Here is a 55927-nt window from a genome sequence, read left to right as displayed (position 1 = left end):
ACAGGCAGATGAGCCGCAGCTGGTCCTGAGGCAGGCGCTGCCGACAGGTGCGGAGACTCTGCGCCTGGTGGCTACAGTGGGCCATGCACCGGATGTTGCCGCAGCTGCGCCAATGCGCCATGCGGTAATTTTGCTGACGAAAGAATGGTTTGAGGCTGGGATTGCCGTTGAGGACCCGGCGAACCCGCCGCGCCTGTCCTTTGGGTTTCGGGCGCTGATCCGCCAGCAGCGATATCGCCGTCCTTGCGAATTTAACGGGAGCTGATCGGTGCGGTTGAAAGTTCAGGTTCTGGCGCCTTCAATGAGTGATGACGGGCTGCGCCGCAAGGAAGCCACTGCGCCTGTTGGTGATCCCATCTGGATGGATCGGTTTGATGAGCAGGTCAGTGAAAAATGGCGATCGGGTCAGGTGTCAGCCGGGATCACATCTCGGTTTGTGGTGCGCTGTGGCGTTCTCGCATCCAGCATAACGCCAAAACATCGCCTGCAATGCGAAGGCGTTGATTATGAAATCACCGGCATCAAGGCGGGGCAGGGTCGCCGCCGAACGCTGGAGATCACAGCCGTCGCGAAGGCAGGCATATGAGTATCGATATGAAGCTGGAAGGGTTCAGCGAGCTTGAAGAAGCGCTGGACCAGATAAGCAAGGCAGCGGGTAAAGGCGTGCTGCGTCGAGCGCTCAAGAAGGCGGCGCAGCCAACAGCGGACCTGATGAACAGTTATGCTCCGAAGGGGCCAACCGGGAACCTGAAAGGGTCCATCGTCGTGGGGTCTAAGCTGAGCAAAAATCAAGCTGGGGTTCACCGAAAGTCTGTTCGGGATGACAGATCCAGCGTCGAGATGTTCGTGGGTGCTGACTACAATCTGTCAGGTCGCCACGCGCATCTGGTCGAATTCGGAACCGGGCCGCGATTCCACAAGGAGACGGGGCGATCTGTTGGGGCGATGCCGCCACAGCCATTTGCCCGGCCTGCCTGGGACCGCGATCAAAAAGCGATGCTGGAGCGCCTGAGTAAAGAACTGTGGGCCGAGATTGAAAAGTCGATTGCGCGGGCTGAGCGGAAGGCTGCGCGCATCGCGGCGAAAGGATAAATCATGCAACGGGCATTTCGCGCCATCCTTCAGGGGGCGCCGACCGTCACCGCGTTTTGCGGCGGGCGAATTGATTGGGGCGCGCGGCTGCCAGATGACCCATATCCGGCCATCCTGATGCATCTGATCGGGGATGTCGCAGGGCATACCCTGACCGGATCAGATGGGCTGTCGCGTGGGCGGGTGCAGGTGGACTGCTACGCCGAGGACTATGCAGATGCCGCAGATTTGGCCAAGGCCGTGGGCCTGGTGCTGGACGGCTATCGGCAAGACGGGTTTCGCGGGATCTTTTTGGACGCCAGGCGGGACAACACAGAGCGCGGGGCAAATGAGGCCGACAGGCCGTTCCGCGTGACCATGGATTTTCTGACAAATTGGAGAAGCAGCAATGTCTGAACTAGACGCCGATATTGGCTATAATTCCACCTTCGGGATGGCGGATGCAGAGGCCGGACCATTCCCGGCGATCATTGGTGTCACTGGCATCACGCCGCCGAGCAAATCGCGGGATGCGGTCGATAAGACGCATCTGAAAAGCCCCGATCGCTACAAGGAATACTTCCCTGGTATGAAGGAAGGCGGCGAGGCAAAGATTGGCCTCAACTTTGCGCCGTCAGTGGCAGCGACGCTCGATACCGCGTTTGAGCTGGGCGAAAAGTGGTGCCAGATCACGTTCCCAGATGAGACCACAACTCTGACATTTAAGGCCGTGATCACCGGGTTGGAATACGGCGAACTGGTGAATGACAAGATGACGGCAACGCTGACGCTGAAGCTATCCGGCAAGCCAGTTCTGGCGGTGATGTAATGGGAAATCGTTTCAAAGGCGAAGTTACGATCACCATTGATGGTAAGATCTGGACGCTGGTCTGCGATTTCAATGCCATGGCAGAGTTTGAAGCGGCAACTGGCAAGGATGCTATGGACGCTTTCGAGAAGGCGGAAGAGGGTGGGGTTTCGATCGCCAATCTCCGTCACATGGTTCACGCTTTCCTGAAGCAGCACCACCCTGATGCGACCTTGCAGGATGCCGGTAATGTCATGAGCGAGGATATTGCAATCGTTGCGAATGTGTTGGCTGCAGCAAGCCCGACCGCAGCTGAGGCGGGTGACTTGGGAAACGCTCAGAAGTCGGGGAACCGAACCGGCTAGACTTTCTCGACATGTTGGAGAGCTACGTGTCTGCCGGGTTTGACCCGGCGGGGTTCTGGTCGCTGACGTCGCGTCTGTACCTGGCGCAAATGAAGGGGGCCAGCGCGCGCCTGGAGCGGGAACACAAGGATCGTGGCTGGCTGGCATGGCACACAGCGGTGCTGACGCGGGCGGAAACCATGCCTGATTTCTCAAAATTTGTGGGTGAAAGCCCGGTTAATCCACAATCGCCAGAGCACCTGCAGACGATGTGCGAAACGCTGGCGCAGGCCTGGGGGGCAAAGGAGCTGCAATGTCAAAATCTGTTATTGGAGCCCTGCGGGTAAATCTGGGGCTCGATAGTGCCAAATTCGAGCGGGGTGCCAAGCGGGTCAAATCCCCGCTGGCTGCGATGAAAAAACAGTTTGTCGCGGTTGCCATGGTGGCGGCTGCGGCAGGCACTGCCATTTCTGCAATGGCCCTTGCCGGGGCGCGGGATCTTGACAAGGCGGCGAAATCTGCCCGCCGTCTTGGTGCATCAATCGGTGGGTTTCGGGCCTTGGAGCTGGCTGCTGATGAGGCGGGGGTTAGCCTGTCTAGCCTGACCAATGACATTCAGACCATTGATCGTGAGATTGCAGCCATTGGTGTTTCGGGCAACGCCCAGCGGGCGCTGGAAGCGCTGAACCTGTCGGTGGAGGATCTGTCGGGCACCGACGCTGATGAGAAGCTGGCGATCATTGCGGACCGGGTGAAGGCCCTCGGGCTGACCACTGGTGAGGCCTCAGCTGTCTTGCGCGACCTTGGTGTGCGCAACAGGGAAATGGTCCTGCTGATGATCAATGGCGGTGACGCCATCCGCAGTGCGCGCCAGGATATTGAAGACTACGGCCTGGCGGTCAGCAGCGTTGATGCGGCGCAGATTGAGAGCGCCAATGATGCGATTTCTCGACTGGCGCTGGTTGGGCGATATCTAGCGCAACAGCTCGCGTTAGAGATTGTCCCGGCGTTGGGTCAGATGGCAACTGCCATGACCGAAAGCCTGCGCGAGGGCGGAACCCTGCGCGGGGTGATCGACGGGCTGGCCAATAATATTCAGCGGCTGATGACTTATGTGGCGGTTGCGGTCTCTGGCTTCGGTGCGCGCTATGTCGGGGCGTTGATTGCCGCGCGGGTTGCCACGGCCACCCTGTCAGGATCGCTGTTGTTTCTGCGGGGTGCGTTGATTGCCACGGGTATCGGCATTCTAATCGTCGGCGCTGGCGAGTTGGTCTATCAGCTCACCCGACTGGTTAAAGGCGCCGGTGGTTTTGGTAATGCGCTGGCGCTGTTGAAAGAAGTGGCGGCAGAGGTCTGGAGCCGCATGGGCGCAGGGGCGTCATCCATGGGGGCTTCGCTGAATGCGACCTGGGACACGGTGGCAGGTGGGTTTCTATCGATGCTGGCCACCTTGCAGGACCGCTGGTCGACGTTTCTGCGCAACCTTGCCGGAGCGGTAAAGGATGTTCCGGGCCTCGGGGATGTGGCGCTGGATTTACACGGTGCCTCGGTGGCGGCCCGGTCGGGGTCTTATGAAACATCGCAATCATCTGAAGATCATTTTGGTGCCGCAGATCAGGCCCGTGCGCGGGCGGATGCATTGGCGCGGGCAGCAGAGCGCCCGCTGAGCAGCATCGAAGCGCTGCGAGAGGCATTCCGAAAGGCGCGCGAAGAAACGGATGGTGCATCTGATGCGGCAGGCAGGTTCAACACGGCCCTGGGCAATCTAGGGAACGGTGGAACGGGCGGGGTCAACAAGACTAAGGACGCGGTTAGTGAATTGGCCAAAGGACTGCAGAGTGTAAAGTCCTCAGCAAAATCTGCTTTTGCCGGGATGGTGACCGGGGCGAAAAGCCTGAAAGATGCTGTGAGCGATGTGGCCGGCAGCCTGGCGACGATGTTTGCAAATCAGGCATTTGAATCGCTGTTTGGTTCTTTGTTTCCCAGCATCCCCGGATTTGCCAATGGTACTTTCTCGGCGCCCGGTGGCTTGGCCATGGTGGGAGAACGGGGGCCGGAACTGGTCAACCTGCCACGCGGATCGCAAGTGAGTAATGCCCAGCAGACAAAGGGTATGTTTGGCGGCGGTGGCGTCATGGACGTGCGTATGTTTATCGACCAGGACGGCAATTGGCAGGGAGCTGTTGAGAGAATATCCGATCGGAGTTCGGCCCATGCGGCTGGAGCCGCCATGCAAATGCAGGACCGCAAAACCACGGCGAACCTGCAATCTCATCTGAAAAGGAAGGGCTGATGCAGCGCCCGATTGTTACTCTCCCGGCAGACTTCCTGCACCTGGTGGATACGAACTGGGATGTCGACTGGCGTGGACAACCACCCGGAAATGACACTGGCGGCGGCACATCGGTGGTCTATAATCGTTTTCCCCGCTGGGTTGGCTCGCCGAGCATCGTGCTGCAGGGAAGCGCCATCGCGCAGTGGCGGGCGATCCGGGCACAGGCGCAGGGCCGAGTGGGGATCTATCGGCTGACCATGGTTGATCCGGTTGGCTTTGCTACGTCTGCTCCGTCCGCTGGGACCTCGTTTGAAGGTGGAGCAACTTTTGCCTCGGGCGTTGGCTTTGCCTCTGAGCCCGCATGTTTTGCGGCGGCGGATGCGGCGGCTGGGGCTGTGCAAATCCGGGTGGAAAACGCCGAGGTTGCTCCAGTTGTTGGCCAGATCATGAGCCACAAGCTTTGGCCGTTTTTGGTGACATGGGTCTCTGAGGTCTCACCGGGGTCCTATGACATCGGCGTTCAAATGCCGTTGCGGACCGCGATCACAGCTGGTGACATCTTAAAGCTGGAAGGGGAAGGGCTGTTTGAAGCCGTGGAGGATGGCATGGGGCAGGCTGGTTACAATATCGACCTGGTTGCGCGCCTGCGTTTAAACTTCCGTGAGGTTTTGAACCGATGAGCTTTTTCCCGGAAGGCTATGACCTCGATGGAGCGATCCACGGGGCTCTTGACCTGTGCGAGATCGACACCCCGGATGGTCCGGCTCGGTTCATCATCGGCACTGACGGTGTCTTTGTCGATACAGACGGCAACCGCTGGTTTGGCACCCAGCTGGTCAGTGTCTCCAGTCTGGGCAGTGCCAGGGAAGGTCAGGCGCCAGAGGGCAATGTTACCCTGTCCTATTTCCAGGATCCGGATGCGGATGATCTGATCACCCAGGTGCGCGCCCTTGGTCTGACCTATATTGAGGGGCGGTCCATCACCTTCCTGGTGCAGCCCATCAGCTCCATGGCAGAGTTTTATGCGCCCAAGGTGCCTCCTGTCCAATGGATGCAGCGCACCATGCGGACCCTTGGGATATCGGCCAGCGGCGCGCAGGACCGATCGATCTCACTTGGATTTGAAGCCTGGACCGAAAAGCGCCGGGCCTCGCGCCGGATTGTGCTGAACACCGAAGGCCACGCCAAGCTGATCGGAAAGTCAAACCCATCGCTGGAATTCATGCCCACTACTGATTTTGAAGAAGAGAAGCTGTTCGGATGACGCCCCTTTACCAAGAACTGCACAGATGGGCTGCCAGGCCGTTCATCTGGGGCGAAACGGATTGCATGCTCTGTCTGGCGGACTGGGTGATGCGGGTGACGGGTCGGGATCCGGCGGCGGCGGTCCGGGGTGTCTATGACAGTCGTGGATCGTGCCAACGGGAAACCGGTTTTTTGCGCGACCCAGTCATGGCGGTTGAGGCCTGCCTGGCAACCATTGGTGGTTTGCCGCGTGTGGACACGCCCCAGCCAGGCGATGCGGCTGTGCTGATGTTGCGGGATCCGGGTGGGCGGTCCTCTCCCTGCGGCGCGATCTGGCTTGGATCTGCCTGGGGCTGCAAGGGGCTGCAGGGGGTCACAACGCTCAGCCCGCAGGCTGTCTCTGAGGTGCTGGCAATCTGGGGTGTGGGCTATGAGGCGTAATCTGCTGTTTGCCGCTCTGCTGGGCAGCACCATGCTGACACCGCAGCGGGCGGAGGCCGGGCCGGTTGTCGGTTGGATCGCTGGCTCATTGGGCGTCGCTGCTGGATCCGCCCTTGCGACAACTGCCGCCTACGGGTTGGGCGCAAGTTTTGCGGGCACCGTGATTGGCGGCTTTGTGGTCAAAACTGTTGTGGCCATCGGCCTGTCAGCCCTTGCGGCGCAACTGGTTCCGACCCCCTCTATTCCAAGTCCGGGTGCGCGGATGGTCAATTTTGCTCAGCCGGTGGCCTATGCCGAATGGGTCTATGGTCGATCGCGCAAGGGTGGACCGCTGGGCTTCACCGGGTTCTCAGACGGCAAGCGGTATTATGTGGCAATCCTGGCGGCACACCCGATTGAGGGCATCGTGCAGCACTGGCTGGATGAGCGAATTGTGACGCTGTTCAGCGAGGCCGACCCGGCCAAAAGCAATATCGCGGAAAGCCCGATTAAAGGCTATGGCCGGATTACGGCGTTCACCGGCGATCCCGGTCAGCAGGCAGATCCGGGCCTGAATGCGGCTTTTGCCGAGATAGCCGCGGCGCATGATTTTAAGGGTCTGTCGGGGGCTGTTCTTTGGGCGGCGCGGCCACCGCAATCGAGTTTTACCCAGATTTACCCGGATGGCCGCCAGTGGGCCTATGCGCCGGTCTTTGATGGCAAGAAGGATATTTACGATCCGCGTGACGGTCTGAGCCGTTTCACGTCAAACGCGGCGCTGGTCTTTGCCGATTGGGTTGTCAATGTTCTGGGCCGTGACGTGGACTGGGCGGAAGTGGCTGATGAGGCCGATGCCAGCGATGTTGTGGCGCTGGACAGCGAAGGGATCCCGCGCAAGCGCTGGGAGATTAACGGCACCCTCTCGGATGAGCAGGAGTTTGAAGCGCAGCGCGCACAGATGGCAGCGGCCTGTGATGCCTTTGTCTATGAGCGGGCAGACGGCAAAGTCGGGTTCACGGTTGGCCGCTGGATCGAGCCTGAGCTGACGCTTGGGCCGGAGGACTTTCTTGCCCTGGAGCTGATCGAGGGCCAGTGGGGCGCCGATGCTCCGGACGAGGTGGCGGCGGTCTATACCGAGCCGGACAACGGCTGGCGCGAGACGCCAAGCGGCACATGGGTGGAGCGTCAGGTTGCCATGCCGGTGCGCGATGAGCCGCAGCTGTTCATGGTGACAAACCACAATCAGGTGTCACGCCTGAACAAGCGTCTGGCCCGCACCAAACTGTCGCAATACCAGCTGCGCGGCACTCTTGGCATGAAGGGGTATGAAATCCTTGGTGGGCGTTCAGGGGGCCGGGCGCATCGATTTGCCCGCGTCATTCACCCGGAAATGGGCATTGATATCTATATCGAGGTTGGCGAACTTGCCCGCGAAAGCGTCGGCATATTCACCCTGACCGCCAATTCGGTGAGGCCAGAGGATTTTGATTTTGACGCGGCAACTGAAGAGCCGCGGCGCCCGGTCTACGACGGGGTGGTGAGTGACGCCAGCATTCCGGTCCCAACCGGGTTTGCGGTGTCAGCGGCAGCTGCGGGCTCGGCAACGGTGCAGTGGGATGTGCAGGACGCAGCCTATGTGATGGATCTGCAGTACCGGACAACGGCAGTCTCTTCCGCCTGGGTGCTGGTGTCGGCGGCTGCAGGGCAGGGCGCTTTGCAGGTGTCCGGCCTGTTGTCCGGCGCTGAGCACGAGATCCAGATCCGCAATCGAACCAACGGCCTCGGAGTTTCCGACTGGTCGTCTTCTGTAACATTCACAGCTTAAGGTGGGCGCAAAATGGTCGCACTTTCTCCAAAGATAATCATGACCGGCAACCCGCCGAGCGCAGGGTATGAGCCGCGAAAGTCGGATATCGCCGACTGGATGCAGGAATATGAGAGCATCGCCGCCGGTGGCGGTCTGGCTTACATCGATGGCGCTCTTGCTGATCTGCAGGCCCGTGTCGGTGCCGTTGATGATCAGTTCGGGCTGGTGCTGAACACCTCAGATGAGGCCGGGATCTATGAGCGTATTGCAGGCACCTGGGTAAAGAATGCAGCGATCCCGACGCTGTTCCTCGAAAGTGCCTTTGCCGATTTGGCGGTGGAAAGTGCCGCTGCTGCCGCCCTGTCCGAGGCTGCGGCTTTGACCGCCAGTGGTGAGGCCGAGAGTTTCAAGGCGCAGGCTGAGCTGGCGGCGCTGGCGGCTGGCGCCAAGATTTTTGCGAGTGAAGCGGCTGGCCTTGCCGCCACGGTCGAGGGTGAGGTGTTTATTGTTCAGTCGGGCTCGGCAACGCTGGTCTATCAAAACCTCTCTGCAGCGGCAGTCTTGCTGGGGTCCGTTTTTGACAAGTCCGAGCTGTTGCAGGCCGCCAACAACCTGTCGGATGTGGCCGCCGCCGCCGCCGCCCGCGCTGCCCTTGGCGTTGATCCGGCAGGCACCGTGAATACGGTGGATCTCGCTTCTAAGGTGACCGGCTTGCTGCCGGGGGCGAACATGGTCAAGTCGAGCGCAGGGGCCTACGGTGTGACGATGCAGTCCTCGTCCGCACAGAACATCGCGGGAACTGCCAACGGAGTCACGCCCTCAGTTCTCGGTGTCAAAGAAATGATCGACGAGCACGGTGGTGGTGGTCCAGACCCTGCGGAGACAGGCTCCCCCTACTACGGGCTTCATCCTTACGATGGTGTCACGGTGGGCGACGGCAAAACGGGCACCTTGTACGACAAAGACGTGGACGGTAACGTTAGTTCCATCCAGACGCCGAACTTCGAACCCGGCCACAGGTACGTCATTTCCCTTGTAAACTATAGCCACAACGGCGCTCCGACTGACCGTCCGGTGATTGATTGGTACGATGTTGGCAATTCGGTTATCGCCACAACCACCCTTGGCGTACTGGACATCAACAGTGTCACCGTCACCTCCAAAACAGTGAACAGATACGTGGATGGTGACATTACCAACGGTTATGTAGCCACCCTGTACGCCGTGATCCGATGGGAGAATGGTGCGAATTTTGATAAGGGGCGGATCCACCTGTTCCGAGAGCTCGACTACTCAAAGCGGACGGAGACCTGATATGGCGAATTTTAAACTAATCGTTAAATCGGATGGCACCCGCACACGTGTACCATTCACGGCGGAAGAAGAGGCGACCCATATTGCGCTGATTCAGGCAGGCATTGCGGCTGAGTTGCCCAATAAACGTGCGGCGGCTTCGGTAACTCGAATGGAGTTCTGCATCGCCTTGGCAGCGACGGATCTCCTCACACATGATGAAGCCATTGCAGCAGCTCGCGGTGACTGGCCCGCACCGATGGCGGAGTTTCTTACTTTCCTCGACAGCACCCAATCATTGGATGCTCAGGTTGAATGGGCGTCCGCCGCTACAATTCACCGGATGCACCCATTTGTGCTGTCGCTCGGCTCCTGGCTGGTCCTCACAGACACAGCGGTCGATGCGCTGTTCGGCATCAACACTTGAAAATTGAAAACCTATGACTGCAAGCCAAGGATAAGGGAGAACCCCATGAGGATCTTTCTGAATAACGCCCGAAACCGAGCAGGCCTCTCTCATGTGGGACTGCCTCTGGTGCGGCAGCGGCGGCCCGCATGCTGAAAAACATGGATGAGCATTCAAGTGATTACACGGCTGGCGATTATTGGCCGGCAGGTGGCAACAGGCCTGGCAGGTGAAAGGAATTGGGGAACGGCATGGAAGCTGACATCAAGTGGCTGATCGGTATCGCAGTTGGATTTTTCTCGACGTTCGGCGGGGTGTTGATTTTGGCATTCCGCAATCTATCCTCGAAGATTTCGACCGGTAACAAGGACATCTATACGCGGATCGATGATATCAAAATGCGGTATGTCCGAAGGGATGATATGGATGGGCACATTCAGCGTCTGGAGGCGGGTATCAAAGAGCTGAAGGGCGAGACGCGGGACCAGCATAAGCAAGTTCTGCAGGCCATTTCCACGATCGGAAATAACCGAAACTAACCACCTCGAAACCTGAAAACAGGCCTCGCTTTTGCGGGGCCTTTTGCATTGGAGATCTGATAAATGAAATTTGTTAACAACGCCCGCCACATCGCGCTGCGCGGCCATTCCATGTGGGCCAGCTATCTGGGCCTTCTGTGCCTGCTGATCCCCGAGATCGTGTTCTTGCTGTTTGAACGCGACACCAATCCGCGCTTCTGGTGGGGGCTGGCTGTCGTGCTGATCATCTACGGGATCATTGGCCGGTTGAGAGACCAGGGCATTGATCAAACCAAGCTGCGCAGCTCGGGAATTGCTGCCTTTCTGGCGGTCGCGCTGCCGTTGATTGGCGCCTGGGAGGGCCAGCGCAATCATGCCTATCTCGATATGGTTGGGGTGCCGACGATCTGCTTTGGCCACACCAAGGGCGTCCAGCTTGGCGACTATCTGAGTGACACCCAATGCGCGGATTTGCTGCGCTCTGAAGTGCTGGAATATCGCGAGGGCCTGCACGGATATTTCAGCGCCGCCACCAAGCTGCACCGCCTGCCGCCAGAGCGGGACGCCGCCTATGTCAGCCTCGCCTACAATGTCGGGGTGCGCGGGACAGGGCGCAGCACCGCCACCCGCCGCCTGAACGCCGGTGATATCGCTGGCGGCTGTCAGGCGCTGACCTGGTGGAACAAGGCCGGGGGGCGGGTTGTGCGTGGCCTAGTGAGGCGTCGGTCAGGTGAGTACCAGCTTTGCATGATTGGTCTGGGCTAATGCAGGCCCTTGTGCTGCGCAATCTGCCTGCGCTGGGGCTGGCCCTGGTGCTGTTGGTGGCGGTGGCATGGCTGGTCAACCTGGTGCAGGACCGCACCCAGCTGCAGGCCGATCTGGTCGCTGTCAAGATCGAGGTGGCCACCGCCCGCGTGGCGCAACAACAGGCCCTAGATGTCGCCCGATTCCACCGCGCCCATCTGGCCCGCGCCGCTGATCAGGCCCGTCAGTTCGACGCCATCCGAAACGATTTGCAAGAAATGGAGGGCCGCGATGCGCCTTTATCTCCTTTGCTGCGCGCTACTGCTGAGCGCCTGTGGCCCTGATCCAATTGTTGTCACTGCGCCACCACCCCAAGTGCCGGCAGATCTGTTGCGGGGCTGTGCTGGTTGGACCGGGCCGGTGCCAAACACCGAGGGCCAGCTGTCAGATGCTCTGGTCGCCGAGCTGCGCGGGCGGCACTGCGCCAATGGCCGTATCGTATCCATTGCTGAAATTCTGAACCCGAGCGGGCCGCGCTGATCAGCCTGATCTCCCCTTTTTCTACACATACAACTGGAGCTAACCCATGCCTGCAGTAGATGATTTTGAGGTCTATTCCTCTAGCCTGACCAGTCCAATTAACGACCCTACCTGACGGGGGGGGGTGTTGGACACATCTCCGCAATGTCAGCTAACTGCACTTTCGCGACCTTGGTGCATAGTGCAGCATCCGACACTAAGGGCGGAAAATGTGAATTCGCTGCAGGTGCAAGGAGGCAGTGCGCCAGCGGCAAGAGCCGACATTCAAACAACTAAGAATTTGGGCGATTTTCTGCGACGCAGTAGGCGGCTTCGAGCCCCTAGTGACCAGCGGTTTCCCGCATTCTATTCAACAGACCTGATGCCGAAATACGGATGAAGAACTTGGAGGGTAGCCACTGCAAGGGCTTCCCTCCAGAAATTCTCAACTCTTTGGTGTATACCAGATTGGAGAGCTATAGGCTCTCTCGGTCGTGACCATCGGAACTTCGCTGTCCATTTGCACGTTAAACCGTTTGGCCTCGTATGCAGTCCAGCGCGGCGTGGGGATTTCAATAACCCGCACGTAGTAGAACGCACGCACTGACGGGTCAAAATCAGGGTCCTGCCATTGGGTGATCAATTCGGGCGCTCCGATGCTATTGGTCCAGCTAGCATTAGCAACATCCACAGTATTCCCGACCATCGGTAGTTTGCCATCCGTACCAGGTTCACGGTCGCCGGACCATGACACGTCATAGACTTTCTCGCCGCGGCTGCCATCGTCATTCAACCAGCCTTTAACCACCTGAATCCGATCCAGATTGCCGCTATACGGGTCTTTAAGAGCCGCGATCAAGAAACTGGGGGCTTCTTCACCAGACTGAGGTGGCAAATCTGCGCCCATAGGAACTCCTTTGGCATAGCCAATGTCCGCAGGTAGGCGTGAGGCAGCGTCTTTTGGTACAAAATCCCAGCCACCAAAAAAGCGTAACATGATGCGAGATCCAGTGGTGCCGTAGACCTCGCGTCGTTCAATGGCGTCAAATATTGACGCTCGGGTATTTTCGGTGGCCCAAACCGCCGCATATCCACCCGAGGCCTGCTGCCAACCGTAAATGGTGAATTGTGGATCGGGTGCCTCGATAACTACATGTTCCCACCGATGCGGCTCAGGTTCGACACCAGAATGTTTACCAAAGAAATTTTCTTCTTCGACCGCAGCCAGACCCGTGTGTGCATCAGTGGACCCGATCTGACCGGCCTTATAGGGGTTAATGCCGAGCGTTTCTTCCAGAAACAGCCCTGTCTTATATGCCTCGCGAGAATACTCAAACTGCAGCATATCTGAGGTCTTGGCCTGCGTTCCATTCAAGTTGGACGCGTCCCAAGTGTCAAAATCAGCGAACTCGTCATCTGGAGACAAAAACGGGTGGGCCTCGCTGTCGCCCTTGATTTGTGTGGTTTCAATCACCGGCTCAAATCTTGCGCGTAGGGCAGCCATTTCACCGGTTAGCGGAGTGCCATCAAAATTGGAAACCGAAAACAGTCGGCCGTTGCTGAGATTGCCATTATGAGGGATGGCCAATACATCGCCACCAGTTCTGTCTTCGTAGTCAGCCAGATGTGCCCACAGGTCTTCAGGATTCTTGCTGTCAAATTGCGAGTAAGGGACGACCATGTTTGCCAGAGCGGCATCATCCCGAAACAGCACATTACGGTGAATGTTATCGCCACCCTCAGATGTCCATTCATAACCAATCATGGCGGTGAAAGTGCCAGGGGCATTATAGCGGTCGGCCAGAGCTGTATAGGACTGCCAAGCGGATTTGATGGCTTTTGGGTTATCGATTGGGGGGGTATCGGTGGACAGTGACGCAACGATCTCCATCGCCGTATCGAAAATGCGGTTGTTGTCGTTTGAAGTCAGTTCCTCGTACCAAGCTTTTCCTTGCGGAGTTGAAAGCACTTCAGGATCACCAGCCAACAGTTGTGGCATCAAACCGTACATTTCCGCATGGTCGGCTATGACCAGCCAATCCAGAGGCCGCCCCAGCTTGGCTTGCAGCCCATGGGTAGTAGTGACTTCCTCACCGCGTGCAAAACGAAAGGCATCTTCCTGACTCAGCCGCGTCATTGTTCCGGCATCGACAGAAACTTCGGAGTGTAAATGTGTGTCACCCCACAAAACCTGTGTAGGGAAATTGCGTCCGGCATATGGAGAATAGTGGTCGCTGGAAAATCTTGCACCGACATCGTCTTTTGACGGTGTCATGTCCTGAACCTGCGCCGCAGCAGCCATTGCACAGCCTTGCAAAATGGCAGCAATAACCAGCGAATGTCGAATCCCAAGCATATTCATCACACTAAACTCCCTACTCATAAACATTTTCAGTATTGCAGAAAATTCCTTAGGTATAAGTAAGGCTCTAACGGATATTCCCCACGTGAAATGTCATCTCACCACGTTGTCTCTGTTTAGCGAGCCCAAATGAGCGGAAATCTGCCTTTGGCTTGCGCGGCGAATAGGCGCTTTATCCGCATACCGACGATCAAGCCGAAAAATGCTGCGATTTGTACGAATGGCCGCAATGCGAAAGCTGTGCCGCAAGGCTAAAGCGTCGGACGAACGGCAGGTCTGGGCCGTTCGCTGCCGTTGGGTCAACAACAGTGAATGACCGCAATGCGCTGCGTAGCTGCCGTCTGACGGGGGTTTGTTGGACACATCTCCCAATGTCAGCTAACTGCATTTTTACGACCTTGGTGCATAGTGCAGCATCCGACACTAAGGGCGGATTGCAGCCATTCGCTGCGATCTGCACCTAGGGCAGCCGAGCGGACAAAGCTACCGCTTGTACAGTCGAGCACCTATTACAACTAAACCAAACAAACTAACCACCAAGAGCACAGCAGTGGTTACCGCGAGCGACCCTACACAGCCTCCCAAACGACCGAGGTAAAGATCATCGTTGAGTTCAGACGTCATTATCCAATGCGCGAGTAGAACAAGCGAACATAGCGTCATGAGAACCCCGCTCAAGGTGTTCCTTTTCCATAGGAATAGGGCCAAAACTGCCATCCAGATGTAGCCCAGTGGCGTATTTACCAAAATCAGAAATTCAAGGAAGGGCGATGCGACACCGTATTCTGGCGTCCAGTTTGGGCGCGCTCGATTGCATTCTTCAAGGTAATCTAAGTCGATGCTCATTAATACTGTCCGATTTCTGGAGTTCGAACTTCGCAGTATTTTTACAGGTTACTATGGAGTTTTTCAACACAATCGGCTCTGACCAGCCATTCGCTGCAATGGTCACGACTGACTCGCCATCAACAATTGCATGAGCCAGGTTGAAAAAAGCAACACCCAGCCCGTAACATTACCTTCTGGCACTCTACTTGGGGGATATCGGATAAAGTTGCTGACATCTAAGCATTATTTCATATTGCATCAAAAACCCAAATCCTTTCCTCCAGTTCTGATAGCATCGGATGTTATTTCATCCCAAGACTTTCTTGCTCTCAACTGGCCAATTGTAGGCCCAACAGGGTTACTATATCGCTCAACATTTCTTCTCGCAATCTCCGCTCTTTTGGCACGTGGTGTAAGGCGTTGGAAACGTGCTCTAATTTCATTTCTGGCCTGATTCATAGCTCTTGCAATTTCTTCTGGAGTGGCCCCTGATGATTTCATTGATTTAGCGCGACCTGCCAATTTTGACACCGATCGACGATATGCGGCCCTACCGATTGGATGCCAGATCCAAAGGTATTTTAGTGGAGCAGATATAATGAAGCGCATTGCATTTTTTTGCGACGGAACCTGGAACAAAGCCAGCAATGGAACGGTGTCCAATATGGTCAAACTGGCGCAGGCTGTGCGTCCTTCCGTAGCGGACGGTATAACCCAGCAAGTATTTTATCAACCCGGAGTTGGCACCAGCAGGGGATCAAATGCTGTGGCGTGGTTTCGAGCGTTCATCAAAACTCAGTCAGCATTTGTCACATTGGTCTCTGATCAACCATTCGCTGCGCCGTCTACGAAGGTCCGCAGTGGGCCGTTTGCTGCTGTTGGGTCAACATCAGTGAATGACCGCAATGCGCTGCATAGCTGCCGTCTGACGGGGGTTAGTTGGATGGTTGGGGTAGGGCTGCCTTACGCAGTTTGATTTCACGGTCGAGGTACCAGCGGGCTTTCTCTAGATCTTCGATCGCCTTGCCCTTATCGTCTGCGCGCCAGATGTACTTGACCGCGTTGCCACAGTTGAAATTCATGTGCTCGGTCACCTGAATGCACTCAAGGCTCGACGGGTGGGAGGTATAGTGCTGTGGATGGTTCACGGCGTCGCTCATGGTGCCTCCGGGGTAGTTGGGTGTTTGGTTTGTTTCGGTTCCTTGCTCCTGACTCGTTGGGAAAGCCCTTATGTAACAGGAGTGAAACGGCAATGTAGTAAAAGCAGTCCGGATTGGCACGTGTAGAAAAAGCGGGGTCAAAATCCGGAAAGAAGGAGTTTTCCGGGCGCCCCGTTGGCTGCCGCCAGTGGAGTAAATTATGAGGGCCACAAGGACCTTGGGGATGACGCAGAATTTCATTGCCGACATGGGAATTCGGCCCTGCGGTATGTCGTCAAGGTGCGAGAATTGGGACGCAACACCTGCGGCCAAATTGCTGACTTAGATGAGTGGTTGGAAAATTCTGAGGGAGACTCGGTGAAATTGGGGTCCCTTTGACTTCCATAAAACACTCAATTTGAACGATACTAAAAAATGTGTTATGACTAGCGACTAATACTGCCCATTTTGTGAGCATCTACCTTGTTGGCCATGATTGATGATAGAGGCAATGGAGTCTTTTTCTTCAAAAGCTCACAATTTTCTAATTTCGGATATTTTTTTGGTAGAAGGAGTAGGGAAATGAATTTAATGCTGTGTTACATGCAAAAAAAATGGATTTTTCAGCATTGTTGGCGGAATGCAAGTAACGGACTGTGTACCGTTGCTTTCTTTATGTTACTAATCTTGCCACTTGGAGCACGAGCGCAGCAACAGCCATTACCCTGCACTTCCTACCAAGGGCAAACTGTTCAATACATAGCAAACCCACAGCTCGGGGATGTGGGGATGGCAACTTACTACAACCAGAGGCCAGTAATTATTATTAATCCAATAATTTTGAATCAATTTTCGCCATTGGTTCAGCAATGGTGGTTTGCACACGAGTGTGGTCATCATGCGCTCAATCCGATCGACAATAGTGAGGTGGCCGCAGACTGCTTTGCGGGTCGAGCTCTACGAAGCTTGGGTTACATTTATGATTTGGAATCATTAAATCAAGTAATGAGGGAGATTTCAGGACTACCGGGAAATGCGTTTACGGGCCACTTGCCCGGACGAGGTCGAGCATCGGTTGTCAGGAGTTGTGTTTTGCAATAGTTTTCGGTGTATCGGTGTATCGGTGTATCGGTGTATCGGTGTATCGGTGTATCGGTGTATCGGTGTATCGGATGGTAATATGGAAGAGAATGTTATAGAAGTTAATAATGAAAAAAATTCGATTAATGACATCGTTGCGAGAATAGAGAATCTCGAAGATGAAATTGTAAATAAAAAAAAGACTACTTTGGAAGTGCTTCGGGACTATGGTGGGGTATTAGCATTGATAATAGCAATTGGTTACAGTTGGCCAATCGGTGTTTGGGATCGATTTATTGGAGGGCGCGAAGAATCAATAGAAGTTCTTCGAGAATCAATTATCACCACCTCACAACTTATGTCGGAAATTAATCAAGTTGTTGCTTCAATAAATGATCCAAATTTGAGGGATGGAGCAGTGCGCCCAATTCAGAATAGACTCATATCCACCTTAAGTACCAACAAAGAAGAGTACAACCGGCACCTCAAAAGATTTTCTACCGATGAATTAGTCCAGCTTTCAATCGCATACCTGTTTGTCTATGATGCAGTCCAAGCGAACAGGGTTCTTGTGGAGGTGAGTGGAAGAGCTGATCTAACGGAGCGACAAAGACTGAATGCCCATCAGGGGTTGGCAATATCCTACTACATTCCGTCTGAAATGCAAGATACCGAATATGGACGGGAATTGTATGTGGGGATAGTTGACGAGTTGTCCAATCAAATTGATGCTAATTCAAGCGTATTTCTGATTTCGCTTCGGGCTGATTGGGGTATGAATGAATTGATGGTTGGCGATTGGAAGTGTGGTACCAAGCAGGTTTCACTCGCTCTAGAGCAACTTGAAAATTGGCAGCACTTAGCCGATCCGCAAGGGTTCTTAAGGGAGATTTATTCGGATATGCTGAAAAATAGCCCAATGCCCAGACCTGGGCAGCCGGTAAAGGGTTGTTAGTGAAACAGGTGCTTTTTCACAATTCGTCCCTTGAGAAAGTGTTCGGCGTTTATACTCAACTATTTGGGACAGCTGTAGCGTGGAGAAGCTATCTCCGATGACGCTATCGATGGTGGTGATGAGATACTAGCGGCGAACTTTGGTTTCTTGACCCATGTGCACCTTATGGCATCAATCACATTGATGGATCATTTGGCAAATCTGGCTGTGTCCATAAAAGGAGGCCGCGCTACGACGGCTATATGGACTGCACTGACACCAACCCGATTTGGCGCAGAGCGATATCAACGGCCCCATTTGCGGCATATCTAAGTCTCGACCAGATCATAATGCTTGATCGACCTGCTCTCGACCAGCTCAGCCTCAGCAGGATCAATGTGTGGGCTCGTATAATCCTCACCGACAAAAGCCTTCAGTGCTTCGAGATTTTCCCAGACCATTACGAAACTGAATTCTCTGGGGCTTTCTTCGCGGGGAGCTCCGGGGATAATACTAACTATCCCCTTGGTGCCCTTCATGAGGGGAATGGCCGTTTCATGGAAAAATTTTCCAAACTCCTCCTCTTTGCCCGGACGGGTCACAATCTGAAAAATGCGAATGATCATTGTTATGCCTCCCCAACAACGGTCGCAGAAGTATCCTACCATAAATGGTCCTTTGAGTCCGTTCAGCTCCAACCAGGCACTCGACCAGCTAGAGACACTCTGCGACTGTGAAGTCCAACAAAGGAGCCTATCGGCGAGCGGCCCGCGGTTGCAAACAAGGGTTGTTTGGGCGCGGGCCGCTCTCCCCGCCCACGTCATAGGCGGATTGAAAAATATCTAGTACGAAATTGATATGGGTCCATAAAAGGAGCGACCCGCGTGCGCAGTTAGGTACGGTTTTGGACGCGGATCGCTCTCCCATCCTCCCCAGTGGCGGATTTCATATAGAATAGTCCGATTGCAATTCTGGTCCAGAAGAGGAGTGACGGGCAGCCCACGTTAAACTTGTATATCGCGCAATAGTTGTGCCCAAACCGCAAGAGGCTCGGGCTGGGGCAATATTCAATCGGCCTTCATGGCCTCAATTGAAATCTGAATTGTCACCTCATCACTGACAAAGGGCGCAAATTTACCCAAATCAAAATCAGAGCGCAGTATTGAGGTGGTGGCGTCGAACCCGGCCCAAGGCTTCCCGGCCATTGGGTGATCTCCCACCTGGTTCAGGACCGTGTCCAGCACCACCACTTTGGTCACGCCATTCAGGGTCAGATCGCCGGTGATCTTGGCAAGATTGTCACCGGTCACCTCGATGCTGGTGGATTGAAACCGGATCATTTCTTTTTCATCAGCACCAAAAAAATCCTCGGTCATGAATTGATCAAACCGCTCTTGCCAGCCGGTGAACATGGATCGCGCGGGCATCGACACCGAGACGCTGGAGGCTGCCGGATTTTCCTGATCGAACATCACCTCACCTTGGAACCCCGAGAACATCCCTCGGGTGGTCGAAAACCCAAGATGGTTGTAGCTGAAAGTGATCTGGCTGTGTGGTGCGTCCAGCACATATTTCTCTGGTGCAGCAATAGCCGCAGACGCGGCTGCAGCGACAAACGAGGCGGCGATCCAGGACATATTCATTTTCAAAGGCTCCGGTTGAACAAACATACAATTTACCAAAATGGCGCCAGTCGACCCAAAGGAAAGCCGAGGGCTGTTTTCATAGCACCTATGTCCGAAAATCCCCAAGTGGAGTGCCAGAAGATAATGTCACGCGCCGGGCGGCGTTTTTTTCAACCTGGATCATACAATTGTTGATGGCGAGGCAGTTAGGATCCCTGTGCTTTGGATCGGTCCCAGTGGGATGCTATTTTGAGAGGTCACTTTCCTATCGCGAAATCTTGGCGCTTGAAAAGCATTTCCAGATATTTGTAACTGCAGCTACCTATCAGTCTCACTGGTTTGCGGCAGCGTTACATAACACACGCCACAAATCAAAAGTGGAGTGGGCGGTCCTCGGTCGTCCAGAAAAGGAGGCGGCAGATATGACAGGTGTTCGCAAATCTTCCTCTCTGCCACCGCGCTCTCGGCTACTGATATGTTCTGGCTATGAGGCCAGACCCTAAAACGTATAGGTGAGTCCAAAGGTGAGAAACGGATACCCTGAATCGACCTCGGACTGAATTTGATGCGCTTCGTTGACTAGGTCGTCGAGATCGACCGGATCGCCGCTCAGCACAGAAATTCCGACGTCGACCCCACCAGTGTACATGTATCCTGCACTGGCCGCTAGGTTCCACTGATCTCCAATTGGTTGTTCGAAGCCTATTGCCAAAATGGGTGAGACGCGGTTCGAAAATCGAACATCTGCCTGAATGGTTGAGTTATAGACGCTGTCACCGATCAACAGAGTCCCGCTAGTCTGACCAACGATCTTTGTTCCGGAAAGGAAAGCGCCTCCAATGATGTGGAACTGTGAATTTCCTATTTGATAGTCAGCAAGTAATGAAAGCCCGCGGATTTCCGCAGCCGCATCATAAATTAGGTCTCCTGATTCCTCTCGCTTTCTATACGTGGGTGCCCCGCTCAGCATTGCACGCAGCCGCCACTTCTCCGAGAGGCGATATTTGACTTCGCCAGTGAACCCCACGCTGGAAGCACCGAGGCTGAATGCGTACTCGCCAACATCCTGGGCTACGGCCCCACTAGCCGAAAGCGCAAAAACGAAGGTACAATATATTTTGGCTATTTTATTCATAATCCCCCCAAGAGCTTTACGGCAGTATACAGGTGGCCAAAATCACCACGTTGTCCAATGATAGAGCGGTCAAAGTGGTAATCTACAAAAACTCCATCAGAGGTAGTTCATCAGCATCCGTGTTTCTTGACTACGGACTTTCACACACAAGGTAGAAGAGGTCCCGGGCTGCCTTTGTCCTCTTTCAAGCTGACTCTTGTATCCGGCCGTAAAGATATCGATCATCCAACAAAGGAGGGTTCCGGAAATGTTCTCGTAGGGGCTTTCCCGACTCACTGACCTCCAATATCCCCGGCCCATGCTCAAACGCGGCGGCACGCGCCTATCAGTCATCCCCGAACACCAGCTGTGGCTTGAATGCGCCTGCGGCCACAACGGGCCTGTCCAGGTCGTCGACATCATTGCCAAGTGGGGCGATCAGATAACGGTTGGCGAGGCGATCGCGCGGCTGCGGTGCTCGGCCTGCCGTACAAAGCAAATCAAGGATTACCGGATTACCTATGTGGGTGGCTCCTGGGGTGCGATGCGGGGGGCAAGCCAGCAGCCAGGGTGATCCGATGGCGCCGTTTACGAAGTGCGCTTAGGTTCGGTGAACTTGGAAACCTTGGACAAACCGGGAAAACAGGGCTAAATTTCCCAGTACGAAGTGCGCTCTTTGCCAAATATCAATGGCTTGGCTGCAGACACCTTTTTTTACACCGAAGATGTCGGGAGTTCGAGCCTCTCACGACCCACCATCCCATCCCATTGATCTTGCATATTTTATTGCCTATCAAAGGCTTGCGCCGCCTCAACTCGTACACAGAGGCAGTACACATGAGATGTGCAATGCCGAACCCGAAACTGATTGGAACGACTTACTACCTGCGGATCCGGGTGCCGAACGACATTGCCACTGCGGCGAAGGAAACTGTGGTCGCTGTTCGAGTTGGCGACGATCTTGTTACTGCAAAGTCGGGGAGGTGGTCAAAGTATCCCTTCAGACCAAAGACCCCGCTGTAGCTAAGCAAAGGTTCACCCAAGCGCTGGCCTCGGTGGACGCCCACTGGGAGGCGCTGAAGCATGGTCCGTCCAAGTTGACCCATAAACAATTCACAGCTCTTGCTGGGGAGGTCAGGAGCGCTTGGGTGAAAATCTTGGACGATGACCCCGGCGATCCGGCAATGTGGCAGCGTGTACAGACTTTGGACGCGACCGTGAAACGGTATCACTCTGATAATCACGATCAACTCCGCTGTCATCTCAGCGATGTCCTTGCTGCCTATAGTTGCGCGCGCCGTCTCCAGACACTCAGCGGCCTGACGTCACACGAATACATCTGCGAAATACGGACTTCTGAGCCAGATCGTTTCATTCACAATCCAAACCACCAGATTCCGGAATTGAATATCTGGAAAGGCAAATTTCCCATTGAATTTTTCGCATTCGTATTAAGTGGACAGAAATCAAACATGTTTAGTTTACTGTAATTGAGGTGCGATGTTCCAAAACCCAGGTGCCCAGCGATTTGGTCGTGATGAGTCCGGAGTTGTTCTGGTCGAAACGATTCTGGTGATCCCCGTTCTGATCACGATTTCGCTTATTATTATGTACTTTGCGGCGATTTTCCACTCGATGGCACATCTCGAGCGGGCCTCGAGGATTGCCTCGCGCGAACTGTCTTTGGGGCGGGCCGATGATGAGACAAACGGCGTTTTGACCGCTTGTAGTGCGATCTCCGGGGTGGGGGCCGGTGGCGGCACCAGTGTTGAACAAATTGCCTGCGATCTGGCGGAACGATCAATTGGCACACATTTTGTCATGGCGTCTGACGGCACCAGTGATGGGTTTGGCAGTGAGGGGGCCGATGCCTTTGTGCAACTGGTGGTGCCCGAGTCGAGCCTGCTTCCGTTTGGCGTCTCTCCGTCCCCTGAGGATGGCAGAGTTTTTGCCGCCAGATCGACCCTGCGCATGCAACAGCTGAATAGTGAATGATGCGCCGTTTTTTGAAAGACCAGTCCGGAACCGTGCTGGTTGAAACCCTGATCGCCATGCCGATCCTGGTGCTGTTCACCTTTGTGATTGTTCAGCTTGGCTATGTGTTCTTTGTGTCCTCGACGATGATCCACGTGTCGCAGCATATCTCGCGCGAGATTGCTGTTGGCGGTGCTGATGACGAAACCGATGGGACCTATACGGCCTGTGGTTCGCTGACCGGGGTGTCGGCTGATGGGCTTGAAAGCGCCGAGAGCATGGCCTGTGATATGATGGCAAACATCCCCGGCGATTTTTCGGTTTTTGCCAGTGACACTGTGGCGGGCGGCGCTGCGATGGCTGGCGACAGTATTCAGGTGTCCATTCGCATCCAGACAATCGCCATGATCCCAATCGATGCCATGGGGATGGCTGATAGCTTTGCGACCTATTCGATCTCTGCCCGCAATATAAAGGAGTGATCCACAATGATGATCCGCAAGACGCTGATTGCTTTTGCCCGGGATACATCAGGGGTCGCAATGGCCTATTCACTGATGGTGTTGATGGTTCTGCTGATTGCGGCTGGTTTTGCGATTGATTCCGCCAACGTCATTTACACCCGTGCCCGCCTGCAGAATGCGGCGGATGCAGCGGCACTGGCAGGCGCGGCTTTGATCCCCGAAAACACCGGCTCCATAACCGCGGACGTCAGGGCAGATATCCTCGCCGAGGCAGTACTGTTTGCACAGAAGAACATGACGACAACGGATCATGGTGATGTGTTGGTGCAGGTGGATGTTATTCTGGGGTTCTGGGACAGCGATGGCGCGTTGGGCGCGCCTCGCAGCTTTTACCCCGAGGGATCACCCGGCATTGCGATGCTGAATTCAGTGGCCACAACCACGCGAAAATCCTCGGCCAATGACAACGCCCAACCGATGTTTCTGATCGGTATGGTTGCTGCGGACACGCTGGATATATCGGTCAGCGCCATTGCCATTGCACCGCCCCCGTCCGAGGGGAAGGACTGCATGTCCGCAGGGTTCTTTGCCTTGGGGACCGCCGAAGGTGGCAGCACAAACGAGCTGCGCGATGGTTGGTGTATTCATGGCGAGGAAGGGGTCAAATTTGGCTCGCAAAACAGTATTGAGGGCGGCCCGGATGCAGAGACGCAATCCACCATCAGCATGCCGTCCCCCAGCAGCAATTACGGCGAGGGTGGGTTTGATTTTGGCAGCGACAACGAGGTGGTGCCAGAAGAGTTTTTTGACGACGGCAGCTGGGCGAACAATGACTTGCCCGACATAGTCGAGACTGCGACAATTGCCGATTACCTGAACCCGGCGATAGATTTCATGTTTGATATCAGCAAACCAGCAGGCCATTCGGACCATATCCACGCCGCGCAAGACATGGTCGACATCCTATACGATGATTATCCGGGCGGCTATCCACCTGGAATTTCAACCATCATCTACAGCTCCGACAACGTGGATATCGACTACAATTTTAACAACGCCTTGATTGTGTCTGATAAGAAAATAACAATTGGCTCGGATGTGACCATGAACAATGTGTTTCTCTTGGCCAAGGAAAACGTCGAGATCGGCTCCAACGTGACCATCGGATCCAGCACCTATTGCGATTCCCCCGACAATTCGATGAATTTCATTCTAGGGGCTGAGATGGCCAAATTCGGCTCGGATGTCGAAATGTTCAATCTGCAGGTGTTTGCCGGTGATTATGTCGATTGGGGATCAAACAATGCCACTGTTGGCGCGGTGTCGGTTTTTTCGGCCGGATCGCTTAAGTTTGGCTCAGATTGGGATATCCGTGGCTGTGGCGGCGCCAATCTGCTGCTGAACTATTCAAACACCCCGGTCAGCGAGCCCCTGCGGTTGGTTCAATAAATCAGGACATTGGTGACGCGGAGAGGCCGCATTGGTTTTGCTATGACCCGAGGCCGATCTTGCCGGGTACATCACATTGGCATATTACGATGCCGGTAGGTGGGGGCGTCCACGCCATCAACAAAGCCGTATCGGGTCACCGTAGCCATCACCGCCCTGAGCGGCTCCCAAAATTTATAGTGATCCTGATCTACAAGCTTTTGTCGCAGCGCGCATTGACCGGATGACATTCGTCCAGATTTCCGCCGACTGCTGGTCACTTCAAGCATCAAACCCACTGAAATGGGGGTATCAAACCCTAGCGATACTAACAGCTGGAGCGGAGCCCCATCGGCGGTGCAGACCGCCGATGAAGAGTGCTCATATGGATTACTTGGTCAGCGCATCCAGAATACGCGCCCAGGAGCGGATACCTTTGTGAAAGCTCTTGAGGTCGTATTTCTCGTTGGGGGAATGGATGGCATCGTCGTCATTGGCGAAGCCAACCAACATGGCATCCATGCCCAGCACCGATTTGAAGAAGCCGGCAATCGGGATCGACCCGCCCATGCCGCAGAACACCGCCTCGCGGTTCCATTCGTCCGATAGCGCACCACGGGCGGCCTCAAATTCGGGGCGGGCGATGTTCATCACCGATGCCGGAGAGCCTTCGAGATCCTGATCCCAGACCACTTTGCAGTCTGGCGACAGCTGAGCGGCGACATGGGCGCGGATCTTGCCACGCAGGGCGTCGGGGTCCATATCACCAACCAGACGGCAGGTGATTTTGCAGTGGGCCTCGGACGGAATCACCGTCTTTGATCCCGCCCCGTTATAGCCGCCCCACAGCCCGTTTACTTCGAGAGTAGGGCGCGACCATTGCTGTTCAAGGATCGAATAGGCCTTTTCACCATGGGCCTGCGTGTACCCGGCGTTGCTCAGATAGTCCTGCGCGTCAAATCCGGAGTTTTCCCATTGGCGCAGCAGGTCGGCGGGAACCTCGTGAACCCCGTCATAGAACCCTTCTACCGCAACCCGGCCGGTTTCCCGGTCGTAAAAACTATCGACGATCCGCGACAGTTCACGCAGCGGATTTAAGCCGGGGCCACCGTAGTGGCCCGAATGCAGGTCAATCCGCGGGCCGATCACGGTAAATTCATCCTTCAGCATGCCGCGCAGTTGCGAGGCAATCGAGGGCACGCCGCGTGACACCATCGAGGTGTCACAGATCAGCGCGATATCGGCTTTCAACTCATCGGCGTTGGCCTGCATGAAGGGAATCAGCGACGGAGAACCGGATTCTTCTTCACCCTCAAAGAAGAAGGTGATGCGGCAGGGCAGGCTGCCATGCACCAGTTTCCAGGCGCGGCAGGCCTCGATAAAGGTCATCAACTGGCCCTTGTCATCCGATGCCCCACGGCCGCGAATGACGGTGCCATTATTGGTCTCTTCCAACTGCGGTTCAAACGGCGGGCTGGTCCACAGCTCTAGCGGATCGACGGGTTGTACGTCGTAATGCCCATAAAACAGTACATGGGGCAGGTCGCTGTTGTCCTCGCCGACATGGCCAACAACCATTGGGTGCCCGGGGGTGGGGCGTTTTGTGGCCTCGACGCCAATGGATTTAAGATCCGCAACCAGCCAGTCGGCGGCCTTGTCACAGTCTGCCTTGTAGGCGGGGTCGGTGGATATGGATTGGATTCGCAACAGATCCATCAGGTGGGCAGTTGCAGTGTCCAAATTTCGGTCGATCTGGGCCAGCACATCATCAAGTGACATCAATTTCTCCTGAACATCGAGGTGGTTTTGCGCAAAGCCTAGCAGTGGCATTGGTTGGGGGCCAGAGATGTCTACGATTGGCATCAACCGTGTCCCTTAGGCGTCGACTTGGGACGCAAACGGTCACAATTGGGCCGCTGCTGTTCTTGCCGCTACTGGATCAAAGGTCTATTTGATCCACATCAAGGCTGCCATGGTTCGCTCGGGCGTATGTGGTTGATCGAAACAGGCGCTTAAGGTATCTATTCGCAAAGACGAATACGGCACAGTCGCCTTCACTCCGGGGTGCCGGGATTAGCTATGGAGATACCGGTGGACTATACCGCGAAACTCGACGCAGCCATTAACCAATTGCATGAAGAAGGCCGTTACCGGACCTTTATCGATATCGAACGCCGCAACGGTCAGTTTCCCCATGCGGTGTGGACGCGGCCGGATGGCAGTCTGCAGGATATCACCGTCTGGTGTGGCAATGATTACCTTGGCATGGGGCAGCATCCGGTGGTTCTGCGGGCCATGCACGAGGCGATTGACGCAACCGGCGCAGGCTCTGGCGGAACCCGCAATATTTCTGGCACAACGGTGTACCATAAACGGCTTGAGGCTGAATTGGCTGATCTGCACGGCAAGGAATCAGCCCTGTTGTTCACCTCGGCCTATATCGCCAACGACGCCACGCTGAGCACCCTGCCGAAACTGTTTCCAGGGTTGATCATCTATTCCGATAGTCTGAATCACGCGTCGATGATCGAAGGGGTGCGCCGCAATGGCGGCGCCAAGCGGATCTTTCGCCACAATGATGTGGCGCATCTGCGCGAGCTTCTGGCCGCAGACGAATCGTCGGCCCCCAAACTGATCGCCTTTGAATCGGTCTACTCAATGGACGGTGATTTTGGCCCGATCGAAGAAATCATCGAATTGGCCGAGGAATTTGGTGCCCTGACCTATATTGACGAAGTGCACGCGGTCGGCATGTATGGTCCACGCGGTGGCGGCGTTACTGAACGTGACGGATTGGCGCATCGCATTGATATCATTAACGGAACTCTGGCCAAGGCCTATGGCGTGATGGGCGGCTACATTACCGCCAGCGCCAAAATGGTCGATGCAATTCGCTCCTATGCGCCGGGCTTTATCTTTACCACGTCGCTGGCACCCGCCGTCGCGGCCGGCGCGGCAGCCTCAGTTGCCTATTTGAAGAAAACACCTGAATTGCGTGAACAGCATCAGCAACAGGCGAAGATCCTGAAGTTGCGACTGAAAGGCTTGGGCTTGCCGATCATTGACCAGGGTAGCCACATTGTGCCCGTCATTGTCGGAGACCCTGTGCACACCCAAAAGCTAAGCGATATGTTGCTGGCTGACTACGGTATCTATGTGCAACCAATTAACTTTCCAACTGTTCCGCGCGGTACGGAGCGTCTGCGCTTTACGCCGTCTCCGGTGCATGGCCCCAAAGAAATTGACGCATTGATCCATGCAATGGACGCCTTGTGGTCGCATTGTGCGCTGAATCGTGCCGATCTGGCGGGCTAAGTCATGAGTGCCCTGTAAAATTTTCTAGAGTGTGTTACCCATTTATCAACGAAAGAGTGCAATCGAATCGTTGGGACGGTTTTATAGGCGCTCTAGTTTAATACGTGGCGGGCAGGAATGGGATTGCAGGGATGATTGGGCGCATCACTCAGCGCAGGTCTAAAGTGCAGGAGGTCAGTGTACCTCGGAGCTTTGATGATTTTGAATTTCGCCTCGGTGATGCGATGCGCGGTGAGCGCGCAACACTGGGCAAATCGCTGCTGGATGTGCAGCGGGAGCTGCGGATCAAAGCGTCTTATATCGCAGCAATAGAAAATTCCGACCCCAGCGTTTTTGACACCCCCGGCTTTATCGCCGGCTATGTGCGCTCTTACGCCCGCTATCTGAACATGGATCCAGAACAGGTGTTCGAGGATTTCTGTCGCGAAAGCGGATTTGAAGTGGCCCATGGGATGTCCACCAAAGCATCCAGTAAACGCGAGGGCCCGGTGCCGATTGCCACCGGTATGGGCGGTCTGGGCAGCGATGCATTTACTGCCCCCAACACACCTTTTGCCCCCAACCGGGGCGGCTTCTTTTCAAATGTGGAGGCGCGGGCCATTGGTTCTGTCATGGTCTTGCTGGCCTTGATCGGCGGCGTTGGCTTTGGTGGCTGGACCGTTCTGCAGCAGGTGCAGCAAGTGCAGATGGCCCCAATCGAGCAAACCCCGGTGGTCCTGACCGAGTTGGATCCGCTGATGGCTGCGAACACAATGGCGCTAAATTCTACCGCCGTCGCCAACTCGGACGCGCTGAACCGGTTGTACCGTCCTCAGGCTCTTGATGTGCCTGTTCTGATGGCGCGGGATGCACCGATTTCGACATTGGATCCCAGCGCGTTTGGAAGTTTTGCTTCGTCAGAACTGCCGAGTTTGGAATTTGCTGTGGCGCGCCGTCCGTCCGCGCCGGTCTCCGCTCAACCGGTGCCACAGGTTATCGAACAGGCCGCTCCCCGAATGGAAATGGTGGCCGTACGCGAGTCTTGGGTGCGGGTCAGTGCTGTCGATGGCAGCGTGATTTTTGAAGGCATCATGAAGCCCGGCCAACGCTATGAAATTCCAGCCACCGAAGAGGCGCCATTGCTGCGCACCGGTGAAAGCAGCGCCATTTATTTCGCTCTGGATGGGGCGCATTTTGGTCCGGTCGGTGGCCGTGGCCAGGTCACAAAAAATCTGCTGTTGTCGATTGATACCGTCACCGAACGATTTGATGTCGCGGATCTGGAGCAAGATCGCGACCTGGCCAAAATGGTGGCCGAACTTAAAACCGCGGCATTCTCGGAGTAACCCGACGGTGCCAGTTGCCAGTGATCGACGGGTGGGATGTCTTGGGCCATTGCGGCGCATGGGTTCCGGGCGTATCTAAAGGCAATTGACCTTTAGTCTGGATCCGCAAATGTCGATCAATCATATCCGCCCCTGGCGCAATATCGAACGCCGAAAAAGTCGCCAAATCATGGTCGGAAACGTGCCCGTCGGCGGCGATGCACCTATCGCCGTGCAAACCATGACCAACAGCCTGACCACCGACGTCGCCGCAACCGTAAAGCAGGTGCAGGCCGCCGCCGAGGCCGGTGCTGATCTGGTGCGGATATCGGTGCCGGACGAGGCCTCGTCCAGGGCGCTGAAGGAGATCGTCGCAGAAAGCCCGGTGCCGATCATTGCCGACATCCACTTCCACTATAAACGCGGCATTGAGGCGGCCGAGGCGGGCGCTGCCTGCCTGCGGATCAACCCGGGCAACATCGGCAACGAGTCGCGGATTGCCGAGGTGATCAAGGCGGCCAAGGACCACAATTGCTCGATCCGAATTGGTGTCAATGCGGGCTCGCTGGAAAAGCACCTGCTGGAGAAATACGGTGAACCCTGCCCGGATGCGATGGTGGAAAGCGGGCTGGATCATATCCGCATTCTACAGGATCACGATTTCCACAATTACAAGATTTCGGTCAAGGCATCGGATGTGTTCATGTCTGCGGCGGCCTATATGCAGCTGGCTGAGGCCACGGACGCGCCGATCCATCTGGGCATCACCGAGGCGGGCGGTTTTGTGTCCGGAACCATCAAATCGGCGATTGGCTTGGGCCAGCTGCTGTGGATGGGCATCGGCGATACCATCCGGGTTTCGCTGAGCGCCGATCCGGTGGAGGAAGTTAAAGTCGGCTTTGAGATCCTCAAATCCCTGGGCCTACGCCATCGCGGCGTCAATATCATTTCATGCCCGTCCTGTGCGCGGCAGGGGTTTGATGTGATCAGGACCGTCGAGTCACTGGAACAGCGACTGGCCCATATCCATACCCCGATGAGCCTGTCGATTATTGGCTGTGTGGTGAATGGTCCGGGCGAGGCGCTGATGACCGATGTCGGATTTACCGGTGGCGGGGCCGGGGCCGGAATGGTTTATCTGGCTGGCAAGGCCAGCCACAAGATGAGCAACGAGCAAATGGTCGATCACATTGTGCAAGAGGTTGAGAAAAAAGCCGCCGCACTGGATGCGGCAGCTGAAGCCGCGGAATAACGCTGTTTGGGCTGGGGTGGTGTAGGGTGCGTGCTTGCACGCACCGCGACCGCCGAAGGTGCGTGCAAGCACGCACCCTACAGCTACATCAACCGCGCTGGTCGCGTTTGATGGCAACAAGATCCGACATTTGACCCGCAGGTAAAAAACCACGCAACAATTCGTCCTCCATCACAAAGGTCGGAGTTCCCGAGATCTTTAGCCGCTGTGCAAGCGCATGGTTCTGGGCCAATTCCTGATTGACCTCTGGGCTGTCCATCAGAGCTAGGATGGCATCCGCATCCAGCCCCAGCCCTTCGGCCAAACGTCGCAGGACCACGTCGTTTGGCTCGCCCCTAAATTCGATCAGCGCGTCATGCACTTGTTTGTAGGCATTGGCCCCGGCGGCCAACCGGGTGGCAATGGCAAAGCGGGAGGACAGAACGGATGCCTCGCCAAGAATTGGGAATTCTTTGATGACCAATTTGATATTGCCATCCTTGGCAAGCAACTGGGCCACCTCGGTGGCCGCCTTTCGGCAATAGCCACAACGATAATCCATGAATTCAACCAGAGTTATATCGCCGTCAGGGTTTCCTCCGACCCAAGAATAGCCATCGTTTTGCAGCTCTTCAAGATTGGCGGCGACCAGCGCTTCATCCTGCATCGATTCGGCTTCGGCCTGACGCTGCTCCAGCAGATTCACCGCTTCGATGATCACTTCTGGATTCTGCAGCAGGTAGGCGCGCACTTCGGCGCCAAATATGGCACGTTCGGCATCGCTCATACTGGTCAGCTCCAGAGCCTGAACCGGGGCTGACAAAAGCACCAATGAGGTAGCGATACCCGCCGCAAGGGCACGGGGAAAACGGATCATTTATTCTTCCTTTTTTGGTATTGTTCTGCAGCGATAAGCACATCCTGTGCCCGTCGCCAAGTGGCAGAGCCTCGCGGCAGCAAAGCACTGGCACGTTTGGCGTGTCGGCCTGCGTCATCCATTCGGCCCTGTAGGGCGTATCTCTCGGCGGTGACCAGCGCCGCCATGCCGGTTCGGCCTGTCTTGGCATAGGCCAGCGACATGTCCCGCAGCAGCCGGGCATCGCGGAAATCGCGGGCACGGGCCTTCTCCATCGCTTGGATGGCCTGTTTTGGTTGACCGGCGGCCAGTAAGGCACGGCCATATCCGCCCAGGATCAGCGCTTCGGAGGGCGCCAGATCGACGGCCCGCCGGTAGGCTGTCAGGGCCTCGCTCCAGCGCCGGTTCTCCATCAGGATCTGGCCCTTCAGCTCATAATAATAGGCGTCATTGGGCCGCTGTGCCAGGGCGCCGTTCAGTGCCGTCAGTGACTTTTTCAGGTTGTTTTGCCGGTGAAAGGCCACCGCTTCGCGCATCAGGCGAATGTCTTTTGAGGTCTCTTCTTTGGCGCGACGTTTGGTCCACTTTGGCGACCGGTTGAAGGCGGACAGCTTGCCCCGGACCCGGGCAAACCAATAGTTGGCCTCGGCGTTGGGGGTGCTTTGATCGCCAAAGCTGGCAACATAGGCCTTGGCGGCGCGTAGCCGGTCGCGGCTGAGGGGGTGCGAGCGCATATAGGGGTCTTGATTGGCTGTGCTCAGCAGGTCCTGGCCGGAAAAAACCTGATGCAGGTCAACCAGCCCCTGTGGGCTGATGCCCGCGCGGGTCAGATAGCCGGCGGCAGAGCGATCAGCCGAGGATTCTTCGGCACGTGTATGGGCCAGAAAGCTGCGAAAGGCGGCACTTTGGGTGCCGACGGCGATGCCCGCCGCGGCCTCTCCGGCGCCGGCCGCTGCGGCCAGAACCGCCAGTGCGACACCAAGACCCGAGATTGAGCTGGCAGAGCGCATGTTCTGCATGCGCCGGGACAGGTGACCATTGGCAATATGCGCCGCCTCGTGGCCAATCACCGCCTGCAGCATCTCGGGACTGGTGACTTTCAGAATCAGGCCGTAGTTCACAAAGATGGTTTGGGAATCCACCACGAAGGCGTTGAACGAGGCGTCGTTGACCACCAAGACCCGCACCCGTTTGGCGTTCAGCCCGGCCGCAGTCAGGACCGGCGCCGCCAACTTGCTGAGCCCGTGTTCGATATCCGCATCGCGCAGCAACCCGAGCGCCGCTGATGGCAGCGCCGAGGCCACCAGGAACAATGTGCTCAACACCAGGGCCGGGATTGACGCCAGCCGATTTAAACGGTCAATAAACATGGCCGCACCATGGGAGATCAACATGCGAAACTCAACCCGATCAAATGTCGATCCCTTCATTGTGATGGATGTGATGGAGGCCGCGCGTCAGGCCGAAGACGCCGGTCGCCATATTATCCACATGGAGGTTGGTCAGCCATCGACCGGTGCCCCCCTGGGCGCACGGCGCGCAGTGGCCGCCGCACTGGATGGCGACGCGCTGGGGTATACCGTGGCTTTGGGGCTTCCGGCGCTGCGCCAACGTATCGCCCGGCTATATGGAGAGTGGTATAATGTTGATCTGAACCCGGACCGGGTGATCGTGACGCCGGGATCTTCTGGCGCCTTTCTGCTGGGCTTTACCGCACTGTTCGACAGTGGCGACCGGGTTGGTATCGGGGCGCCGGGCTATCCGTCGTACCGGCAGATCCTAAAGGCGCTGGGGTTGGTGCCGGTGGATATTCAGACAGCGGCGGAAAACCGCCTGCAGCCGGTGGCGACAGAACTGGCAGGGCTGAATCTGGCAGGGCTGATGGTTGCGTCGCCTGCAAATCCAACCGGAACCATGCTGAACCGCGATGCTTTGGAGGCGCTGATCGCTGCGACGCAGGAGCAAGGCGCCAGTTTTATCTCGGATGAGATTTATCACGGGCTGGAATATGAGGCCAAGGCCGTCACCGCGCTGGAGCTGACGGATGAGTGTTATGTGATCAACTCCTTCTCGAAGTTCTTTGCGATGACGGGCTGGCGGGTTGGCTGGATGGTGGTGCCCGAGGATCATGTGCGGGTGATCGAGCGGATTGCTCAGAACATGTTCATTTGCGCCCCCCATGCCAGCCAGGTGGCAGCACTGGCGGCGCTGGAGTGTCAGGATGAAATGCGGCAAAACCTGAGTGTTTATGCGCACAACCGCGCGCTGATGCTGCAGGGCCTGCCCAAGGCCGGATTCACCAAGTTCGCGCCGCCGGATGGGGCGTTTTACGTCTACGCGGATGTCTCGGATCTGACCCAGGACAGCCGTGCCTTTGCGGCGGAGATTCTGGAAAAAGCCGGGGTTGCGGTGACGCCGGGCCTGGATTTTGATCCGCTCCGCGGCGCCACCACCCTGCGATTTTCCTATGCGCGGTCAACCTCTGATATAATAGAGGGGCTGGCGCGCCTGGAGGCATTCATGGCAACCCGCCAGCAAGCAGGCTGACGGTTTGACGATGGCGGTACACGAGGCGAAAAAGGCGTGAGACAGATGAGCAGAGTTTTTACACTCATAGCATTTACCCTGGCCCTGAACTGGCCGGGGGGACCGGCCCATGCCCAGACTCAGGCCCAGACCCAGGGATTCAGCGGGCTGGCGCGCATTGATCCTGCCTCCAGCCGGATTGAGGACCGCGACAATGGCGGTGCCCATATCGCGCTAGGCCTGAGCCAGGGGGTGCCCTATCGGTTGTTCACTCTGAACGACCCGCCGCGTCTGGTGCTTGATTTTCAGGAGGTGGACTGGCGTGGGTTGAGGTCGGAGGCTTTGTTGCAGGGGCAGCAGGTCACTCGGGTACAGTTTGGCACCTATGTGCCGGGTTGGTCGCGGATGGTGCTGGAATTGGCTGGCCCGCTGAAGGTTGAAAGCGCGGCGCTGGATATCGATACGGTGACGGCACAGGCGAAATTGCAGCTGCAGCTAACCTCGACCAGTGCCGAGAGCTTTGCTTCCAGTGTAGGTGCCCCGACGGATGCGCGCTGGGATCTGCCACCGGCGGAAGGTCTGCCTGCGCCCATAACGCGGGGCTCGGATGCGCCGTTGCTGGTGGTGTTGGATCCTGGTCATGGCGGCATTGATCCGGGCGCTGAGGCTAAAGTAGATGGTTCTGCGGTGGTGGAAAAGGATCTGATCCTGGGATTTGCCATTGAACTGGGTGAAGAACTGGTGCGGTCGGGACGTTTTAAGGTGCAACTGACCCGCGACGGGGATTATTTTGTCTCGCTGGAGCGTCGCATTGCGCTGGCCCATCAGGCCGGAGCGGATCTGTTTGTCTCGCTCCATGCGGATTCCCTGTCGGAAGGCCTGGCCCATGGTGCGACGGTGCATGTGCTGTCGCCCGAAGCCTCGGATGTGGCGTCAGCCAAATTGGCGGAGCGACATGACCGCAGTGATCTTTTGGCTGGCGTGGATCTGAGTGATGCGGATGACCGTGTTACCGGTATCTTGCTGGACCTGGCACGGCAGGAGACCCAGCCACGCAGTGACGCCTTGGCCCAGGCCCTGGTTGAGGGAATGGCCAATCAGGGCGGCCCGATGAACCGCCGGCCGCTGCGCTCGGCGGGATTTTCGGTGCTGAAGGCGGCGGATATCCCCTCAGTGCTGATCGAGATCGGATTTCTGTCCAGCCCGCGTGATTTGAAAAACCTGCAAGATCCCGCGTGGCGGGCGACAATGACGCGCGGGATTTTGAATGGACTGGTGAGCTGGCGCGAGGAAGATGCTGCGCGCAGAGCCTTGGTTCGACAATAGATGCAATGATACAGGTGGGGCGCTGCCCCAAACCCCGGGATATTTAGCGCCAGATGAAGATCCAACTGGCTCGCGGGCGGGCAAATGGCGCATTACCGCCATCTGTTGTTTTGACCATTGGCGCTGGCGCCCTTATATAGGCGCCATGTGCACAGGAAGGCCGTATAGTGCTTAGGATTATTCTCTCATTCTTTGGCTCCATCTTTAGTACCATCACGCTGGGTATTGCGATGGTGGCGCTGACGGTTGGTGCCGTGTTCTGGATCTATGGGCGTGATTTGCCCAGCCACGAATCGCTGGCCCAGTATCAGCCTCCGACCATCAGCCGGATTTATTCAGGCGAGGGGCAACTGATTGATGAGTTTGCCAAGGAACGCCGTTTGTTTGCGCCGTCGGATGAGATCCCCGATTTGGTGAAACAGGCTTTCATTTCAGCTGAGGATAAGAATTTCTATAGCCATAAGGGCTATGACATGCGCGGGATTGCGGCCGCCGCCATTGAGGCGGTGCGCTCTCGAGGGTCCAATGTGCGGGGGGCCTCGACCATCACCCAGCAGGTGATGAAGAACTTCCTGTTGTCCGGCGATCGCAAGGCCGAGCGCAAGATCAAGGAAATCATCCTGGCGGCGCGGCTGGAGGAGACGCTGGATAAGGAGCAGATCCTTGAGCTCTATATGAATGAGATCTTTCTGGGGCAGAACTCTTACGGGGTGGCGGCAGCCTCGCAGACTTATTTCAACAAGACGCTGGAAGAACTGGCGCCGCATGAGGCGGCATTTCTCGCCTCCCTGCCCAAGGCGCCGGGCAAGTTTCATCCGGTGCGCGGCAAACAGCGGCTGACCGATCGGCGCGATTATGTGCTGCGGGAAATGTATCAGAACGGCTATATTTCGGAGGCGGTTTACCGGGTTGAAGTGCAGCAGCCGCTGCGCTCGGTGCAGAACGGTGATTTTGAGAGTTTCCGTACCGCGCTGCCACCACGGGACTATTTCACCGATGAAATTCGCCGCCAGCTGTCGGTCGATTTTGGCGAGGGTGAGTTTTTTACCGGCGGCTTTACCGTTCGCGCCACCATTGATGCGGAAATGCAGCGGGTGGCGGCGCTGTCGCTGCGCACGGGGTTAGAAAAATACGACCGCTCGCGCGGGATCTGGCGTGGCACTGAGCTGACGATTGCGGCGGATCTGCTGAAGGATGAGACCGCCTGGCGGGCTGCCTTGGCGGCGAGCGATGTGCCCAGAGATGTCACACTGGGGGGCGAGTGGCTGCCGGCGGTGGTCTTGGCGGTCGGCGATAGAGAGCTGACCGTGGGCGTCGAGGGGGCCGCAGCGATTGGCGCGGTGCCGCGCGCGGACATCAGTTGGATGAAGGGGAGTTTCAAGGATAACCTCACCCTCGGTGACGTGGTTCTGGTGCGGGCGCAGACCAAGGATGACGCCTTTCAGCATTGGTCATTGCGGCAAATTCCCGAAGTGCAGGGCGGCTTTGTGGCGATGGACGTGAACTCGGGCCGGGTGTTGGCGATGCAGGGCGGGTTTTCCTATCAGCATTCTGTGTTCAATCGCGCCACCCAGGCACAACGCCAGCCGGGATCCAGTTTCAAACCCTTTGTCTATGCTGCGGCACTGGACAGCGGCTATAGCCCGGCAACCATTGTTGTGGATGCGCCGATCGAGGTGAATACACCGCAAGGGCTGTGGCGGCCGCGCAATTCGTCGAATAAATTCTATGGGCCAACGCCACTGCGCACCGGCATTGAGCGCTCTCGGAACCTGATGACAATCCGTTTGGCCCAGGAAATTGGCATGCCGGTGGTTGCGGGCTATGCGGAACGCTTTGGTGTCTATGACGAGATGGGCCCCTATCTGGCCAACTCGCTGGGCTCGGAGGAGACCACGCTGTACAAAATGGTGACCGCCTATGCAATGTTTGCCAATGGCGGCGAGCGGCTGAAGCCAACCCTGGTTGACCGTATTCAGGATCGCGATGGGCTGACGATTTATCGCCATGATGACCGCGATTGTGTGGATTGCTCATCGACCATGCTGCCCGAGGGTGTGGCGCCCCGGATTATCACCGATCGTGATCAGGTGATGGACCCGATCACCGCCTATCAGCTGACCTCGATGATGCGCGGTGTGGTGGAACGTGGCACCGCCTCTGGCAATGTGCACCTGGGGGTGCCGACCGCGGGCAAGACCGGCACCACAAACGAGGCGCGGGACGTCTGGTTTGTGGGTTTTACCTCGAATATTGTGGCGGGCTGCTACATTGGTCATGATCGGCCACGGCCACTGGGGCGGGGTACCTATGGGGGCAATACCTGTGGCCCGGTGTTCCAGCAGTTCATGGAGAAGGCGACGGCCAAATACGGCGGCGGTCCCTTTGACGTGCCGCCGGGTGGCCATTTCATCAAGATCGACCGCTATACCGGGGCCCGTCTGCCGGATGAGGCCAGTGGCGAGTATGTTGTGGCTGAATATTTCCGCGATGGGGCTGAGCCGATCTTCGGGCTGAGCTATGATGGCGGATTTGCCATGGGATCAAACCTACCGTTGTTTGAAGAGATCAATGACTCAGGTCGACAGGTCACAACCTCAAGCGGCGGCACCGCGGTTCTGGGGCCCAAGGCGACGTTTGGCACGGTCAGCTCTGGGGGGCTTTATTGACCGGCCTGAGCCAGCAACAAGGCCAGCAAATCAGCTTCGTCGTCCTGGGACAGCATGCCCTTTGCCCGGTAAGCAATGGACAGGGCGCATTTGGCTGCGGCCCACTGCGCGAGCCGTAGCGGCGGCACCTTTAGCGCCTCAGCAAAACGCTTTGTCACCTCTGTGATGCGGTCTTGGTTGCGGACCAGCGCGGGCAGCCCCTTGGGGTGACGCAGGGCATTAGCCAGTTCAAAGGCAGGGTCGCCAATATATCCCTTTGCATCAAACGCTTGCGGGCCTGAGGAGGTCAGGATGATATTGTCATGGTGTAGATCGCCATGCAATGGCACAGGCGGCGGCTGATGGGCGAGCAATTGCCGTGCCAATTCAGTGGCGCGCAACATGTCTTGGCGCAGATTGGGATGGCAATCCAGGGCAATTCCAAGCACCAATAGAGGGACAAAAACCTCCTCTAGTGCGCATAGATCTGGCAAGGCGGATACTGGGTGGTGGTGTAGGCATCGGGCCGTATCACAGAGTAGCTGATCCGCCCGTGGCGCATCGCCTGCGCGTGCAATGTCACCCAGACTTGGTCCGTCTAGCCACTCCATCAACAGTGCCGATCGGCTGTCTTTGAATATTCGAACCGCCCCCTTTTTGGACCAGGCATTGAGCAGGGCGGCTCCTGCTGCCTCGTTGCCCCGACTGGCCTGCCTGTACACTTTAAGAACAGCCAGAGTGCCATTTGCCTGGCGCACGCGCCAAAGCTGGGCAATTGGTGTTTTAGACAGGTTTTCCGGACTGGTCAGCTGCCACCGGGCCATTATTGCCGCAAGACCATCAGTCATAACGCTTCCCATCATCTTGTGGTGTCCTTCAGGTCTTGGTATCACGCAGACCTTATAGATCAAGTTGGGACCAAACCATGCGCGCCGAGATCCAGAACTATGTGGCCGAGATTGAGAAATCTCTGGACCTGCTCGCCCAGCGAATGGACAAGGAAACCGCGCCGCATCGGCTCGAGGAATTCGACGCCCGCGTCGAAGATCCCAATCTGTGGGACAATCCAGAAGCCGCGCAAAAACTGATGCGCGAACGGCAGATGCTGGTCGATGCAATGGACACCTACACAGGCATCAAGCAGGACATGGCTGATAACGTCGAGCTTATCGAAATGGGCGAGATGGAAGATGACAAAGAGGTCATAGGTGAGGCCGAAGACGGGCTGAAGACGTTGGCTGCCAAAGCGGCAGAGAAAGAGCTGGAAGCGCTGCTGGACGGCGAGGCTGACAGCAACGACACCTTCCTTGAGATAAACTCAGGCGCGGGTGGCACGGAAAGCTGCGACTGGGCCTCGATGCTGGCGCGGATGTATGTCCGCTGGGCCGAGAAAAAAGGCTATAAGGTCGAGCTGCAGTCGGAGAGTGCCGGTGAAGAGGCCGGGATCAAGTCGGCGTCCTATAAGATTACTGGGCACAATGCCTATGGCTGGTTGAAATCCGAGAGCGGTGTGCATCGTTTGGTGCGGATTTCACCGTTTGACTCGGCGGCCAAGCGGCACACGTCATTCACCTCGGTGAAAGTGTACCCGGTGGTGGACGACAATATTGAGATTGAGGTCAATCCGGCCGACATCCGACTTGATACCTACCGCTCATCAGGGGCGGGTGGTCAGCACGTCAACACCACCGATTCGGCGGTGCGGATCACCCACCACCCCACCGGTATTGTTGTCACCAGCTCGGAAAAGTCACAGCACCAGAACCGCGACATCGCGATGAAGGCTCTGAAATCACGGCTCTATCAGATGGAGTTGGACAAGCGCAGTGCGCTGGTAAACGAGGTGCATGAAAACGCTGGCGATGCAGGCTGGGGCAACCAGATCCGCTCATACGTGCTGCAGCCCTACCAGATGGTCAAGGATCTGCGGACCAGTCACGAGACCTCGGACACCAAGGGGGTGCTGGACGGCGATCTGGATGGCTTTATGGCTGCCACTCTGGCGATGAATGTTGCCGGCAAAAGCCGCGCTGAGGCGCAGGCCTAGACCGCCACTAATCGGAGTTGGGTCAATGAAAGCCGGGGCAACCCGGCTTTTTGCATGCTGGCGCACAACAGGCGGCTGGTTGGTGACATTCCCCGAGACGCCCATTTGCGGGAAATATGCATTAATAAAAGATGTATGTGAGCTATCTATTTGATTGTGTGAATTCAGGCAGTAGGCTTGCTTTGAAACTTTCGTAAGCCACTCAAACTAATACCTTCAAGCTGCTGTTCTAAAACTGTTTTGCCTATCGGCCAATGCCGTGTCAATTGACCGACTGCGGGGCCTGCGATGGCACCAAAAGGCGGGTTGTTTGCATTTGAAACAGATCAACTGAGTGCAGATGGAGACCTATAATGAATGAACGCAATCGAATGTGACACTGGGGCAGACCGGGAGTTTCCAGCCCTTGGCAACACCAGCCAACAGGTCATTTTGTGACCAGAACAATACCTGTTGCCCCGGGAGGTCGGGGAGGGGGAGTCTTTGGGAGGAGACATTCATGATTACAGAGAAAGATTTTGGCGTGCCTCAGCTTCGGCCGATGACTTTGGCCATCTTACGTCAGGCGGTACGTCAGGGTTGGAAGGATTTCCGCACCAGACCCGAACTTGGATTGATATTTTCCGGGCTATATATCTTGGCCGGCTGGGTCATGGTCTGGATCACACAGGCGACAGGGACCACGTTTTGGCTGGTTCTGGCGGCCATTGGCTTTCCACTGGTCGGCCCCTTTGCTGCTGTGGGCCTGTATGAGGTTTCGCACCGGTTGGAACAGGGCAGGCCGAAGAACCTGAGAGACGTACTTCGGGCCGTGTTGCAGCAGGGCAGCCGCCAGCTTCCGTCGCTCTGTGCTATAATCGTGGTGGTTTTTCTGTTTTGGTTTTTCCTCGGCCATCTGACCTTTGCACTGTTTCTGGGCTTGTCTCCGATGACCAATGTGTCGTCATCGCTGGATGTGTTCCTATCCTCCAGCGGGCTGATGATGCTGGGCGTTGGAACCCTGATCGGCGCATTGATTGCACTGCTTTTATTCATGCTCACCGTGCTGTCTCTGCCGCTTTTGCTGGACCGCGAAATTGACTTTGTCACTGCGATGATCACAAGCTTTCAGTATGTTTTGCAGAATTTTCCACTGATGATCAGTTGGGCGGCGTTTATCGCAGTCACCACGTTTGTCGCGATGTTGCCTGGGTTTGTCGGACTATTGCTGGTTTTGCCGCTGCTGGGCCATTCAAGCTGGCATGTCTATCGGTTGATAGTGGTGGCCGAGCCATAATCCAGGGTGACGCCCTGTGCGGCGGAAATACAGCATGGGCTGCCCGGTTAGTGGAACGGCTCTGTGATCTGCAGCAAATGGTGATGAAATGGCATCAAACCCGCTTCTGGGACAAAACCTGTCCCCCGCGCGGCGCCAAGGATGTCACCGAATTTACCACCCAAATGCTCGTAGACCATTTTGGTGACCCGGATGCCGCTGCTGCCTTCGCGCACCGTGCGGCTGACGTAGCCAACCCAGAAATTATTCTCAAGCGAGGCCACCCGTGCAAGGTAGTTGAAGGAACAGGTCAAGGCCCCCCGCCGGGCGATGATCAGCGCAACGCCGTCATCCTGACGGGTCGCGTAACCGCGAAACTCACGCGAGTGTGAAAACGAGGGCAGCCCCTGATGACGCATTGCTTCTTTGGGCTCGAATCCTTTGACATAAGTGACTCCTTCAGAGCGAAAAATATACGACAGGCCAACCAGATAGTGGTTGTCCCTGATGAAGCTGCGTCTTGAAAAACGATAGATTCCAGATGGAAATGACTGTTCCGAAAGCGAACTGACGCCCGGCCCAAGAAAGTCTTTCAGGAATTGACCGTTGAGGACTTTCCCCTTGGTTTCAAGCTCGTTGACCGGCTCTAGCAGGATGCGCGCATCGACATTAAAAAACGAACAGATCCGGTCCAAAATATCCGGCCGCGGAAAACTCTCGCCAGATAAATAGCGATTGAACTGGGTCCTGTTGATGCTCAACTGACGCGTCAGTTCGGAAATGGACGGGTATTTTTTTGACAGATGGCGTAGATTGGCGCCAAACACGCTTCGCAAATCTGCCGGAGAAAGGGGTACCTTTGCCATTGGACTCTGACCTTAAAATTGTTCAATTCAATAGTAAGCTGCAATGCCCGAACTGGAATTTTTCAGGGCAGTTTCGTCTTATTGACGCCAAGTAGTGACAGATGTGACGCTGCGATAGGTCAACAAGCTATCCACTCAGACACAAAAAGCAATAGCCAGACGCCGAATTAACCATGTTTGAACGCTGCCAATTGGATCAGAATTGAGGGGTGTTCAGGAAGAGGTATGAGATGAATGGTGTGGTGCTCTGGAGCGATGCAGGTCAGAAAAGGGCTGTCATTTGGTGTGAAGATCAGGGCGACCTGGCATTTTACGCGCAGAAGACGGCTCTGGAAGTGGTGGATCTGCACGAAGGTGATCTGGTTTGTTTCGACCTGACCCTGCAGCAGAATAAGCGGAAGGCGGAAAACCCTCAGGTTTTGGCGGAAATGGCCTGTCTGGGATTAGCGCAGAGTTTGATAGCTGCACTGCCTGATGCGGTTCCAAAACCGGACCGCACTCAGAAAACCGCGCGGATTATTCCCTTTGCGGGGCATTTAAAGCAAAAGCAGCGCGAAAATGCATCGCGCCGCAAATGTGTTGGGTAGTATTGGATCGGCGGGGTGCCTAGTCGCCTCGCAACAATGCTGCCACACCGGTCCGGGCCACTTCGACCAGACCCAGCGGCCGCATCAGATCGGCAAAGGCGTCTATCTTGTCCGGCGCGCCGGTGATTTCAAACACAAAGCTGGTCAGGGTGCTGTCGACAACATTGGCGCGAAAAATGTCCGCCAGGCGCAGGGCCTCGACCCGTTTTTCGCCTTCCCCGGACACCTTGAAGATGGCCAGTTCCCGCTCCACTGTGGTGCCTTCTACGGTCAGGTCATGCACCTCACGCACCGTTACGATGCGGCCCAGCTGGGCCTTGATCTGCTCGATCACCTGGGGAGTACCCTTGGTGACAATGGTGATGCGGCTCAGGTGGCCGGTATGGTCCACTTCGGCGACGGTCAGGCTTTCGATGTTGTAACCACGGCCGGCGAACAAGCCGATGACACGGGCCAGGACACCGGGTTCGTTTTCGACCAAAACCGCAAGCGTGTGCCGTTCCTGCACGTCCGAAAACGTCGGGCGCAGGTTATAGGCGGAATGGCGGGTCGAGCCTTTTTTGATGTGTAGGGCAGACATGTATAGTCCCTTTCGGTTCCTCGTGACCCGGAAAATTCGAATTTTCCGGGCCGTTTTCTAAGTAGAAAACGGGTCTGGTTAAACCAGCACCGCACCGCCGGCCTGAATGGCGCCTTCGGTATCGGCCTCACCCAGTAGCATTTCATTATGCGCCTTGCCCGAAGGGATCATCGGGAAGCAGTTTTCGTGTTTGGTCACCAGGCAGTCAAAAATCACCGGGCCATCATACTCGAGCATCTCCATGATGGCGTCATCCAGATCAGCAGGGTCCGAGCAGCGGATGCCCTTGGCACCAAAGGCCTCGGCCAGTTTGACAAAGTCGGGCAGGGATTCGGACCAGGATTGCGAATAGCGCGATCCGTGCAGCAATTCCTGCCACTGGCGGACCATGCCCAAGCGTTCGTTATTTAGGATGAACTGTTTCACCGGTAGCTTATACTGCATAGCGGTGCCCATTTCCTGCATGTTCATCAGCCACGAGGCCTCGCCCGCGACGTTGATCACCAGCGCATCTGGATGCGCCACCTGCACCCCGATCGAGGCGGGGAAGCCATAGCCCATGGTGCCCAAGCCACCCGATGTCATCCAGCGATTGGGATCCTCAAAATTCAGGTACTGGGCGGCCCACATCTGGTGCTGGCCCACCTCGGTGGTGATGTAACGGTCGTATTTCTTGGTCAGGGCCTCTAACCGTTGCAAAGCGTATTGTGGCTTGATGATCTTCTCATCCTTGGCAAACTTCAGGCAATCCACCTTGCGCCATTCATCAATCTGACGATTCCACGACACCACCGCCTCGGTATTGGTCTTGCGGCCGCGTGATTTCCAGACCTTCAGGAGGTCTTCGAGCACATGGCCAACGTCGCCGACTATCGGTATATCAATGCGAACAATCTTGTTGATCGACGAGGGGTCGATGTCGATGTGGGCCTTGGTGGAGTTCGGCGAGAAGGAGCTCAGAACACCGGTGATACGGTCGTCAAAACGCGCCCCGATGTTGATCATCAGGTCGCAGTCGTGCATCGCCATGTTGGCCTCATACAGCCCGTGCATCCCCAGCATCCCCAGCCAATGTTTGCCTGAGGCCGGATAGGCGCCCAGCCCCATCAGGGTGGAGGTGATTGGAAAGCCGGTGGCGTCGACCAATTCGCGCAACAGCTGGCCAGCTGCCGGACCCGAGTTGATGACCCCGCCGCCGGTGTAGAACACCGGGCGTTTGGCTTTTTCCAGGGCGGCGACCAGTTCGGTAATCGAGGTCAGGTCGCCCTTGACCGATGGCTGGTAATGGGACGCCGAGGGTTTGGGGCCGCAGTAGGTGCCAGTGGCAAACTGCACGTCTTTGGGGATGTCGATCAGGACAGGTCCGGGGCGGCCAGAGGTGGCGACATGAAAGGCCTCGTGCAATACGCTCGCCAGTTTTTCGGTGTCCTTGACCAGCCAGTTATGCTTGGTGCAGGGGCGGGTGATGCCAATGGTGTCGGCCTCCTGAAAGGCATCGGATCCGATCATGAAACTTGGGACTTGCCCGGTGAGAACAATGATCGGGATCGAATCCAGCAGCGCATCGGTCAATCCGGTCACCGCGTTGGTGGCGCCGGGCCCCGAAGTCACCAGCGCAACACCAGGTTTTCCGGTGGAGCGGGCATAGCCCTCGGCTGCATGGACCGCGCCCTGTTCGTGGCGCACCAGAATGTGCTGGATGTCGTTTTGCTGAAAAATTTCGTCATAGATCGGTAGGACAGCACCGCCGGGGTATCCAAATACTGTGTCCACACCCTGATCCTTCAGGGCTTGAATCACCATTTTTGCACCGGTCATCTCACGTGTCATCTGCTTTGCTCCATTGACGTCGTCTGTGTCTTCAAATTCATTGCGCATAAAAAAAGCCCCCGATTTTTTGTCGGAGGCGCATGGGTTCGAAAATGGTTTACCGTTACCGGCCCATGCGCTTGGTTCCTACGATGACGACTAGGGTGATCATTGTCCCTGGCTCCTTTTGCGTTAAAGGCGACATTATGGAGGGTCGCCGGGGGCGTCAACAGGTAATTGGGTCGAATCTGGACTGAAATTTGACATTTTATTGCGTTGGCGGGTTGCTCTGTGAAATATTCGCGAAAATCAGCCCTGAGTCCCGGTTGAATGTGACTCGGGCGGCTATGCATTGGCACCGGCCGGTGCCAATGACAAAGTGCAATCGGCTCTGGGTGGCGTTTCAGCCAGATGATTTCGGCGATGTGAAAGCGGAGAGATCTGGGCCTAGAGTCCGGCGCCGGTTCCCTGCAGCACCCCATGCTCCAGCGCATAGCGGGTCAGACCGGCGGTGGAGCTGATGCCAAGTTTGCGCTTGATGTTTTTGCGGTGGGTCTCAACCGTGCGCACCGAGATATCAAGCACCAGAGCAACCTCTTTGTTGGACTTTCCCTGTGCCAGTTCCAGTAGAATGGTCTGTTCGCGGGTTGTCAGGGACTCGCGGGTGTTTCCGTCTTTTGGCTCCAGTGAGCCTTTGGCGCCTGTGCAGAGGTATTTCCTGCCCTGCATGACGGCGTCGATGGCCAGTTTGATCTCGTCAGTGGGCACATCCTTGAGAATATACCCCATGGCGCCATGGCTGAGAGCACTAGAGATGTATTCTGGGCTGTTATGCATTGTCAGGATCAGGATGCGCGTGGCCGGGGCCCGTTCCAGCAGGATCTCGGTGGCGCTGAGACCCCCAAGTTCGGGCATGTTCAGGTCCATCAGGATCACGTCCGGGGCCAGCTCCGCAGCGCGGTTGACGGCCTCGCGCCCGGTGTTCAATGTGGCGACAACTTCGATGTCGTCATATGTCTCTAGGATGGACTGAATTCCCTCGGCGACCATCGGGTGATCATCCACTATCAGCACGCGAATTGGTTTGGTCATCAGTTTCCCCACATTCATATGCGCGATTCAGGTCCCGGATTCTTGGCGCTATTGCACCTGGCTGGAGTCTGTGCCGCCGCCGGGCGGCAGCAAGTGACTTAATGGCAGACGGGCTTCGATCACCGTGCCGCCTTGGGTGCCACGTGATGACAGAATGCGCAGGGTGCCGTCAAGCTGTTCGATCCGTTCCTGCATATTGCGCAGCCCGATGCCTGAGCCGCTGCGGTCCTGTTGCGGGGGTAAACCGGTGCCGTTGTCGGTGATGCGCATGGTGGCCCCTTTGGTGTGGCCGCGCAGGTCCATAGTAACATGCGTGGCATTGGCATGGCGTTCGATATTTGTCAGCGCCTCCTGGGCGATGCGATACAGCGCGATCTTGCTGTTCTGGTCCAGCCGGTTGCTGAAAACCACTGTGCTGAATTCGGTTTCGATACCAGTGCGGGCTGCAAAATCACTGGTCAGGGCCTTCAGCGCAGGTCCAAGGCCCAGATCGTCGAGCACACCGGGGCGCAGATCGCGGCTGATCCTGCGGACTTCGGAGATTGCGGTGCCCAGATAGTCGAGCCCCTTGTCCAGCGGTGGCAGGACCCGGTCATGATCGCCGCGGGCCATGCGGCGGCGCGCATTGTCCAGCGCAAAGCGCACCCCGACCAGGATCTGGCTGATCCCGTCATGCAATTCCCGCGCAACCCGGCCGCGCTCTTCTTCCTGGGCGTCGAACACCCGCTGCGTCAGTTCTTTCAGTTTGGCATCCGCCAGCCGGCGTTCGCGGATGTTCAGCATCATACCTGAGGCAAACACCACGATCAGCGCCATCAGGGCAATGGCGCCAATGTAAACAAAGGTGCGCTGTACCCGCGTCTTGACCTCGGCGCGGGCGGCGGCCACCGAGGCCAGCACATCGTCGATGAAAACCCCGGTGCCAACCGCCCACTGCCAATCCTGCAGGCCAACCACATAGGCCACCATTTGGGCGGATTCTCCGGTCGAGGGTTTTTGCCACATGAAGCTGTGCCAGCCGGCCCCCTTGCGCGCCAGCCGGATGAATTCATCCACCACCGGCACCCCGTTGTCATCGGTCAGGCCGGTCCAGTTCTGATTGATGAACTCGGTTTGGCGCGGGCTGACCAGATTGGTGCCATCATAGTCATAAACAAAGAAAAACCCGTCGGTTCCGTAGATCATTGATGACAGGATCTGCGCCACTTGCGTTTTGGCGGCCGCGTCATCGGGCTGGGCGCGGCCATAGATAAAGGAAAATCCGTTGCGGGCCTGGGTGACATAGTTTCTCAGCTCCGCCTTCTTGGCCTCCAGTAACTGGTGTTCCAGCGCCTGTATTTCGCGCTCGGCCAGGGCACGTGACTGATAGGCCACCAGAACCGCGATCGCCGTCACCGCGATGATCAGAGGAATTGTCGCCAACAGGGACAGCTTCTGAGCGTAATTTGGACGAATGAGGGGACGTAGGAAGCGCATGAAGCGAATCGATACGCAATTGGTCGCCGGAAATCAAAGCCCGGATGTGCTTTTTTGTCCGAATAAGTACGAAAGCCGCACAGGTGGCGGCGGGCAGACATATAATTGCGTATGAATTGGATTTTTTGGTCAAAAAAGACCGGATCTACGCAGTAGTAGGTATTCACATCGAATGCGCCATGGCTAGGCTGGCCGAACTTGTATCGATCCGTCCGGCCTTTGGGTCAGGACAATCCGAATAATCTGGGAGGAATAACACTAATGGATCGTCGTTCATTTCTAAAAACTACTGCACTTGGCGGCTCCGCTGCAGCCGCCACCACTCTGGCTGCTCCGGCCTATGCCCAGGGTAAGCGTACCCTGACCATGGTGACCGCTTGGGGTCGTGGCCTGGCAGGCGTTTTTGACGCCGCTCAGCACGTCGCAGACAATATCACTGCCATGTCCGATGGCAACTTGACCATTGAGATCAAAGCCGCAGGCGAGCTGGTTGGCGCGTTTGAAGTGTTTGACGCCGTGACCTCGGGCCAGGCTGACATGTATCACGCCGCCGACTACTACTTTGTTGGTCAGCATCCGGCTTATGCCTTCTTCACCGCGGCTCCGTTTGGCATGACCGCGCAGGAGCTGCTGAACTGGTATCACCATGGCGAAGGCCAGGCGATGCATGACGAACTGGGCCAGATCTTTGGTCTGAAGCCGTTCCTGGCTGGTAACACTGGTGCTCAGGCCGGTGGCTGGTTCAAGAAAGAGATCAATGGTCCGGAAGACTTTAACGGTCTGAAGTTCCGTATGCCGGGTCTGGGCGGCAAGGCGCTGGGTAAACTGGGTGCATCCGTACAGAACATTCCGGGTTCCGAAGTGTATCAGGCGCTGTCCTCGGGAGCCATCGACGGCACCGAGTGGATCGGTCCTTGGGCGGATGAAAAGGCTGGTTTCCAGGAAATCACCAAGACCTATTACACCGCTGGCTTCCATGAGCCAGGTGCAGGTCTGACCCTGGCCACCAACCTCGACGTGTTCGAGAGCCTGTCGCCAGCCCACCAGAAGATCATCGAAGTTGCTGCTGGTGACACTCACCAGTGGAACCTGGCTCAGTTCCTGAACAACAACGGTGCGGCGCTGCAGCGTCTGCAGGCCGGTGGCGTTAAAGTTATGGAATTCCCTGACTCGGTCTGGGATGCCTTCGGCAAGGCTTCGGCTGAGGTGATGGCTGAGAACATGGACGACGATTTGTTCAAGAAAATCAGCGACAGCTACACGGCCTCGATGAAGGCATCTTCGTCCTGGTTGAAGCAGTCTTCGGGCACTTATACCGCGCAGCGCGACCGCGTTCTGGGCTAAATCGTCTGTCGACAACCACTTGGATCCTCCGCGCTCGCGGGGGATCTTTTATCAATTGCAGCAGGCAGGATCGCGTGACAGCCAGACCACTGCTGACAATCATCCGGGGGCAAAATGCAGGAAGATACTAGCATCTCCTTGTCAGGAATATTCGGGGGGCTCTTCGACGGGCTCTGGTGGCTGGTGCACAATATTGGCATTGCCTTTTACAACTTTGGCTATGCGATCAGCCATCCGCAGCTTTGGCTGGACTGGTCAGACAAGCAGGCGATTATGCGCTTTGTCTACTATGGCGCTTCGGTTGAGTTCTTTTTTGTGGTCTTCACCACCTTTCTGGTTCTGACCGCTATCGGGATGTATTACCGCAGCTTCATGTGGGGCATGGTGCGTGGGCTGGAAGGCTTCGCCAATACCCTGGGTCGGTTCTTTGCCTGGGCGGGTCTGCTGATGGTGGTTCAACAAATCATCATCGTGTTCATCCAGCGGGTGTTTGCGCGGCCTGACATGAGTTTTGGATTTGGCATTCCATTGCAGATGGACATCAGTTGGTTTGCGGAAGAGCTGAAACTATACAACGCCTTGGTGGTTTGTCTCTGCGCAACTTACACCTTTGTGCAGGGCGGTCACGTGCGCGTTGATCTGGTCTATGCCGGCGTGAGTTACCGCACCAAGAAGGTGATCGACATGACCGGCTCGCTGATCTTCATGATGCCGACGGCGGTGCTGATCTGGCTGTACGGCTGGTTCTTCCTGTGGCGGCACCTGATTGTGCCGAACCCCTCAGCCAGTGATACGCTGGAGCGGCTGCTGAACAAGTCACGCGCGTTGCGCTGGAACGTTGAGACCATCAGTTTCAGCCCGAACGGATTTAACGGCTACTTCCTGTTCAAAATCCTGCTGGTGTCATTTGCCGGAATGGTATTCCTGCATGCAATTGCCTTCTTCTACCGCTCGTTCCTTGAATGTGTGGAAGGTCAGGGCAGTGAAGGTAAATACCTCGACAAGGATAGCCTTGGCGAGGGTGAAGAAGCCTATGAAGGCGCTCATTAATCTAAAGGACAGCGGATATGATATTCGGTCTTGATGGCGTCGAAATCGGCTTGCTCATCGTGTTTTTCTGCCTCTTCGGAGGTATCCTCTCTGGTTTCCCGGTGGCCTTTGCCATCGCCGGTGCCGGTATTATCTCATTTGGTATCATTGCCTCACTGGATTCCGCAGGTCTGCTGATCCACCAGGCGATCGATACCTCAACCCAAGCCTACCGCGACCTGATCAATTCAGGCGTTAAACCCGACGCGGTGTCGGTGTTCCGATACCCGGATTTGCCAACTTCCGGTCACTCGGTGTTTCCCAACGGTTGGGAAACCGCGATGGACCGCAACCTGTCGTTCATCGTCAACCGGATGAATGAACGGGTTCTGGCGGGCGCCTCGATCGAGACGCTGCTGGCGGTGCTTATGTTTGTGCTGATGGGGATCACCCTGGAACGCTCAAAAATTGCCAATGACCTGCTGACCACCATGGCCCGGGTGTTTGGCCCGCTGCCCGGCGGTCTGGCGGTTTCGGTTGTGGTGGTGGGGGCTTTTCTGGCCGCCTCAACCGGTATTGTCGGCGCCACCGTGGTGACCATGGGGCTGCTGGCCCTGCCGACCATGCTGAAAAACAACTACTCGCCGGAACTGGCGACGGGGGTGATTGCGGCCTCTGGTACCCTTGGGCAGATCATCCCTCCGTCTATTGTGATCGTTTTGCTGGGGACCTTGGCGGGCGACCTTTATTCCACCGCGCAGGAAAAGCGCGCGATGGATGTTGGCTGCTCTGACGCGCTGACCTTTTTGGGCGAGCCTGCGGTGGTTTCGGTCGGAACCTTGTTCCAGGCGGCGCTGCTGCCGGGTATTCTGCTGGCGCTGCTTTATGCGCTGTATGCCTTTGGCTATGCGATGCTGAACCCGGACAAGGCGCCGGCAGTGGTGATGGCGCAGAGTTCCAATGAGCCGATCACCCGTAACGAGGGCCTGACCTGGTTCCTCGCGGCGCCGATCGGTGTGATTGGTGGTGCGTTTCTGCTCGGCTCGGTTGGGCTGATTGGCAGTCAGAATATCACTGTCTCGTCGTTCTCGGATATTGGCCAAACCGCATCCCTGCGTACCAATGTCAGTGCTGAATGTCAGGCCTCGATGATCGATCTACATGGCCAGGACGCCTGGAACGTGGCGGCGGCGGAGCAACAGGCGATTGATGCTGCTGGTGGCATCAGCGAAAGCAAGCGGCTGACACCGGAAGATCTGGCGGCAGCGAAAGCGGCCAAGATCGACAGCATTGCGCCAATTGGCACGGGTCTGACTGTGCTGATGGTTCTGATGGGGATGGTCCTGATCACCGGACGGGGTGTTTCGCCATCGAGCGATCCCAAGCCGTTGATTCTGGGAACGATCGGACTTCTGCTGGTTGCACTGGTGGATGCGGTTCTGGTGGCGCCAACAACAACGCCAGGTGGAACCATACTGCTGATTGCCCTGCCGGGCCTGCTGGCTTTGTATGGCTGTCGCGAGGCAGCGGCCCGCTGTGCGCGCAATGATCTGATCCGGGTGGTGTTCCCACCGCTGGTGTTGATCGTCGCCGTGCTGGGCTCGATCCTGGGTGGGATCACCAATCCGACACCAGCCGCGGCGCTTGGGGCGGGGGGAGCCATCATGCTGGCGGCCTATCGGCGTCTGCAGGATGAGGGCCGCTCGGGCAAGATCATCATCTGGTCCACATTCGCGGTGCTGATCTGTATCCTGATCGGGGTGAACTTTGATCTGCGCATCAATCAGCCAAAGGTCAGTTTTGAGACCTGGGTGGCGTTTGGCTTTGCCTATGCAACCTATCTCTACGCGCTGTTTGGCCTGTTGTTTGCCTGCTGGGTTCTGTTCAAGGGCGGCGTGCTGACACCGATCGTGCGGGAAACCGCCAAGGTGACTTCGATGGTGTTCACCATCCTGATCGGCTCGCAACTGCTGAACTTGGTGGTGATCTCCTTTGGCGGCGAGCATTATATCCAGCAGTTTCTGATGAGTTTCGACAACGAGCTGAAGGTCTTTCTGATCGTGATGCTGGTGTTGTTCTTCCTCGGCTTTGTGCTGGATTTCCTGGAGATCATCTACATCGTGATCCCGATTGTCGGGCCGATTATCTATGGTGGCTCGTTTGATCCCAAGTGGGTGACCATCATGATCGCGGTGAACTTGCAGACTTCGTTCCTGACGCCGCCGTTTGGCTTTGCGCTGTTCTATCTGCGGGGGGTGGCGCCTAAGGAGGTCACCACCGGCCATATCTATCGTGGTGTGATCCCGTTTGTGCTGATCCAGGTTGGCGGGTTGGCGCTGCTGTATTTCTTCCCGGTGATCGTGACAATTGTACCGGCGCTGATCGGCAATTGATTTACCGCGGATGACGGACTGTCGAGACCAATGACAAGGGGCCCTTCGGGGCCCCTTGCTGCATCTGGCGCAGGGGGCGCTGCCCCCTCTTGGCCTGGACGGCCAATTCACCCCTGGGATATTTATGGCCAGATGAAGCGGGGCCGATTTTTTGCCTTGGTGTTGCTGAGATGCGATCAGGACAGCTGTAGCAAGTCCCAGCGGTTGCCAAAAGGGTCCTGCCAGACCGCGACGGTGCCGTAGGGCTCAACGCGCGGGGCTTCCTCAAAAACCACCCCTTTGGCGACCATGGCCGAATGATCGCGGGCAAAATCATCCGTGTGCAGGAACAGTCCGACCCGGCCGCCAAACTGGTCACCGATGACGCCGCATTGGCGGTCACCGTCGGCGCGGGCCAGAATCAGGCTGCCCTGACTTGCGCCGGGTGGCAGAATGCGGACCCAGCGTTTGTGCCCTTGGTCGATATCTTCGGCCAGCTGAAACCCCAAGACGCCGCAATAGAAATCAATCGCCGCGTCATAGTCCGGGATCACCAGTGAAAAGCCATGCAGGGTCTGCATTAGCGGCTCTTCAAACGTCGGTCGGGAAGATTGATATTTGCAACCTGTTCGGCGATGGGGTCGGTTGAGAGCGGGTGGAGACCTGCTTCAAAGGCGGCGGCATCCTGCATCGGCTGCCAGCCCCCGCCGCTGTAGATCTCAAGCCCGGAAAAGCTGGCCTTGTAGCCCATCTTGGGACTGCCCGGCACCCAATAGCCAAGGTAGACATAGGGCAGCCCAGCCTCGCGGGCGATGTCGATGTGATCCAGGATCATATAGGTGCCAAGCGAGTTTCTTGGCAGGTCAGGGGTGTAGAAGGAATACACCATGCTGAGCCCGTCCTCGAGCACATCGGTGAGAGACACCGCCGTCAGCTGATTTTGTTCTGTGTTGCTGTATTCCACCACCCGGCTGCGGATTGGCGTTTCTTCGATCATGGCGGCAAATTCAAACACATCCATATCAGCCATACCGCCATCTGCGTGGCGACTGTCCAGATACCGGCGAAACAGCGCGTATTGATCTTCAGTGGCCCAGGGAGAGGTGGCGCGGCGTTCCAATTTGGCATTGCGCCGCAGCGTCCGTTTTTGACTGCGCGACAGGCTGAAGTCAGAGACTTTGATGCGGGCCGACAGACAAGAGGAACAGTCGGCACAAGAGGGGCGGTACAGCACGTTCTGCGAGCGCCGGAACCCCTGTTGCGACAGGCTGTTGTTCAGTTGCTCCGCCTCGTCCCCCTGCAGAGCAGTGAACAGTTTTCGCTCCATCCTGTCCGCCAGATAGGGACAGGGTTGCGGGGCAGTCACATAGAACTGCGGGGCAATCGGGAGCGTGTGGCGCATGAAATTCCAGGATGAAGACGTGGGATATGTCGGAATGATAACAACCCATGTGGAAAGCGCCAAGGGCCGATCTGAGAAATGGTTTCAGACTCGTCTATTCAGCGCCGCGGTGCCCAGACAGGCATCAGTCAGCCCCTGGCCTCGGGACGACGTCAACATCATGATCACCGAGATGACCTGCAACAGGGGCAGCATCAGCGAGATCGAATACCCGGCGGTATGCAGCACGGCAAGACGGAGGTCGAATGTCTGACCGGCCAGGCTGCGCAGTTCAATACCGGCAAAACGCATGCCCCAGGTGGCTGATCCATTGGCGATGGTGACCACACGGTAGGCAAAGCCAAGTACCAGAAAGAGCACAGGCCAGAAGAAAAAGCCAATGAACACGGTCATCACCGACACCGCAAAGCACAGCCCGGCGATGATGACGCTGTCGATCAGCCAGGCCAACAGTCGCTTGCTGGCCACTGCCCGATAGAATTGCGGTTGATAATCTGGATCGGGCAGGGCGGTCATGGCTTTTGGGTCCTCGCAATATGAGAGCCTGCCCGGTCAGGGGCAGGGGACTGGTCTAGGGAGAGATGTAATCAGCTGTGCTTGGCGGTGTCATCGGCACCGGACGCTTTGGCGCGGTCATCCATGAAGTCGTCAAACTCGGCCTTGTCCTTGGCCTCGCGAAGGCGCTGCAGGAAACTCTCAAAATCGCTCTGCTCCTGTTCCAGACGGTGCAGAGTGTCCTCTTTGTAGGCATCAAAAGCACTGTTGCCGGTGGTGGACATCGAAGGGCGCGACCAGCGGTTGCCACGGCTGCGGTGGCGGCACGAGGATGAGAACATTTTCTTGCTCCAGATCATGTAAAACAGAAGGGCCAGGCCGACCGGCCAGAAGAATACAAAGCCAAGAACCATGGCGGCAATCCAGGCGCCTTTGCCTTTGCTGTCCAGCCAGGACTCGCTGCGGGAAAACCAGCCCTGTGCGCTGAGCGGCGGGGCGGCGGTTTCGGTGTAGGTGGTCATTGAGTGTCTCCCTGGGTTTGAGTGAATGTAAATTCCTTTCACATTATGGTATATCGGAAGCCGACAGGTGCATTGCAAGGGTCATGTAAATCTTTTTTACATTGAGTGTAGCCGGTCTTGGCCATTCACCGTTGTTGCCCCAAATAGCGCGGGCGGCTCAAAATAGTTGTAGCCGGTGTAGCCGGACAGACTTTCTTGCACGGATGGACAGAGAAAGTTGCAGCAACTCGTTTTTGAGTTTCAGCCACTTTAGCGGCGTTTTTAATGCAAGTCACTGGCAGTGCGTTGGAAGCACTTCAAAATATCAAATCGCAATTACCCGGTCAATTTGGGTGATGGGTCCTGGGCGATGATCTGAGACGTTGCCCGGCCTCAGATTTGTACAGCGCAGCCTCGGCGTTTTTGGACAGAGATAATTGCAGTAACTTTTCGGGCAGCGGCTCAAATCGTTCAAATCACCGGTTTGGCCACTTCTTTAAACGGTCTCTAAACGGGGTTTGAAGGGGCCGGACTTCTGACCAGCCAGCTCCGTAATTTCGTGCAATACTTGGGTTTGCCTGGCCATCAGTAACGGCAGCTCCGCGTCCAATGTGACCAATTCTGCTGGCGCAGAAAGTCGTAACTAAGGGCGGAAAGCGGCCGTTCGCCGCGCGAAACGTGAACGTCTTCTGAGCTGTCAAAGCAACAGCTCGCTGAAACCGCTAAATGCCAGAGACACTCTCTTATCGAGATTTTCTAACTGTCCCCACAAAGGGCAGTGACGCTGGACTAGAAGAGACGAGTTAGAATTTGTCTGACACCACAAGTCTCTCTGCTATAAGTCGGGAATGGAACACTAATTGGGAACCGAATATTGATTAGTCCGGACAGTCTTGAAACGTCATTCGAGCCGCCAGTATCGTGAAAGTTCGCCTTCAGGTAGGCGTGGCCACCGCCTTTACGTTTATCACTGTCGCCATGCTCGGGATCGTTGTCATTTTCCTTTATGTAGGCAATCGCGACCTTGCGTTGCAGACAGCGCGGGAAGATATGCGCGAAGCGAGAAAGCTCTCGGTCGGGGCCATTTTGGAAGCGAAGTCTCAAACTGGCCGCGTCGTTGATGTTGTTGCCTCTCTTGTTACGGAATTCCCGGAAGGCGCCCGATCTCTTGAAACTCTGAATGTTCTTCACGCACTGATAGAGGGCGATGAGCAATTTTATGGAGTTTATTTTGGCCTCGAAGATAGTGGCGCGTTCTATCAGAATATCGCTTTGACGGACGATGTTCTGACCTTCGGGCCTGATAATAGTGAGGTGCCGGACAATGTCAGGCGTGTGTTGCGGGTAATCGACGGCCCTGACGACGCCAGAGTAGAACAGTATTTCTGGGCCACGAATACTGGGCAGTCAGTGAAGTTCGCCCAGGGTCCGGTGGATTTTGATCCGCGGAAACGGCCTTGGTACGAAGG

The 55927-nt window shown here is 56.5% G+C and carries 54 protein-coding genes and 1 pseudogene (2 of these 55 running past the window's edge); 37 read left to right on the top strand and 18 right to left on the bottom strand.

What is annotated here, in order from left to right; all coding sequences use genetic code 11:
- From QPJ95_RS21970 to lysC, 18 genes are all read left to right on the top strand, one after another.
- Nucleotides 1-265 carry the 3' end of a head-tail connector protein gene (locus QPJ95_RS21970; protein WP_286018209.1) on the top strand. The gene continues 314 nt to the left of window position 1, outside the view, so only the last 265 of its 579 coding nucleotides appear in the window; its start codon lies beyond the left edge, outside the window; it ends in the stop codon at nucleotides 263-265.
- Between the two features lie 3 nt (nucleotides 266-268).
- Nucleotides 269-586 (top strand): head-tail adaptor protein, encoded by a 318-nt coding sequence (locus tag QPJ95_RS21965; RefSeq protein ID WP_286018208.1) that lies wholly within the window; start codon nucleotides 269-271, stop codon nucleotides 584-586.
- A complete protein-coding gene (locus QPJ95_RS21960; protein ID WP_270921143.1) occupies nucleotides 583-1092 on the top strand; it encodes an HK97-gp10 family putative phage morphogenesis protein in 510 nt (169 codons plus the stop codon). Before QPJ95_RS21965 ends, QPJ95_RS21960 begins: the two co-directional genes overlap by 4 nt.
- Before the next feature lie 3 nt (nucleotides 1093-1095).
- Nucleotides 1096-1488, top strand: coding sequence for a tail completion protein gp17 (gp17, locus tag QPJ95_RS21955; protein WP_270921142.1), 393 nt, complete (start codon nucleotides 1096-1098; stop codon nucleotides 1486-1488).
- Entirely contained in the window at nucleotides 1481-1900 is a 420-nt protein-coding gene (locus tag QPJ95_RS21950; RefSeq protein ID WP_270921141.1) for a phage tail tube protein, read from the top strand. The genes gp17 and QPJ95_RS21950 overlap by 8 nt, the downstream gene beginning before the upstream one ends.
- A complete protein-coding gene (locus QPJ95_RS21945; protein ID WP_270921140.1) occupies nucleotides 1900-2244 on the top strand; it encodes a GTA-gp10 family protein in 345 nt (114 codons plus the stop codon). Before QPJ95_RS21950 ends, QPJ95_RS21945 begins: the two co-directional genes overlap by 1 nt.
- 11 nt (nucleotides 2245-2255) lie before the next feature.
- Nucleotides 2256-2570, top strand: a complete 315-nt coding sequence (locus QPJ95_RS21940) for a hypothetical protein (RefSeq protein ID WP_270921139.1) — start codon at nucleotides 2256-2258, stop codon at nucleotides 2568-2570.
- Complete coding sequence (locus tag QPJ95_RS21935; protein WP_270921138.1) at nucleotides 2537-4516, top strand: hypothetical protein; 1980 nt, start codon at nucleotides 2537-2539, stop codon at nucleotides 4514-4516. Before QPJ95_RS21940 ends, QPJ95_RS21935 begins: the two co-directional genes overlap by 34 nt.
- Nucleotides 4516-5178, top strand: a complete 663-nt coding sequence (locus QPJ95_RS21930; protein ID WP_270921137.1) for a hypothetical protein — start codon at nucleotides 4516-4518, stop codon at nucleotides 5176-5178. The genes QPJ95_RS21935 and QPJ95_RS21930 overlap by 1 nt, the downstream gene beginning before the upstream one ends.
- A complete protein-coding gene (locus tag QPJ95_RS21925) occupies nucleotides 5175-5762 on the top strand; it encodes a hypothetical protein (RefSeq protein WP_270921136.1) in 588 nt (195 codons plus the stop codon). The genes QPJ95_RS21930 and QPJ95_RS21925 overlap by 4 nt, the downstream gene beginning before the upstream one ends.
- Complete coding sequence (locus QPJ95_RS21920) at nucleotides 5759-6184, top strand: DUF6950 family protein (RefSeq protein WP_270921135.1); 426 nt, start codon at nucleotides 5759-5761, stop codon at nucleotides 6182-6184. Before QPJ95_RS21925 ends, QPJ95_RS21920 begins: the two co-directional genes overlap by 4 nt.
- On the top strand, nucleotides 6174-7988 hold the full coding sequence (locus QPJ95_RS21915) for a fibronectin type III domain-containing protein (protein ID WP_286018207.1): 1815 nt from the start codon (nucleotides 6174-6176) through the stop codon (nucleotides 7986-7988). Before QPJ95_RS21920 ends, QPJ95_RS21915 begins: the two co-directional genes overlap by 11 nt.
- Before the next feature lie 12 nt (nucleotides 7989-8000).
- Nucleotides 8001-9284, top strand: coding sequence for a hypothetical protein (locus QPJ95_RS21910; RefSeq protein WP_286018206.1), 1284 nt, complete (start codon nucleotides 8001-8003; stop codon nucleotides 9282-9284).
- A 1-nt stretch (nucleotide 9285) separates the two neighbouring features.
- On the top strand, nucleotides 9286-9690 hold the full coding sequence (locus QPJ95_RS21905) for a hypothetical protein (protein ID WP_270919854.1): 405 nt from the start codon (nucleotides 9286-9288) through the stop codon (nucleotides 9688-9690).
- Nucleotides 9691-9920: 230 nt separating this feature from the next.
- On the top strand, nucleotides 9921-10208 hold the full coding sequence (locus QPJ95_RS21900; RefSeq protein WP_270919855.1) for a hypothetical protein: 288 nt from the start codon (nucleotides 9921-9923) through the stop codon (nucleotides 10206-10208).
- A 63-nt stretch (nucleotides 10209-10271) separates the two neighbouring features.
- On the top strand, nucleotides 10272-10952 hold the full coding sequence (locus QPJ95_RS21895) for a lysozyme (protein WP_270919856.1): 681 nt from the start codon (nucleotides 10272-10274) through the stop codon (nucleotides 10950-10952).
- Nucleotides 10952-11275 carry a hypothetical protein gene (locus QPJ95_RS21890; protein WP_270919857.1) on the top strand — a complete coding sequence of 108 codons (324 nt, stop codon included), beginning with the start codon at nucleotides 10952-10954 and terminating at the stop codon, nucleotides 11273-11275. The genes QPJ95_RS21895 and QPJ95_RS21890 overlap by 1 nt, the downstream gene beginning before the upstream one ends.
- Nucleotides 11223-11471 carry an Rz1-like lysis system protein LysC gene (lysC, locus tag QPJ95_RS21885; protein WP_286018205.1) on the top strand — a complete coding sequence of 83 codons (249 nt, stop codon included), beginning with the start codon at nucleotides 11223-11225 and terminating at the stop codon, nucleotides 11469-11471. The genes QPJ95_RS21890 and lysC overlap by 53 nt, the downstream gene beginning before the upstream one ends.
- A 424-nt stretch (nucleotides 11472-11895) precedes the next feature.
- Here lysC and QPJ95_RS21880 read toward each other — a convergent pair whose 3' ends face one another.
- On the bottom strand, nucleotides 11896-13812 hold the full coding sequence (locus QPJ95_RS21880; RefSeq protein WP_270919858.1) for a DUF3604 domain-containing protein: 1917 nt from the start codon (nucleotides 13810-13812) through the stop codon (nucleotides 11896-11898).
- Nucleotides 13813-15238: 1426 nt separating this feature from the next.
- Here QPJ95_RS21880 and QPJ95_RS24395 point away from each other — a divergent pair.
- Nucleotides 15239-15616 carry a phospholipase effector Tle1 domain-containing protein gene (locus QPJ95_RS24395; RefSeq protein ID WP_390922770.1) on the top strand — a complete coding sequence of 126 codons (378 nt, stop codon included), beginning with the start codon at nucleotides 15239-15241 and terminating at the stop codon, nucleotides 15614-15616.
- On the opposite strand, the gene QPJ95_RS21875 is transcribed toward QPJ95_RS24395, so the two are convergent.
- Nucleotides 15576-15800 (bottom strand): DUF3310 domain-containing protein, encoded by a 225-nt coding sequence (locus QPJ95_RS21875; RefSeq protein ID WP_270919859.1) that lies wholly within the window; start codon nucleotides 15798-15800, stop codon nucleotides 15576-15578. The two genes, QPJ95_RS24395 and QPJ95_RS21875, sit on opposite strands and share 41 nt — an antisense overlap.
- A 1159-nt stretch (nucleotides 15801-16959) precedes the next feature.
- Between QPJ95_RS21875 and QPJ95_RS21870 the strand changes: the two genes are divergently transcribed.
- On the top strand, nucleotides 16960-17814 hold the full coding sequence (locus tag QPJ95_RS21870) for a hypothetical protein (protein ID WP_270919860.1): 855 nt from the start codon (nucleotides 16960-16962) through the stop codon (nucleotides 17812-17814).
- Nucleotides 17815-18122: 308 nt separating this feature from the next.
- On the opposite strand, the gene QPJ95_RS21865 is transcribed toward QPJ95_RS21870, so the two are convergent.
- The 3 genes from QPJ95_RS21865 to QPJ95_RS21855 form a co-directional block, all read right to left on the bottom strand.
- Nucleotides 18123-18419: an antibiotic biosynthesis monooxygenase family protein gene (locus tag QPJ95_RS21865; RefSeq protein WP_270919861.1), complete on the bottom strand. Its 297-nt coding sequence runs from the start codon at nucleotides 18417-18419 to the stop codon at nucleotides 18123-18125.
- 441 nt (nucleotides 18420-18860) lie between these two features.
- Nucleotides 18861-19436, bottom strand: coding sequence for a YceI family protein (locus QPJ95_RS21860; protein ID WP_270919862.1), 576 nt, complete (start codon nucleotides 19434-19436; stop codon nucleotides 18861-18863).
- Between the two features lie 481 nt (nucleotides 19437-19917).
- The gene (locus tag QPJ95_RS21855; RefSeq protein WP_270919863.1) at nucleotides 19918-20553 is read right to left on the bottom strand and encodes a hypothetical protein; all 636 of its coding nucleotides are present in this window, start codon (nucleotides 20551-20553) and stop codon (nucleotides 19918-19920) included.
- A gap of 1187 nt (nucleotides 20554-21740) precedes the next feature.
- Here QPJ95_RS21855 and QPJ95_RS21850 point away from each other — a divergent pair.
- From QPJ95_RS21850 to QPJ95_RS21835, 4 genes and pseudogenes are all read left to right on the top strand, one after another.
- Nucleotides 21741-21944 (top strand): annotated as a pseudogene (locus tag QPJ95_RS21850) (IS481 family transposase); the annotation flags it as partial.
- Between the two features lie 88 nt (nucleotides 21945-22032).
- Complete coding sequence (locus QPJ95_RS21845) at nucleotides 22033-22527, top strand: TadE/TadG family type IV pilus assembly protein (RefSeq protein WP_270919864.1); 495 nt, start codon at nucleotides 22033-22035, stop codon at nucleotides 22525-22527.
- Nucleotides 22527-22988 (top strand): TadE/TadG family type IV pilus assembly protein, encoded by a 462-nt coding sequence (locus QPJ95_RS21840; RefSeq protein WP_270919865.1) that lies wholly within the window; start codon nucleotides 22527-22529, stop codon nucleotides 22986-22988. The genes QPJ95_RS21845 and QPJ95_RS21840 overlap by 1 nt, the downstream gene beginning before the upstream one ends.
- 6 nt (nucleotides 22989-22994) lie before the next feature.
- Nucleotides 22995-24419, top strand: a complete 1425-nt coding sequence (locus QPJ95_RS21835) for a pilus assembly protein TadG-related protein (protein ID WP_270919866.1) — start codon at nucleotides 22995-22997, stop codon at nucleotides 24417-24419.
- A gap of 369 nt (nucleotides 24420-24788) precedes the next feature.
- Here the strand turns inward: QPJ95_RS21835 and QPJ95_RS21830 are convergent, their stop codons facing one another.
- Nucleotides 24789-26177, bottom strand: coding sequence for a M20/M25/M40 family metallo-hydrolase (locus QPJ95_RS21830; RefSeq protein WP_270919867.1), 1389 nt, complete (start codon nucleotides 26175-26177; stop codon nucleotides 24789-24791).
- A 312-nt stretch (nucleotides 26178-26489) separates the two neighbouring features.
- Between QPJ95_RS21830 and hemA the strand changes: the two genes are divergently transcribed.
- The 3 genes from hemA to ispG all read left to right on the top strand — a co-directional run bounded on the left by hemA (nucleotide 26490) and on the right by ispG (nucleotide 30269).
- Nucleotides 26490-27713: a 5-aminolevulinate synthase gene (gene hemA, locus QPJ95_RS21825; protein ID WP_270919868.1), complete on the top strand. Its 1224-nt coding sequence runs from the start codon at nucleotides 26490-26492 to the stop codon at nucleotides 27711-27713.
- Between the two features lie 131 nt (nucleotides 27714-27844).
- Nucleotides 27845-29038 (top strand): helix-turn-helix domain-containing protein, encoded by a 1194-nt coding sequence (locus QPJ95_RS21820; protein WP_270919869.1) that lies wholly within the window; start codon nucleotides 27845-27847, stop codon nucleotides 29036-29038.
- A 109-nt stretch (nucleotides 29039-29147) separates the two neighbouring features.
- Entirely contained in the window at nucleotides 29148-30269 is a 1122-nt protein-coding gene (gene ispG / locus QPJ95_RS21815) for a flavodoxin-dependent (E)-4-hydroxy-3-methylbut-2-enyl-diphosphate synthase (protein ID WP_270919870.1), read from the top strand.
- An 88-nt stretch (nucleotides 30270-30357) separates the two neighbouring features.
- On the opposite strand, the gene QPJ95_RS21810 is transcribed toward ispG, so the two are convergent.
- Together QPJ95_RS21810 and QPJ95_RS21805 are read right to left on the bottom strand one after the other, a co-directional pair.
- Nucleotides 30358-31125, bottom strand: a complete 768-nt coding sequence (locus QPJ95_RS21810) for a DsbA family protein (protein WP_270919871.1) — start codon at nucleotides 31123-31125, stop codon at nucleotides 30358-30360.
- Complete coding sequence (locus QPJ95_RS21805) at nucleotides 31122-32498, bottom strand: M48 family metalloprotease (RefSeq protein WP_270919872.1); 1377 nt, start codon at nucleotides 32496-32498, stop codon at nucleotides 31122-31124. Before QPJ95_RS21805 ends, QPJ95_RS21810 begins: the two co-directional genes overlap by 4 nt.
- Here QPJ95_RS21805 and QPJ95_RS21800 point away from each other — a divergent pair.
- The 3 genes from QPJ95_RS21800 (at nucleotide 32497) to QPJ95_RS21790 (ending at nucleotide 37625) form a co-directional block, all read left to right on the top strand.
- The gene (locus tag QPJ95_RS21800; RefSeq protein ID WP_270919873.1) at nucleotides 32497-33651 is read left to right on the top strand and encodes a pyridoxal phosphate-dependent aminotransferase; all 1155 of its coding nucleotides are present in this window, start codon (nucleotides 32497-32499) and stop codon (nucleotides 33649-33651) included. The two genes, QPJ95_RS21805 and QPJ95_RS21800, sit on opposite strands and share 2 nt — an antisense overlap.
- Nucleotides 33652-33696: 45 nt before the next feature.
- Nucleotides 33697-34956, top strand: coding sequence for an N-acetylmuramoyl-L-alanine amidase (locus QPJ95_RS21795; RefSeq protein ID WP_270919874.1), 1260 nt, complete (start codon nucleotides 33697-33699; stop codon nucleotides 34954-34956).
- 167 nt (nucleotides 34957-35123) lie between these two features.
- Nucleotides 35124-37625 carry a penicillin-binding protein 1A gene (locus QPJ95_RS21790; protein ID WP_270919875.1) on the top strand — a complete coding sequence of 834 codons (2502 nt, stop codon included), beginning with the start codon at nucleotides 35124-35126 and terminating at the stop codon, nucleotides 37623-37625.
- Here QPJ95_RS21790 and QPJ95_RS21785 read toward each other — a convergent pair.
- Nucleotides 37619-38452 carry an aminoglycoside phosphotransferase family protein gene (locus QPJ95_RS21785; RefSeq protein ID WP_270919876.1) on the bottom strand — a complete coding sequence of 278 codons (834 nt, stop codon included), beginning with the start codon at nucleotides 38450-38452 and terminating at the stop codon, nucleotides 37619-37621. The genes QPJ95_RS21790 and QPJ95_RS21785 overlap by 7 nt on opposite strands.
- Before the next feature lie 77 nt (nucleotides 38453-38529).
- Between QPJ95_RS21785 and prfB the strand changes: the two genes are divergently transcribed.
- Both prfB and QPJ95_RS21775 read left to right on the top strand, forming a co-directional pair.
- On the top strand, nucleotides 38530-39651 hold the full coding sequence (prfB, locus tag QPJ95_RS21780; protein WP_270919877.1) for a peptide chain release factor 2: 1122 nt from the start codon (nucleotides 38530-38532) through the stop codon (nucleotides 39649-39651).
- Between the two features lie 499 nt (nucleotides 39652-40150).
- Nucleotides 40151-40927: a DUF2189 domain-containing protein gene (locus QPJ95_RS21775; protein ID WP_270919878.1), complete on the top strand. Its 777-nt coding sequence runs from the start codon at nucleotides 40151-40153 to the stop codon at nucleotides 40925-40927.
- Between the two features lie 47 nt (nucleotides 40928-40974).
- On the opposite strand, the gene QPJ95_RS21770 is transcribed toward QPJ95_RS21775, so the two are convergent.
- On the bottom strand, nucleotides 40975-41772 hold the full coding sequence (locus tag QPJ95_RS21770) for a helix-turn-helix domain-containing protein (RefSeq protein ID WP_270919879.1): 798 nt from the start codon (nucleotides 41770-41772) through the stop codon (nucleotides 40975-40977).
- A gap of 230 nt (nucleotides 41773-42002) precedes the next feature.
- On the opposite strand from QPJ95_RS21770, the gene QPJ95_RS21765 reads away from it, so the two are divergent.
- Nucleotides 42003-42359: a hypothetical protein gene (locus tag QPJ95_RS21765; protein WP_270919880.1), complete on the top strand. Its 357-nt coding sequence runs from the start codon at nucleotides 42003-42005 to the stop codon at nucleotides 42357-42359.
- Between the two features lie 19 nt (nucleotides 42360-42378).
- On the opposite strand, the gene ilvN is transcribed toward QPJ95_RS21765, so the two are convergent.
- From ilvN to QPJ95_RS21745, 4 genes are all read right to left on the bottom strand, one after another.
- Complete coding sequence (gene ilvN, locus QPJ95_RS21760) at nucleotides 42379-42939, bottom strand: acetolactate synthase small subunit (protein WP_270919881.1); 561 nt, start codon at nucleotides 42937-42939, stop codon at nucleotides 42379-42381.
- A 78-nt stretch (nucleotides 42940-43017) separates the two neighbouring features.
- A complete protein-coding gene (locus tag QPJ95_RS21755) occupies nucleotides 43018-44769 on the bottom strand; it encodes an acetolactate synthase 3 large subunit (protein WP_270919927.1) in 1752 nt (583 codons plus the stop codon).
- Nucleotides 44770-45195: 426 nt separating this feature from the next.
- Complete coding sequence (locus QPJ95_RS21750; protein ID WP_270919882.1) at nucleotides 45196-45840, bottom strand: response regulator transcription factor; 645 nt, start codon at nucleotides 45838-45840, stop codon at nucleotides 45196-45198.
- A gap of 48 nt (nucleotides 45841-45888) precedes the next feature.
- On the bottom strand, nucleotides 45889-47316 hold the full coding sequence (locus QPJ95_RS21745) for a cache domain-containing protein (protein WP_270919883.1): 1428 nt from the start codon (nucleotides 47314-47316) through the stop codon (nucleotides 45889-45891).
- A gap of 261 nt (nucleotides 47317-47577) precedes the next feature.
- Between QPJ95_RS21745 and QPJ95_RS21740 the strand changes: the two genes are divergently transcribed.
- The 3 genes from QPJ95_RS21740 to QPJ95_RS21730 all read left to right on the top strand — a co-directional run bounded on the left by QPJ95_RS21740 (nucleotide 47578) and on the right by QPJ95_RS21730 (nucleotide 52082).
- Nucleotides 47578-48660, top strand: a complete 1083-nt coding sequence (locus QPJ95_RS21740) for a TRAP transporter substrate-binding protein (RefSeq protein ID WP_270919884.1) — start codon at nucleotides 47578-47580, stop codon at nucleotides 48658-48660.
- Between the two features lie 114 nt (nucleotides 48661-48774).
- A complete protein-coding gene (locus QPJ95_RS21735) occupies nucleotides 48775-49710 on the top strand; it encodes a TRAP transporter small permease subunit (RefSeq protein ID WP_270919885.1) in 936 nt (311 codons plus the stop codon).
- Nucleotides 49711-49727: 17 nt separating this feature from the next.
- Complete coding sequence (locus tag QPJ95_RS21730) at nucleotides 49728-52082, top strand: TRAP transporter large permease subunit (protein ID WP_270919886.1); 2355 nt, start codon at nucleotides 49728-49730, stop codon at nucleotides 52080-52082.
- A gap of 176 nt (nucleotides 52083-52258) precedes the next feature.
- Here QPJ95_RS21730 and QPJ95_RS21725 read toward each other — a convergent pair whose 3' ends face one another.
- The 4 genes from QPJ95_RS21725 to QPJ95_RS21710 all read right to left on the bottom strand — a co-directional run bounded on the left by QPJ95_RS21725 (nucleotide 52259) and on the right by QPJ95_RS21710 (nucleotide 54479).
- Nucleotides 52259-52642 (bottom strand): VOC family protein, encoded by a 384-nt coding sequence (locus QPJ95_RS21725; protein ID WP_270919887.1) that lies wholly within the window; start codon nucleotides 52640-52642, stop codon nucleotides 52259-52261.
- Nucleotides 52642-53463, bottom strand: a complete 822-nt coding sequence (locus QPJ95_RS21720; RefSeq protein WP_270919888.1) for an arginyltransferase — start codon at nucleotides 53461-53463, stop codon at nucleotides 52642-52644. The genes QPJ95_RS21725 and QPJ95_RS21720 overlap by 1 nt, the downstream gene beginning before the upstream one ends.
- Nucleotides 53464-53547: 84 nt before the next feature.
- On the bottom strand, nucleotides 53548-53979 hold the full coding sequence (locus QPJ95_RS21715) for an RDD family protein (protein ID WP_270919889.1): 432 nt from the start codon (nucleotides 53977-53979) through the stop codon (nucleotides 53548-53550).
- Nucleotides 53980-54050: 71 nt separating this feature from the next.
- Entirely contained in the window at nucleotides 54051-54479 is a 429-nt protein-coding gene (locus tag QPJ95_RS21710; protein WP_270919890.1) for a DUF2852 domain-containing protein, read from the bottom strand.
- Nucleotides 54480-55379: 900 nt separating this feature from the next.
- Between QPJ95_RS21710 and QPJ95_RS21705 the strand changes: the two genes are divergently transcribed.
- On the top strand, nucleotides 55380-55927 hold the start of the coding sequence (locus QPJ95_RS21705; RefSeq protein WP_270919891.1) for an adenylate/guanylate cyclase domain-containing protein. It continues 1588 nt past the right edge of the window; the window shows 548 of its 2136 coding nt (coding positions 1-548); the start codon lies at nucleotides 55380-55382; the stop codon falls past the right edge of the window.

Source organism: Parasedimentitalea psychrophila (genome assembly GCF_030285785.1).
Taxonomy (GTDB): domain Bacteria; phylum Pseudomonadota; class Alphaproteobacteria; order Rhodobacterales; family Rhodobacteraceae; genus Parasedimentitalea; species Parasedimentitalea psychrophila.
Note: the sequence above shows the minus strand (reverse complement) of the source record. Positions and strands in the feature narration are given on the sequence as shown.

What these genes read in the sequence shown, in the direction of transcription:
- prfB (WP_270919877.1), top strand. Translation starts at nt 38,530, where the DNA reads ATGCGCGCCGAGATCCAGAACTATGTGGCCGAGATTGAGAAATCTCTG.
- gp17 (WP_270921142.1), top strand. Translation starts at nt 1,096, where the DNA reads ATGCAACGGGCATTTCGCGCCATCCTTCAGGGGGCGCCGACCGTCACC.
- QPJ95_RS21875 (WP_270919859.1), bottom strand. Translation starts at nt 15,800, where the DNA reads ATGAGCGACGCCGTGAACCATCCACAGCACTATACCTCCCACCCGTCG.
- QPJ95_RS21785 (WP_270919876.1), bottom strand. Translation starts at nt 38,452, where the DNA reads ATGACTGATGGTCTTGCGGCAATAATGGCCCGGTGGCAGCTGACCAGT.
- QPJ95_RS21720 (WP_270919888.1), bottom strand. Translation starts at nt 53,463, where the DNA reads ATGCGCCACACGCTCCCGATTGCCCCGCAGTTCTATGTGACTGCCCCG.
- QPJ95_RS21895 (WP_270919856.1), top strand. Translation starts at nt 10,272, where the DNA reads ATGAAATTTGTTAACAACGCCCGCCACATCGCGCTGCGCGGCCATTCC.
- QPJ95_RS21775 (WP_270919878.1), top strand. Translation starts at nt 40,151, where the DNA reads ATGATTACAGAGAAAGATTTTGGCGTGCCTCAGCTTCGGCCGATGACT.
- QPJ95_RS21940 (WP_270921139.1), top strand. Translation starts at nt 2,256, where the DNA reads ATGTTGGAGAGCTACGTGTCTGCCGGGTTTGACCCGGCGGGGTTCTGG.
- QPJ95_RS21765 (WP_270919880.1), top strand. Translation starts at nt 42,003, where the DNA reads ATGAATGGTGTGGTGCTCTGGAGCGATGCAGGTCAGAAAAGGGCTGTC.
- QPJ95_RS21935 (WP_270921138.1), top strand. Translation starts at nt 2,537, where the DNA reads ATGTCAAAATCTGTTATTGGAGCCCTGCGGGTAAATCTGGGGCTCGAT.
- QPJ95_RS21910 (WP_286018206.1), top strand. Translation starts at nt 8,001, where the DNA reads ATGGTCGCACTTTCTCCAAAGATAATCATGACCGGCAACCCGCCGAGC.
- QPJ95_RS21800 (WP_270919873.1), top strand. Translation starts at nt 32,497, where the DNA reads ATGCGAAACTCAACCCGATCAAATGTCGATCCCTTCATTGTGATGGAT.
- QPJ95_RS21770 (WP_270919879.1), bottom strand. Translation starts at nt 41,772, where the DNA reads ATGGCAAAGGTACCCCTTTCTCCGGCAGATTTGCGAAGCGTGTTTGGC.
- lysC (WP_286018205.1), top strand. Translation starts at nt 11,223, where the DNA reads ATGCGCCTTTATCTCCTTTGCTGCGCGCTACTGCTGAGCGCCTGTGGC.
- QPJ95_RS21925 (WP_270921136.1), top strand. Translation starts at nt 5,175, where the DNA reads ATGAGCTTTTTCCCGGAAGGCTATGACCTCGATGGAGCGATCCACGGG.
- QPJ95_RS21795 (WP_270919874.1), top strand. Translation starts at nt 33,697, where the DNA reads ATGAGCAGAGTTTTTACACTCATAGCATTTACCCTGGCCCTGAACTGG.
- QPJ95_RS21915 (WP_286018207.1), top strand. Translation starts at nt 6,174, where the DNA reads ATGAGGCGTAATCTGCTGTTTGCCGCTCTGCTGGGCAGCACCATGCTG.
- QPJ95_RS21745 (WP_270919883.1), bottom strand. Translation starts at nt 47,316, where the DNA reads ATGCGCTTCCTACGTCCCCTCATTCGTCCAAATTACGCTCAGAAGCTG.
- QPJ95_RS24395 (WP_390922770.1), top strand. Translation starts at nt 15,239, where the DNA reads ATGAAGCGCATTGCATTTTTTTGCGACGGAACCTGGAACAAAGCCAGC.
- QPJ95_RS21900 (WP_270919855.1), top strand. Translation starts at nt 9,921, where the DNA reads ATGGAAGCTGACATCAAGTGGCTGATCGGTATCGCAGTTGGATTTTTC.
- QPJ95_RS21830 (WP_270919867.1), bottom strand. Translation starts at nt 26,177, where the DNA reads ATGTCACTTGATGATGTGCTGGCCCAGATCGACCGAAATTTGGACACT.
- QPJ95_RS21920 (WP_270921135.1), top strand. Translation starts at nt 5,759, where the DNA reads ATGACGCCCCTTTACCAAGAACTGCACAGATGGGCTGCCAGGCCGTTC.
- QPJ95_RS21845 (WP_270919864.1), top strand. Translation starts at nt 22,033, where the DNA reads ATGTTCCAAAACCCAGGTGCCCAGCGATTTGGTCGTGATGAGTCCGGA.
- QPJ95_RS21945 (WP_270921140.1), top strand. Translation starts at nt 1,900, where the DNA reads ATGGGAAATCGTTTCAAAGGCGAAGTTACGATCACCATTGATGGTAAG.
- QPJ95_RS21950 (WP_270921141.1), top strand. Translation starts at nt 1,481, where the DNA reads ATGTCTGAACTAGACGCCGATATTGGCTATAATTCCACCTTCGGGATG.
- QPJ95_RS21880 (WP_270919858.1), bottom strand. Translation starts at nt 13,812, where the DNA reads ATGAATATGCTTGGGATTCGACATTCGCTGGTTATTGCTGCCATTTTG.
- ilvN (WP_270919881.1), bottom strand. Translation starts at nt 42,939, where the DNA reads ATGTCTGCCCTACACATCAAAAAAGGCTCGACCCGCCATTCCGCCTAT.
- QPJ95_RS21865 (WP_270919861.1), bottom strand. Translation starts at nt 18,419, where the DNA reads ATGATCATTCGCATTTTTCAGATTGTGACCCGTCCGGGCAAAGAGGAG.
- QPJ95_RS21740 (WP_270919884.1), top strand. Translation starts at nt 47,578, where the DNA reads ATGGATCGTCGTTCATTTCTAAAAACTACTGCACTTGGCGGCTCCGCT.
- QPJ95_RS21755 (WP_270919927.1), bottom strand. Translation starts at nt 44,769, where the DNA reads ATGACACGTGAGATGACCGGTGCAAAAATGGTGATTCAAGCCCTGAAG.
- ispG (WP_270919870.1), top strand. Translation starts at nt 29,148, where the DNA reads ATGTCGATCAATCATATCCGCCCCTGGCGCAATATCGAACGCCGAAAA.
- QPJ95_RS21905 (WP_270919854.1), top strand. Translation starts at nt 9,286, where the DNA reads ATGGCGAATTTTAAACTAATCGTTAAATCGGATGGCACCCGCACACGT.
- QPJ95_RS21810 (WP_270919871.1), bottom strand. Translation starts at nt 31,125, where the DNA reads ATGATCCGTTTTCCCCGTGCCCTTGCGGCGGGTATCGCTACCTCATTG.
- QPJ95_RS21870 (WP_270919860.1), top strand. Translation starts at nt 16,960, where the DNA reads ATGGAAGAGAATGTTATAGAAGTTAATAATGAAAAAAATTCGATTAAT.
- QPJ95_RS21735 (WP_270919885.1), top strand. Translation starts at nt 48,775, where the DNA reads ATGCAGGAAGATACTAGCATCTCCTTGTCAGGAATATTCGGGGGGCTC.
- QPJ95_RS21805 (WP_270919872.1), bottom strand. Translation starts at nt 32,498, where the DNA reads ATGTTGATCTCCCATGGTGCGGCCATGTTTATTGACCGTTTAAATCGG.
- QPJ95_RS21855 (WP_270919863.1), bottom strand. Translation starts at nt 20,553, where the DNA reads ATGAATAAAATAGCCAAAATATATTGTACCTTCGTTTTTGCGCTTTCG.
- QPJ95_RS21750 (WP_270919882.1), bottom strand. Translation starts at nt 45,840, where the DNA reads ATGACCAAACCAATTCGCGTGCTGATAGTGGATGATCACCCGATGGTC.
- QPJ95_RS21730 (WP_270919886.1), top strand. Translation starts at nt 49,728, where the DNA reads ATGATATTCGGTCTTGATGGCGTCGAAATCGGCTTGCTCATCGTGTTT.
- QPJ95_RS21715 (WP_270919889.1), bottom strand. Translation starts at nt 53,979, where the DNA reads ATGACCGCCCTGCCCGATCCAGATTATCAACCGCAATTCTATCGGGCA.
- QPJ95_RS21725 (WP_270919887.1), bottom strand. Translation starts at nt 52,642, where the DNA reads ATGCAGACCCTGCATGGCTTTTCACTGGTGATCCCGGACTATGACGCG.
- QPJ95_RS21835 (WP_270919866.1), top strand. Translation starts at nt 22,995, where the DNA reads ATGATGATCCGCAAGACGCTGATTGCTTTTGCCCGGGATACATCAGGG.
- QPJ95_RS21890 (WP_270919857.1), top strand. Translation starts at nt 10,952, where the DNA reads ATGCAGGCCCTTGTGCTGCGCAATCTGCCTGCGCTGGGGCTGGCCCTG.
- QPJ95_RS21860 (WP_270919862.1), bottom strand. Translation starts at nt 19,436, where the DNA reads ATGAATATGTCCTGGATCGCCGCCTCGTTTGTCGCTGCAGCCGCGTCT.
- QPJ95_RS21960 (WP_270921143.1), top strand. Translation starts at nt 583, where the DNA reads ATGAGTATCGATATGAAGCTGGAAGGGTTCAGCGAGCTTGAAGAAGCG.
- QPJ95_RS21840 (WP_270919865.1), top strand. Translation starts at nt 22,527, where the DNA reads ATGCGCCGTTTTTTGAAAGACCAGTCCGGAACCGTGCTGGTTGAAACC.
- QPJ95_RS21930 (WP_270921137.1), top strand. Translation starts at nt 4,516, where the DNA reads ATGCAGCGCCCGATTGTTACTCTCCCGGCAGACTTCCTGCACCTGGTG.
- QPJ95_RS21710 (WP_270919890.1), bottom strand. Translation starts at nt 54,479, where the DNA reads ATGACCACCTACACCGAAACCGCCGCCCCGCCGCTCAGCGCACAGGGC.
- QPJ95_RS21820 (WP_270919869.1), top strand. Translation starts at nt 27,845, where the DNA reads ATGATTGGGCGCATCACTCAGCGCAGGTCTAAAGTGCAGGAGGTCAGT.